The organism is Pseudomonas sp. B392_1p (genome assembly GCF_052245235.1).
Taxonomy (GTDB): domain Bacteria; phylum Pseudomonadota; class Gammaproteobacteria; order Pseudomonadales; family Pseudomonadaceae; genus Serpens; species Serpens gallinarum.
Genome location: NZ_JBQPXM010000005.1, coordinates 109997 through 167461 on the forward strand (window position 1 = coordinate 109997; position 57465 = coordinate 167461).

General features: G+C 62.2%; 51 protein-coding genes (2 of these 51 only partly in view). 29 read left to right on the plus strand and 22 right to left on the minus strand.

All coding sequences use genetic code 11. The features are described from left to right. Positions 1-71, plus strand: the 3' portion of a protein-coding gene (locus ACTV8E_RS09115; protein WP_273537028.1) for a fumarate hydratase. It extends 1453 nt beyond the left edge of the window; the window shows 71 of its 1524 coding nt (coding positions 1454-1524); the start codon falls outside the window, past its left edge; its stop codon occupies positions 69-71. Between the two features lie 107 nt (positions 72-178). Here the strand turns inward: ACTV8E_RS09115 and ACTV8E_RS09120 are convergent, their stop codons facing one another. The 4 genes from ACTV8E_RS09120 to ACTV8E_RS09135 all read right to left on the minus strand — a co-directional run bounded on the left by ACTV8E_RS09120 (position 179) and on the right by ACTV8E_RS09135 (position 3252). Beyond that, positions 179-760 (minus strand): DJ-1/PfpI family protein, encoded by a 582-nt coding sequence (locus ACTV8E_RS09120; protein WP_273537025.1) that lies wholly within the window; start codon positions 758-760, stop codon positions 179-181. Between the two features lie 71 nt (positions 761-831). Beyond that, complete coding sequence (locus tag ACTV8E_RS09125) at positions 832-1434, minus strand: DUF2846 domain-containing protein (RefSeq protein ID WP_273537023.1); 603 nt, start codon at positions 1432-1434, stop codon at positions 832-834. 82 nt (positions 1435-1516) lie between these two features. Next, entirely contained in the window at positions 1517-2680 is a 1164-nt protein-coding gene (locus ACTV8E_RS09130; RefSeq protein WP_273537020.1) for a phospholipase D-like domain-containing protein, read from the minus strand. After that, positions 2680-3252 carry a YceI family protein gene (locus ACTV8E_RS09135; RefSeq protein ID WP_273537017.1) on the minus strand — a complete coding sequence of 191 codons (573 nt, stop codon included), beginning with the start codon at positions 3250-3252 and terminating at the stop codon, positions 2680-2682. The genes ACTV8E_RS09130 and ACTV8E_RS09135 overlap by 1 nt, the downstream gene beginning before the upstream one ends. A gap of 186 nt (positions 3253-3438) precedes the next feature. Here ACTV8E_RS09135 and ACTV8E_RS09140 point away from each other — a divergent pair, with 186 nt between their 5' ends. Then, positions 3439-6168 (plus strand): cation-transporting P-type ATPase, encoded by a 2730-nt coding sequence (locus tag ACTV8E_RS09140; protein ID WP_443199267.1) that lies wholly within the window; start codon positions 3439-3441, stop codon positions 6166-6168. Positions 6169-6196: 28 nt separating this feature from the next. On the opposite strand, the gene ACTV8E_RS09145 is transcribed toward ACTV8E_RS09140, so the two are convergent. From ACTV8E_RS09145 to ACTV8E_RS09155, 3 genes are all read right to left on the minus strand, one after another. Further along, positions 6197-7084, minus strand: a complete 888-nt coding sequence (locus ACTV8E_RS09145) for an acyl-CoA dehydrogenase family protein (RefSeq protein WP_273537013.1) — start codon at positions 7082-7084, stop codon at positions 6197-6199. A 130-nt stretch (positions 7085-7214) separates the two neighbouring features. Then, positions 7215-8051, minus strand: coding sequence for a CvfB family protein (locus ACTV8E_RS09150; protein ID WP_443199268.1), 837 nt, complete (start codon positions 8049-8051; stop codon positions 7215-7217). Positions 8052-8133: 82 nt separating this feature from the next. Continuing rightward, a complete protein-coding gene (locus ACTV8E_RS09155; RefSeq protein ID WP_443199427.1) occupies positions 8134-9219 on the minus strand; it encodes a PQQ-dependent sugar dehydrogenase in 1086 nt (361 codons plus the stop codon). 220 nt (positions 9220-9439) lie between these two features. Between ACTV8E_RS09155 and ACTV8E_RS09160 the strand changes: the two genes are divergently transcribed. Continuing rightward, positions 9440-10162, plus strand: a complete 723-nt coding sequence (locus ACTV8E_RS09160; RefSeq protein WP_443199269.1) for an rRNA pseudouridine synthase — start codon at positions 9440-9442, stop codon at positions 10160-10162. A gap of 3 nt (positions 10163-10165) precedes the next feature. Here ACTV8E_RS09160 and ACTV8E_RS09165 read toward each other — a convergent pair whose 3' ends face one another. Continuing rightward, a complete protein-coding gene (locus ACTV8E_RS09165) occupies positions 10166-10489 on the minus strand; it encodes a protealysin inhibitor emfourin (protein WP_443199270.1) in 324 nt (107 codons plus the stop codon). Further along, complete coding sequence (locus ACTV8E_RS09170) at positions 10489-11544, minus strand: M4 family metallopeptidase (protein ID WP_443199271.1); 1056 nt, start codon at positions 11542-11544, stop codon at positions 10489-10491. Before ACTV8E_RS09170 ends, ACTV8E_RS09165 begins: the two co-directional genes overlap by 1 nt. A 158-nt stretch (positions 11545-11702) precedes the next feature. On the opposite strand from ACTV8E_RS09170, the gene ACTV8E_RS09175 reads away from it, so the two are divergent. Then, on the plus strand, positions 11703-12215 hold the full coding sequence (locus ACTV8E_RS09175; protein WP_443199272.1) for a hypothetical protein: 513 nt from the start codon (positions 11703-11705) through the stop codon (positions 12213-12215). Between the two features lie 137 nt (positions 12216-12352). Here the strand turns inward: ACTV8E_RS09175 and ACTV8E_RS09180 are convergent, their stop codons facing one another. Further along, on the minus strand, positions 12353-16816 hold the full coding sequence (locus ACTV8E_RS09180) for a DEAD/DEAH box helicase (RefSeq protein ID WP_443199273.1): 4464 nt from the start codon (positions 16814-16816) through the stop codon (positions 12353-12355). A 194-nt stretch (positions 16817-17010) separates the two neighbouring features. Between ACTV8E_RS09180 and ACTV8E_RS09185 the strand changes: the two genes are divergently transcribed. The 10 genes from ACTV8E_RS09185 (at position 17011) to ACTV8E_RS09230 (ending at position 24477) form a co-directional block, all read left to right on the plus strand. Next, positions 17011-17436 (plus strand): DUF2231 domain-containing protein, encoded by a 426-nt coding sequence (locus ACTV8E_RS09185; protein WP_443199274.1) that lies wholly within the window; start codon positions 17011-17013, stop codon positions 17434-17436. Continuing rightward, complete coding sequence (locus tag ACTV8E_RS09190) at positions 17433-18728, plus strand: PQQ-dependent sugar dehydrogenase (protein ID WP_443199275.1); 1296 nt, start codon at positions 17433-17435, stop codon at positions 18726-18728. The genes ACTV8E_RS09185 and ACTV8E_RS09190 overlap by 4 nt, the downstream gene beginning before the upstream one ends. A gap of 278 nt (positions 18729-19006) precedes the next feature. After that, the gene (locus ACTV8E_RS09195; RefSeq protein ID WP_443199276.1) at positions 19007-19513 is read left to right on the plus strand and encodes a DUF2243 domain-containing protein; all 507 of its coding nucleotides are present in this window, start codon (positions 19007-19009) and stop codon (positions 19511-19513) included. A 137-nt stretch (positions 19514-19650) separates the two neighbouring features. Further along, complete coding sequence (locus tag ACTV8E_RS09200) at positions 19651-20184, plus strand: hypothetical protein (RefSeq protein WP_443199277.1); 534 nt, start codon at positions 19651-19653, stop codon at positions 20182-20184. 54 nt (positions 20185-20238) lie between these two features. Next, the gene (locus tag ACTV8E_RS09205) at positions 20239-20700 is read left to right on the plus strand and encodes a methyltransferase family protein (RefSeq protein ID WP_251835072.1); all 462 of its coding nucleotides are present in this window, start codon (positions 20239-20241) and stop codon (positions 20698-20700) included. Between the two features lie 236 nt (positions 20701-20936). Next, positions 20937-21206, plus strand: coding sequence for a MoaD/ThiS family protein (locus ACTV8E_RS09210; RefSeq protein WP_251835071.1), 270 nt, complete (start codon positions 20937-20939; stop codon positions 21204-21206). Between the two features lie 16 nt (positions 21207-21222). After that, a complete protein-coding gene (locus ACTV8E_RS09215) occupies positions 21223-22332 on the plus strand; it encodes a WD40/YVTN/BNR-like repeat-containing protein (RefSeq protein ID WP_443199278.1) in 1110 nt (369 codons plus the stop codon). Between the two features lie 76 nt (positions 22333-22408). After that, positions 22409-23353, plus strand: a complete 945-nt coding sequence (locus ACTV8E_RS09220; RefSeq protein ID WP_443199279.1) for a homocysteine S-methyltransferase family protein — start codon at positions 22409-22411, stop codon at positions 23351-23353. A gap of 118 nt (positions 23354-23471) precedes the next feature. Next, the gene (locus ACTV8E_RS09225; RefSeq protein WP_251835069.1) at positions 23472-23783 is read left to right on the plus strand and encodes a hypothetical protein; all 312 of its coding nucleotides are present in this window, start codon (positions 23472-23474) and stop codon (positions 23781-23783) included. A gap of 127 nt (positions 23784-23910) precedes the next feature. Further along, positions 23911-24477: a hypothetical protein gene (locus ACTV8E_RS09230; protein WP_251835068.1), complete on the plus strand. Its 567-nt coding sequence runs from the start codon at positions 23911-23913 to the stop codon at positions 24475-24477. Positions 24478-24614: 137 nt separating this feature from the next. Here ACTV8E_RS09230 and ACTV8E_RS09235 read toward each other — a convergent pair whose 3' ends face one another. Next, positions 24615-26453 (minus strand): ABCB family ABC transporter ATP-binding protein/permease, encoded by a 1839-nt coding sequence (locus ACTV8E_RS09235; protein ID WP_443199280.1) that lies wholly within the window; start codon positions 26451-26453, stop codon positions 24615-24617. Positions 26454-26727: 274 nt separating this feature from the next. Here ACTV8E_RS09235 and egtB point away from each other — a divergent pair, with 274 nt between their 5' ends. The 3 genes from egtB to ACTV8E_RS09250 are packed head-to-tail and all read left to right on the plus strand — an operon-like array spanning position 26728 to position 29329. Continuing rightward, on the plus strand, positions 26728-28032 hold the full coding sequence (gene egtB / locus ACTV8E_RS09240; RefSeq protein WP_443199281.1) for an ergothioneine biosynthesis protein EgtB: 1305 nt from the start codon (positions 26728-26730) through the stop codon (positions 28030-28032). Further along, positions 28029-28994, plus strand: coding sequence for an L-histidine N(alpha)-methyltransferase (gene egtD / locus ACTV8E_RS09245; protein ID WP_251835065.1), 966 nt, complete (start codon positions 28029-28031; stop codon positions 28992-28994). Before egtB ends, egtD begins: the two co-directional genes overlap by 4 nt. A 38-nt stretch (positions 28995-29032) precedes the next feature. Continuing rightward, positions 29033-29329 carry a hypothetical protein gene (locus ACTV8E_RS09250; RefSeq protein ID WP_443199282.1) on the plus strand — a complete coding sequence of 99 codons (297 nt, stop codon included), beginning with the start codon at positions 29033-29035 and terminating at the stop codon, positions 29327-29329. 146 nt (positions 29330-29475) lie between these two features. Here ACTV8E_RS09250 and ACTV8E_RS09255 read toward each other — a convergent pair whose 3' ends face one another. The 4 genes from ACTV8E_RS09255 to ACTV8E_RS09270 form a co-directional block, all read right to left on the minus strand. After that, positions 29476-30804, minus strand: coding sequence for a DEAD/DEAH box helicase (locus ACTV8E_RS09255; protein WP_251835063.1), 1329 nt, complete (start codon positions 30802-30804; stop codon positions 29476-29478). 350 nt (positions 30805-31154) lie between these two features. Continuing rightward, complete coding sequence (gene gloA / locus ACTV8E_RS09260; RefSeq protein WP_251835062.1) at positions 31155-31547, minus strand: lactoylglutathione lyase; 393 nt, start codon at positions 31545-31547, stop codon at positions 31155-31157. Between the two features lie 88 nt (positions 31548-31635). Beyond that, entirely contained in the window at positions 31636-32853 is a 1218-nt protein-coding gene (locus tag ACTV8E_RS09265) for an argininosuccinate synthase (protein ID WP_443199283.1), read from the minus strand. A 100-nt stretch (positions 32854-32953) separates the two neighbouring features. Beyond that, positions 32954-33877 carry a flagellar protein MotY gene (locus ACTV8E_RS09270; protein ID WP_273536975.1) on the minus strand — a complete coding sequence of 308 codons (924 nt, stop codon included), beginning with the start codon at positions 33875-33877 and terminating at the stop codon, positions 32954-32956. Positions 33878-34116: 239 nt separating this feature from the next. Between ACTV8E_RS09270 and pyrC the strand changes: the two genes are divergently transcribed. From pyrC to bfr, 4 genes are all read left to right on the plus strand, one after another. Then, the gene (pyrC, locus tag ACTV8E_RS09275) at positions 34117-35163 is read left to right on the plus strand and encodes a dihydroorotase (RefSeq protein WP_443199284.1); all 1047 of its coding nucleotides are present in this window, start codon (positions 34117-34119) and stop codon (positions 35161-35163) included. Then, positions 35160-35831, plus strand: coding sequence for a ribonuclease T (rnt, locus tag ACTV8E_RS09280; RefSeq protein WP_251835058.1), 672 nt, complete (start codon positions 35160-35162; stop codon positions 35829-35831). The genes pyrC and rnt overlap by 4 nt, the downstream gene beginning before the upstream one ends. Before the next feature lie 194 nt (positions 35832-36025). Beyond that, on the plus strand, positions 36026-36247 hold the full coding sequence (locus ACTV8E_RS09285) for a bacterioferritin-associated ferredoxin (RefSeq protein WP_251835057.1): 222 nt from the start codon (positions 36026-36028) through the stop codon (positions 36245-36247). A 186-nt stretch (positions 36248-36433) separates the two neighbouring features. Beyond that, a complete protein-coding gene (gene bfr / locus ACTV8E_RS09290) occupies positions 36434-36904 on the plus strand; it encodes a bacterioferritin (RefSeq protein WP_273536971.1) in 471 nt (156 codons plus the stop codon). Between the two features lie 68 nt (positions 36905-36972). Here bfr and grxD read toward each other — a convergent pair whose 3' ends face one another. Continuing rightward, positions 36973-37299, minus strand: a complete 327-nt coding sequence (gene grxD / locus ACTV8E_RS09295) for a Grx4 family monothiol glutaredoxin (RefSeq protein WP_251835055.1) — start codon at positions 37297-37299, stop codon at positions 36973-36975. A 338-nt stretch (positions 37300-37637) separates the two neighbouring features. Here grxD and argF point away from each other — a divergent pair, with 338 nt between their 5' ends. Together argF and ACTV8E_RS09305 are read left to right on the plus strand one after the other, a co-directional pair. Next, positions 37638-38558, plus strand: a complete 921-nt coding sequence (gene argF / locus ACTV8E_RS09300) for an ornithine carbamoyltransferase (protein WP_251835054.1) — start codon at positions 37638-37640, stop codon at positions 38556-38558. After that, positions 38555-39664: an ABC transporter ATP-binding protein gene (locus tag ACTV8E_RS09305; RefSeq protein ID WP_251835053.1), complete on the plus strand. Its 1110-nt coding sequence runs from the start codon at positions 38555-38557 to the stop codon at positions 39662-39664. The genes argF and ACTV8E_RS09305 overlap by 4 nt, the downstream gene beginning before the upstream one ends. A gap of 45 nt (positions 39665-39709) precedes the next feature. Here ACTV8E_RS09305 and ACTV8E_RS09310 read toward each other — a convergent pair whose 3' ends face one another. The 3 genes from ACTV8E_RS09310 to ybaK all read right to left on the minus strand — a co-directional run bounded on the left by ACTV8E_RS09310 (position 39710) and on the right by ybaK (position 42632). Then, entirely contained in the window at positions 39710-40495 is a 786-nt protein-coding gene (locus ACTV8E_RS09310) for a PhzF family phenazine biosynthesis protein (protein ID WP_443199285.1), read from the minus strand. A gap of 73 nt (positions 40496-40568) precedes the next feature. Then, positions 40569-42062, minus strand: coding sequence for a glycerol kinase GlpK (glpK, locus tag ACTV8E_RS09315; RefSeq protein ID WP_443199286.1), 1494 nt, complete (start codon positions 42060-42062; stop codon positions 40569-40571). 102 nt (positions 42063-42164) lie between these two features. Beyond that, positions 42165-42632: a Cys-tRNA(Pro) deacylase gene (ybaK, locus tag ACTV8E_RS09320; protein ID WP_273537325.1), complete on the minus strand. Its 468-nt coding sequence runs from the start codon at positions 42630-42632 to the stop codon at positions 42165-42167. A gap of 101 nt (positions 42633-42733) precedes the next feature. Between ybaK and glpD the strand changes: the two genes are divergently transcribed. Next, positions 42734-44275, plus strand: coding sequence for a glycerol-3-phosphate dehydrogenase (glpD, locus tag ACTV8E_RS09325; protein WP_443199287.1), 1542 nt, complete (start codon positions 42734-42736; stop codon positions 44273-44275). A 137-nt stretch (positions 44276-44412) separates the two neighbouring features. On the opposite strand, the gene metE is transcribed toward glpD, so the two are convergent. Beyond that, positions 44413-46704: a 5-methyltetrahydropteroyltriglutamate--homocysteine S-methyltransferase gene (gene metE, locus ACTV8E_RS09330; protein WP_443199288.1), complete on the minus strand. Its 2292-nt coding sequence runs from the start codon at positions 46702-46704 to the stop codon at positions 44413-44415. A 191-nt stretch (positions 46705-46895) separates the two neighbouring features. On the opposite strand from metE, the gene metR reads away from it, so the two are divergent. Both metR and ACTV8E_RS09340 read left to right on the plus strand, forming a co-directional pair. After that, positions 46896-47825: a transcriptional regulator MetR gene (gene metR / locus ACTV8E_RS09335; protein WP_443199289.1), complete on the plus strand. Its 930-nt coding sequence runs from the start codon at positions 46896-46898 to the stop codon at positions 47823-47825. A gap of 151 nt (positions 47826-47976) precedes the next feature. Beyond that, positions 47977-48897 carry a bestrophin family protein gene (locus ACTV8E_RS09340; RefSeq protein ID WP_443199290.1) on the plus strand — a complete coding sequence of 307 codons (921 nt, stop codon included), beginning with the start codon at positions 47977-47979 and terminating at the stop codon, positions 48895-48897. 82 nt (positions 48898-48979) lie between these two features. Here ACTV8E_RS09340 and putP read toward each other — a convergent pair whose 3' ends face one another. Beyond that, a complete protein-coding gene (gene putP / locus ACTV8E_RS09345) occupies positions 48980-50470 on the minus strand; it encodes a sodium/proline symporter PutP (protein WP_443199291.1) in 1491 nt (496 codons plus the stop codon). A gap of 226 nt (positions 50471-50696) precedes the next feature. After that, positions 50697-52736 carry a TonB-dependent receptor gene (locus tag ACTV8E_RS09350; protein ID WP_443199292.1) on the minus strand — a complete coding sequence of 680 codons (2040 nt, stop codon included), beginning with the start codon at positions 52734-52736 and terminating at the stop codon, positions 50697-50699. A gap of 192 nt (positions 52737-52928) precedes the next feature. Here ACTV8E_RS09350 and lon point away from each other — a divergent pair, with 192 nt between their 5' ends. From lon to cmoA, 3 genes are all read left to right on the plus strand, one after another. Continuing rightward, a complete protein-coding gene (gene lon / locus ACTV8E_RS09355) occupies positions 52929-55304 on the plus strand; it encodes an endopeptidase La (protein WP_443199293.1) in 2376 nt (791 codons plus the stop codon). A gap of 256 nt (positions 55305-55560) precedes the next feature. Then, on the plus strand, positions 55561-56727 hold the full coding sequence (locus tag ACTV8E_RS09360; protein WP_443199294.1) for an acyltransferase family protein: 1167 nt from the start codon (positions 55561-55563) through the stop codon (positions 56725-56727). A 101-nt stretch (positions 56728-56828) separates the two neighbouring features. Beyond that, a protein-coding gene (gene cmoA, locus ACTV8E_RS09365) for a carboxy-S-adenosyl-L-methionine synthase CmoA (RefSeq protein WP_443199295.1) crosses the window boundary here: on the plus strand, positions 56829-57465 show its 5' portion. 107 nt of this gene lie beyond the right edge of the window; the window shows 637 of its 744 coding nt (coding positions 1-637); the start codon lies at positions 56829-56831; its stop codon lies beyond the right edge, outside the window.

Below are 57465 nucleotides of genomic sequence, written 5' to 3' on the forward strand. Positions count from 1 at the left end.
CCGTGCACCTGACCGGCCCTGCTCTGTGGAACAAGAAAATCGCTGAAAGCTTGGCGGTTGAAGTGAAGTAAGCAGTAAGCACGCTCCGCGCGCGCAACAAGAAGCCCGGCCTATGCCGGGCTTTTTTTGTTCTGCGCGGAGCGACTGCAGCTGCCTCAGGCGGCGCAGCAGTGGAGCATCAAAGGCTTATCTGCGTCCCCAGCACACTCAGGAATTGCGCCAGCCACGCGGGATGGGCCGGCCAGGCAGGTGCGCTGATCAAGTTGCCATCGGTGTGCGCCTGATCGACGGGGATCTCCACGAACTCACCGCCGGCCAGACGCACCTCCGGCGCGCAGGCCGGATACGCACTGCAGGAGCGGCCCTTGAGCACCCCGGCAGCGGCCAGCAGCTGGGCGCCGTGGCAGACGGCAGCAATTGGTTTATCCGCATCGGCAAAGTGGCGCACCAATGCCAGCACCTGCTCGTTCAAGCGCAGATATTCCGGCGCGCGGCCGCCGGGAATCAACAGCGCGTCATAATCAGCAGCCCGCACGTCGGCAAAGTCGAAGTTGAGGGTAAAACGGTGCCCGGGTTTTTCGCTGTACGTCTGCGCGCCGTCAAAGTCATGAATGGCCGTATGGACGTACTCGCCCGCTTTCTTGTCCGGACATACCGCATGGATCAGATGCCCCACCATTTGCAGCGCCTGAAACGGCACCATGGTTTCGTAGTCTTCGGCGTAATCGCCCACCAGCATGAGGATCTTTTTCGCGGCCATAGAAGGAGCTCCTGTTGGGATAGATCGGCTGAAATCAGCCTAGTCCCAGCCCAGGAGAGGAGCCAGGCGAATCAAATGCCAATCTTGTCCAGCACTTCCCCCACCCGGCGCCAGAAGCCGCGTTGCGGGCGTTCATGCTCAACACTCAGGGCAACGTTGCGCTCCGGCTGGGCCTGGTTGGTAAACAGCACCTCCCAGCCGTACAGGCGCTCGCCCACCAGTTGCAACGGTACGTCGCCCCGGTTGACCTGATCCGGGTGCGAAGGTGGCGGATTGAGCTCGTCGTAACGCAGGTAGTAACTGCGCCCCGCCTCGGTATCCAGCATGAAGCTGGCCACATGGGTGAAATCGAACGGGCTTTCGGCGAGCAAGGTCCAATACAGACCGAACAACGGCCGACGCACTTCCAGCTTGTAGGTGCCCGGCTCAGCACGCAGCAACAGATAACTGTCGCTGGGCAGGTTGCCCACATGCCGGTTGTCGAGAAACAGGCCCGGCGCTTCCAATTCCTGGTTGGCCCAGGCGGATTTGGGGCGATAAACGAAAATCAGCGCCTCTGTGGGCGTGTTTTCCCGTGGGTGGTAAAGGGTTCCATTCGTGGGGGCGAAAAAAGCCCCACGTGACGCACAACCGCCAAGCAAGAGGACTAAAAAAATCAACAGCGGGCGGCTCATGGGCGCACCTCGTTCAGGAATGTGGCCACGAGCATAGCCGCCGGTCGCCAAGCCCCTCCCCCCGTCAAAAGTGTGGAGACAGTCAGTCGCGTCGCTGATCGATCAAGTTGATCACCAACCGGTCCATCCAACCCCAGACCCGTTGAAAAACCCGAGTTCGCAACGGCCGGGCGTGCCAGCTTTCCAGGGTAATTTCCAGGCTGTTTTCGAAGCCTTCGACGAAACAGTCGGCGACAGCCGCAGACAGGGATGGATCGTAAGCCTCCAGATTGGCTTCCAGATTCCAGCGCAGGTTCCAATGGTCGAAGTTGCACGAGCCGATACTCACCCAGTCGTCCACCTGCACCATTTTCAAATGCAGAAAACGCGGCTGGTATTCAAAGATTCGCACCCCGGCGCGCAACAGGCGCGGGTAATATCGCTGGCCGGCATAACGCACCGGCGGATGGTCGGTGTTACGACTGGTCAACAGCAGTTTTACGTCAACGCCGCGCAACGCCGCCTTGATCAGCGCGCGGCGTACCTTGCGGGTCGGCAGAAAATACGGCGTGGCCAGCCACACCTGTTTTTTCGCCTGCCCCACGCTGCGCAACAAGGCACGCAGGATATCGCGGTGCTGGCGGGCGGCGGCATAGGCGACCCGCCCCAACCCTTCTTCGCGTGGTGGAGCGGCCGGCAGGCGCGCCGGCATCAGCGGCTCACGCGGCCACCAGAAGCGCCGTTCACCACAGCGTTTCCACTGGTAGTCGAACAGGGCCCGCCAGTCATCCAGCAAAGGCCCGCGCATTTCCACCATCACCTCGTGCCAGCCCTGCTCGGGCTGGTCCGGATCCCAAAACTCATCTGTGGCGCCGGTGCCGCCCACGTAGCCGACCTCATCATCCACCAACAGAATCTTGCGATGATCGCGAAACAGGTTGCGCACACCCCGACGCCAACGCAGCGGGTTGTACAGCAACAGCTCGACGCCGGCGGTCTGTAGCGCTATGCGACTGGCATTACTCAGCTTCAGGCCACCGAAGGCGTCGAACAGGCAACGTACCCGCACGCCTCGTTGCGCGGCGCCAATCAATACCTCGCTCAGTGCCCGGACGCAGCGCCCGTCCTCGACCAGATAGAGCTCCAGCTCCACCTGCTCGCGAGCCTGGGCGATGGCCTCCAACATGCGTGGAAAAAAGCACGCGCCATCGATCAGCAGGGCGAAGCGGTTGCCGCCGCGCCAGGGGAAAACCGCGCCGTCGCGCATCAGCGGGCCACGAATATCAGCACCGCGCCCACCGGCACTGCTTGACTGATGGCACGCACGTTGGCCAGTTTGCGCAGCACTTCGACACCGTCAGCCAGGCCAAAATCGCCGGCATGCAGGATCACAGGCGCCAGCGTTACCACCTGGAAGCGCTTCTCATCCAAGCGCGTCACCAGCAACTCGGCGCGCTGGGTTTGCTCGTGGCCATGCAACCTGACCACCAGCGGCAGGCGCAATTCAAGCTGTGCCCCGGGAGCCAGCTGGGCGATTGTGTTCAAGGACAAGCGCGCCTCGATGCTCGCCAAAGGGTGATTCTTGACGTCGAACAACAGCGCGCGCATGCGCTGGTCGCGTAAGGGAATGCCGGTGCTGACCGAATCCAGGGCAATCTGCAGGTTTACCTGGCCTTGATCGTCGACTCGGCCTTCCAGGGTCAGAAAGCGGTGCACCTCGGAAAGATTGCCAGTCTGGGTGGAGATGAACGACACACGAGACGAGTCATTGTCCAACTGCCAGTCGGCGTAAGCCGGCAGTGCCAGGATAAAAAACACACAACTCAGCCAGCGGTGCATGCAAGCTCCCTTTCAGCATATAAAAGTGCAGCACACGATAGCCGTCGCGCTCGGCGTACTCAACCAGCGAGGCCTAGGCAGCCAAAGCGCAACCTGACAGCACCGGCATTGGATTGAACAGGTATTTCCCAGCAGATTTGCCAGGCATCGGTACAGCCCGGCACACAGCAACCCTCGAGGGCCGCCATGCCAGCTTCGCTCGATACCGCTCCCCTCCGGCACGCCCAGAGCGCCGAACACCTGCTTGCCCAGTTGCAGGCAAGCCCTCAGGGCCTGAGCACTGCCGAAGCCGCCCGACGACTGCACGCATTTGGCGAAAACCGCTTGCCGGAGGCCAAGCAACGCGGCCCGCTGCTGCGCTTTCTGATGCAATTTCACAACCTGCTGCTCTACCTGATGCTGGGCGCCGCCGTGATCACCGCTTTGCTCAGCCATTGGGTGGACAGCGCGGTGATTGTCACCGCCGTGCTGGTCAACGTACTGATCGGCTTCATTCAGGAAGGCAAGGCGGAGAATGCCCTGGACAGCATTCGTCAGTTGCTGTCGAGTCGCGCCACGGTGCTGCGCGATGGTCATAAGCTCGAAGTCGCTGCCGAGCACCTGGTGCCCGGCGATATCGTGCTGCTGAGTTCGGGCGACAAGGTACCGGCTGACCTGCGCCTGCTCGAGGTCAAAAACCTGCGCATCGAAGAAGCCGCTCTGACCGGCGAATCGCAGCCGGTCGACAAGGACTGCGCCCCGGTTGCGCCGGACGCGCCGCTGGGCGACCGCTTCAACATGGCCTGGTCCGGCACACTGGTGGTCAATGGACAGGGGCGGGGGTTGGTGGTGGCCACCGGCGCCCAGACCGAATTGGGGCATATCAACAGCCTGCTGAACCGTGTGCAGGCGATTTCCACGCCGCTGCTGCGCCAGATCGACCGTTTCGGTCGGTGGCTGGCGCTGGTCATTCTCGGCATGGTCGTCGCGACCTTTGCCCTCGGCACCCTGTGGCGCGGTCATGATCCCGGCGATATGTTCCTAATGGCCGTGGCACTCACGGCTTCGGCCATCCCGGAAGGCCTGCCGGCGATCATGACCGTAATGCTCGCCCTCGGCGTTCAACGCATGGCGCGCAAGAACGCCATCGTTCGGCGCTTGCCTGCGGTGGAAACCCTCGGTTCGGTGACGGTGATCTGTTCGGACAAGACCGGCACCCTGACCCGCAACGAGATGACCGGGCAGCGTGTGGTCTGTGCCGACGCGATCTACGAGGTAGAGGGCATCGGCTACGCGCCGCAGGGCGGGTTCAACCTGAACGGTCAAACGGTCGATCCCCTCACGCAACCAAGCCTGCTGGCCAGCCTGCGCGCCGGGCTGTTGAGCAATAACGCCCGCCTGGTGCATGGCGACGGAGGCTGGAGCATCGAGGGCGATCCCACGGAAGGCGCCTTGCTGGTGCTGGCGGGCAAGGCCGGCTTGAGCCATGACGCGGAACACCGCGACTGGCCTCGCAGCGACGCTATTCCCTTCGAGTCCGAACACCGTTTCACCGCCAGCCTGCATCACGCCGCCAACGGTTCGGCACGCATCCATGTGGTCGGCGCACCTGAACGCATTCTGGAGATGTGCAGCCTGCAGCGCGGTGAACAGCGCGACCAGCCACTGCAGCCGGATTACTGGCGGCGCATGTTCACCGACACCGCCGCCAACGGCTTGCGCATGCTGGTGATCGCCGAAAAGGACGTGGCGGTGGAGCAACATCAGCTCGGTTTCGAGGACATGGAAAGCGGTTTCACCCTGCTCGCCCTGATCGGCATCATCGACCCGCCGCGCAGCGAAGCCATTGCTGCGGTCGCCGAATGCCAACGGGCCGGCATCCGCGTCAAGATGATCACTGGCGACCATGCCGGCACTGCCCGCACCATCGGCGCCCAACTGGGCATCGGCGTCGGCAAGCCGGCCATGACCGGCGCCGAGCTGGAACTGCTCGATGACGCCGAACTGCGTCGCCTGGCGCAGACGATCGACGTCTTCGCGCGCACCAGCCCGGCGCACAAGCTGCGCCTGGTGCAAGCCTTGCAGGCCAATGGCGAAGTCGTCGCCATGACCGGCGACGGCGTCAACGACGCGCCCGCGCTGAAACGCGCCGACGTCGGCGTGGCCATGGGCCACAAGGGCACCGAGGCGGCCAAGGAAGCCGCCGACATCGTGCTCGCCGACGACAACTTCGCCACCATCGGCAATGCCGTGCGCGAAGGCCGGGCGGTCTACGAAAACCTGAAGAAGTTCATCCTGTTCATGCTGCCCACCAATGGCGGCGAAGCCCTGATCGTGATCGCAGCCATTCTGTTCCAGCTGGCCCTGCCACTCACTGCGGTGCAGGTGCTGTGGATCAACATGGTGACCTCTGCCGCGCTCAGCCTGGCCCTGGCTGCCGAACCCATCGAACCCGGCCTGATGCGCCGCCCGCCGCGTGATCCGGGTGAGCCGCTGCTCTCCGGCCTGTTCATCTGGCGTGTGGTGTTCGTCTCGATTCTGATGATGACCGCCGCACTCGGCCTGTTTCTCTGGGAGCTGGAGCGCGGCACGCCTTTGGACCAGGCGCGCACGCTGGCGGTCAACGTGGTGGTGGCCTGTGAAATGTTCTACCTGCTGAGCAGCCGCTTCATTTTTGCCTCGGTGATCAACCGCAACGGGCTGCTGGGCAACCCTTGGGTACTGATGAGCATTGCCGCGTGCATCCCCCTTCAACTGCTCTTCACCTATGCTGCACCGCTGCAGAACCTGTTCGGCTCTGCGGCCCTGAGCCTGAGCGACTGGGGCAAGGTGGTCGCGGCGGGATCGCTGGTCTTGATAGGTTCAGAGCTGGAAAAGTGGGTGATCCGCCAGTTCGATTTGCACCCACAGGCGCGGCTGCACGTACAGCCCGCCTGAACCTACGAGCGAGTCGCCTGACCGTGGATTAAAACGCCAGCCCCAGCCCTTCCAGCGCCTTGTCCAGGCGCTTGTCGCGCGCACTGGCAGCGAGCTTGAGCAGGCTGCGATCACGGCGCCACAATCCGGCCCACGGCTGCGGCGTGCTGGCCAACGTGGCGTCCAGTTCGGCCTCCAGTCCATCGCTTTGCGCGAACAGGCCGGCGAGCAGCACATGGGTGACCGGATCTTTAGCATCGTGCCGGGCCAGTTCGGCCCCCGTCGCCAGCAGACCGGCCAGACGCAGCTGCAAATGCCGCGGCCAGCCGCAGTCAAGGCCGACGCCATATAGCCATGCGGTCAGCGCCATCAGCACATGCAGGTCCTCGATGCTGCGAAATGGCTTTACATAATCATCCCAGCCGTCACCGGGTAGCACGTCGGCCGCAGCATTGGCCAGATGCAAACGGGCGTGAGGAATGTCCGCCAGCATCGCCAAGGGCGGCAGTTCTTCCAGACGTACTCCGGGCGCAGTCTTATGCATCATGCAGAGCTTCAACCGTGGCGCTTCGCCAGCCGGTTCGCTGCGCGCCGCCACCAGGTACCAGTCCGCCGCCGTGCCGGCGGTGACGAAATCCTTGCAGCCCTGCAGGTGGCCGTCATTCAGACGGGTGCTCAAATCCGCCGGGCGCACACTGCGGCGTTCGGTGACGCAGAAGGCTCCGAGGCTCAGCGGCGCCGCCGGCCAGAGCGCGCGCAGGGCGGCCTGATAGCCCGCCAGAAACGCCAGCCCCGGCGTGCTCGCCAGGCGACCGCCGAGCATGGCCAACCCGATCGGGTCCAGCCCGTCGGCATTAGCCAGCAGGTTGGTGTACCAACTATTCAGCTCAGTAGAAGGCAGACGATCGAGGGGGCCGAGTAGCCGTTTCCAGGGCATCGCGAAGTCCATGCGTGGGGAGATGGGGCGAGGCTAGCAGGTCAGACGACGTCATGTCCTCGACTGAGCGTACCTTCCGTACGGAGCGCCCACGGCTGCGTTCCCACGCGGAGCGTGGGAACGATCCGATCTAAACCAGCTCAATGCGATCCGCTTCGATGCGAATCAGGCCCTGCTTGTACAGCCCGCCGATGGCTTTCTTGAAATTGCCCTTGCTGACGCCAAAGCGCTGGGCGATGACCTCTGGCGCGCTCTTGTCGGACAGCGGCAGCATGCCGTCATTGTCACGCAGCTGGGCGAGGATCTGCTCGGGCAGGCTGTCGACCAGTTGCTCCACCGGCGGCTGCAGGCTCAAGCTGATCTTGCCGTCGTCACGTACGTCCTTGATGTAGCCGGTCTCGCGCATGCCGGGGCGCAGGAACTTGAACACTTCGTTCTTGTGGATCAGGCCCCAGTGCTGGCTGTCGATAATCGCCTTGAAGCCCAGGTCGGTGGGTTCGACGATCAGCAGATCGACCTGCTGGCCAGGGATGTAGCGAGCCGGGCTGTTATCCAGGTAACGATCCAGTCGGGCAGTGGCGGTGATGCGCCGAGTGCGGCGATCCAGGTAGACGTGCACCACCACATAATCGCCAACCTGCAGCGGACGTTTTTCTTCCGAGTGCGGCAGCAGCAGGTCCTTGGGCAGGCCCCAATCGAGGAACAGACCGACGCGGTTGATTTCCACGACCTTGAGGCTGGCGAAACCACCGACCTGCGCCTTGGGCGTGAGGGTCGTGGCAATCGGCCGGTCGTCGCTGTCCAGATAGACGAACACGTTTAGCCAGTCGTCGATCTCGCTCGGCTCGTTCTTGGGGATATAGCGCTTGGGCAGGAGGATTTCCTCGCCTGCGCCACCGTCCAGGTACAAACCGAAATCGGTGTGTTTGATCACCTGCAGGGAGTTGAACCGTCCGATCAGTGCCATTTTGCAAAACCTCTGTGCGCCAGGCCGCGCATTCTACCTGTCCGGGCAGCGATTGCCCGTGGGATTTATCGCGTGTACCGATTCACTTTGCCCCAAGACCGACGCGCAGCAACTGGCCGTTCGGCGCGTCGGTGAGCAGGTACAGATAACCGTCCGGTCCCTGGCGCACGTCACGGATGCGCTTGCCCAGCTCACCGAGCAGGCGCTCTTCGTGCACCACGCGGTCGCCGTCCAGCTGCAGGCGAATCAGTTCGCCCTTCAGGGCGCCGATAAACAGGTTGTTGTGCCAGGCGGGAAAGCGCTCATGTGCGTAAAAGGCCATGCCACTGATCGCCGGGGATTGTTGCCAGACATAATGCGGCGCCTCGGTGCCGGGCACGCTCTTGCCCTTGGCTTCGGGGATCGGCAGCAGGCTGTAGTTGATGCCGTGGGTCGCCAGCGGCCAGCCATAATTTCGCCCCGGCTGGGGAATATTGATTTCGTCGCCACCGCGCGGACCGTGCTCGTGGGTCCAGAGCTTGCCGGTACGCGGATCCAGCGCGGCCCCTTGCTGGTTGCGATGGCCATACGACCAGATTTCTGCGCGGGCGCCGGCCTGGCCAACAAAGGGGTTGTCGTCGGGGATACGTCCGTCGGCATGCAGGCGCACCAGCTTGCCCTGCAATTTGTCGAGATCTTGCGCGGTGGGTCGCTGGTTGTTCTCGCCCAGGGCGATAAACAGATACCCCTCACGGTCGAACACCAGCCGCGAGCCGAAGTGGATGCCGGTGGACAGCTTGGGCTGTTGCTGAAAGATGCGCTGAAAGTTTTCCAGGCGCTGCCCGTCGGTGGACAGTCTGCCCCGCCCGACCGCGGTGCCGGCCTTGCCGTCGCCGGCTTCGGCATAGGACAGGTACACCAGGCGGTCGGTGGCGAACTGTGGCGACAGCGCCACATCCAGCAAGCCACCTTGCCCCTGGGCATAGACCTTGGGTACGCCCGACAATGGCGCCGAGAGTTCACCCTGGCCATTCAACAGGCGCAGCCGTCCTGGCCGTTCGGTAATCAACATGCCCTCGTCATCTGGCAGAAATGCCAGCGCCCAGGGGTTTTCCAGCCCGCCGACCACTTCCTCTACCTGCACGGTGCCCTCTTCGCTGCGGTACTCTCTTTGGTTTTCAGCCGCCATGGCCTGGCCCAGCCAGCCGGTCAGTATCAGGATCATCAATAAACGCATAGGTCCTCCGGCTATCCTGTGTCCTTTGAGCAGACACTATAGAAGTAGCCGGCATGACGCTTCTGTTTTGCGCCTGCCGCCCCTGTTGCCGTAGTCGGTTCCTGACAGCAAAGCGAAGCTTTTGTCAGCCCCTGCGGCTACAATCATGCCCCGTTTTCGAGTCGATGCCCCCATGAGCGAGCCTGTCCGTCTGTCCAAACGCCTGGCCGAGCTGCTGCCCTGCTCGCGCCGTGAGTCCGAACTCTACATTGAGGGCGGCTGGGTCACGGTCGATGGCCAGGTGGTGGAAGAACCGCAATTCAAGGTCGCCGACCAGCGCATCGAGCTGCTGCCCGGCGCCACGCCAGAAGAAGTGCCGATGGTCACCCTGTTGCTGCACAAGCCAGCCGGCCACGGCATCGGCGATGGGCCGAACTCGGTGCAGCAGTTGCTCACCTCGGCCAACCATTGGAGCGAGGATCAGTCGGGCATTCGTCCGGTAAAGAAACACCTGCTGCGCCAGAAGATGATCGGCAGCCTGGAAACCGATACCAGCGGCCTGCTGGTGTTCACCCAGAACTGGGGCGTGACCCGTCACCTGGAAAATGCCCGCAAGCCGCTGGAAGAAGAGTACGTCGCTGAAGTCTCCGGCCATCTGGGCGAAGGCGGCCTGGAACGCCTCAAGCGCGGCCTGGAGCTACGCGGCCAGCAACTGCCGCCGTGCAAGGTCAGTTGGCAGAACGAAACCCATCTGCGCTTCGCCCTCAAGGCGCCCCAGCCCGGCCAGATTCGCCAGATGTGCGCGGCGGTCGGCCTCAAACTGATTAGCTTGCGGCGCATCCGACTTGGCGCGGTGAACATGGCCAAACTGCCGCTCGGCCAGTGGCGCTACCTGATGCCCAACGAGCGTTTTTGAGTTCTAACTGCTGCGGCTATCCCACAAGCGTAACAATTCCTCGGGCGCGTCCTGTTCCGGCACGCTGAAGCTCAGCGGCTCGGGCCCATCGTCAGTGAAACTCAGCTCGATCAGAAAATAGCGCTGGTCGCCCCGCCCGGCCTGCTCCATCGCAACCGCCTGCGGCGCGGCGTCCTTGACCACCTGACAGATGGCCTCACGCTCGTCCGGCGGGCAGTCTGCCAAATCGATGGTGCATCTTTGGCGGCGTCCCGGCAGGTAAGCCACCCCGCCCTCGCGGGACAGGTACAGGCTGCTGACATGCCGCAAAGAGGGTAATTCGATCATCATTCGACTCCGACGGTCGTCCAGGCGGCCGTTACCGCTTGCTGTTCTTCACTGTGCACACCGAAAAGTTCGCCGGCTATTGTCGCGCTCAATCCGGCGAACGCGATGAAATCGGCCTGGGCATCCAGCCGCTCGTCGCACAAGGTTTCATACCAAATCCGTCCGGCGCGCTCCCAGGCATAACCGCCCAGCTGCGTGGCGGCCAGATAAAAAGCCCTATTGGGAATTCCCGAGTTGATGTGCACGCCGCCATTGTCATAACGCGTCGCCACAAAACCGTCCATATGCCCCGGCTGCGGGTCCTTGCCGAGCAAAGGATCGTCGTAGGCACTGCCCGGCTGCTCCATCGAGCGCAAACCTCGGGCCTGAACCGCCGGGCCGAACAGCCCGGCACCGATCAGCCAGTCGGCCTCCTCCGCCCGCTGGCCGAGATAATGCTGCTTGACCAACGTACCGAACACATCGCACAGCGACTCGTTCAACGCGCCGGCCTGCCCCTGGTAGATCAGTGCGGCTTCCTGGTCGATTACCGCATGGGTCAGCTCGTGGGCAACGATGTCCATGGCGATGGTAAAGCGCTGGAATACTTCACCGTCGCCATCGCCGAAGACCATCTGTTCACCGTTCCAGAACGCGTTTTCATAACCCTGGCCATAATGCACAGTGCCAACCAGGGGCATGCCGGCATTGTCCGTGGAATGCCGCCGGTACACCTCCCAGAACAGCGCATAGGTGGCGCCCAGGTGGTGGTACGCCTCATCCACCGCGGGATCGCCGGTTTCCACCTGGCCTTCCTCGCGGACCAGCCGGCCCGGCAGCGAATTGCCCTGATCGGCGCTGTAGATGCGCCTCAGCACCTGCCCGGGTGGGCTGCTGGGCGATTGGGCAGAGATGCTTGACGTCACCCCTGTGCCGATTCGCTGGACCAGTAGTTGCCGGTTCAGCGCCAGGGTATCGCTGGCAAAGGCACGTAGACGGGCATGCCCGTGGCGGATCAGATGATCCAGCAAATAGGGCGGCAGTACCTGATGCGGTCGATGACAAATAATATCCATGCACGGGCATCCTGAACCACAATGAGCAACAGTTCGCAAAACTGCGTAGGCGAACCACCGATTACCGGTAATTCAGCTAAGACCATGTGACGCTGGAAAGCACTTCGGCTCCTGCAATCCGGAGCCAGTGGCACACCTGAACCAAGAGATGCATACCCATGATGAAGTGGATGTTTCTGGTTGCCCTCCTGGGACTGGCCGGCTGCGCAACGCAGTCGTGCGAGACCCCGGTGGCACTGGACAAGCAAACGCAGCGGCTGTTGTTCAACAACGACATGCTGCAAGCCAAGCTGCTGATTACCTCCGGCGATCTCGAGCACTTGCCGCTGGCCGACGCCCTGCTAGAGCGCAACATTGCCCAGGACACCCGCGGCGAGATCGCCTTCTACCAGGCGATTTCACGGATTCGCCAGGCGGCGCCGGTGAATCAGATACTCGACGCATTGCAGCGCTCGGCCGGCCGGCAACACCCCCATGCCGTGGCGCTGCTCTACAAGATGTACAACGAACCCTTCCTCCTCGCCCGCGCCGATCGCGCCAAGGCCAACGAATACCGCGCGGCCTATGCCGACCTGGACGTGGCGAAAAGTGGCTATCCCTCGTTTTCCCGCGCACTGATGGTGGTCGACCGACTGGTCAACCCACCGCCGGAGTTCGCCAGGCGCCGGTGACGGCACGTTGCGTTGGTTTTTTGATGTAACGGCACGGCTCCATACCGAAAAACGTGCCTGGACAGCGTAGGGGCCTCGCTCGGGCTTCGCGTTGCGCCAAGTCTCGCAGCGCTTCGCCGGTGAGGGATAACGCTGCCTTAGATGCCCGCATTCCGAATCAACACCCCGCGCAACCGCTCTTGTTCGGCGGGATCGTCCACGCCCCAGAACTCGGGCTGCCCAGCGCTCGTCGCGGCCACGGGTACACCATCGCGGTAAAGCACGCGGTTGCCGGCCAGCGCGGGCACCTTGGCGCCGGGCAACAGTGTGCCGGCCAAATTCAGCGGGTCGCTGCCGCTGACGCGGGTCAGCGCACCGTCCAACGGGCGTTTGCGCACGTCGCGCAATAAGCCAACCGCCTCGGGCAAGGCGAATTGCTCACCCGGCAGGCCGGCGACGAAGCGCCCGCCGCGAATCTCGCCACGCGCTTCCAGGCGGTGATACACCCGCAGCAGTTCGCGCCACGGCGGCAGCCAGTCAGCTTCACGCTCCAGCAGTCGCCAGAACACCACCCCGTAGCGGCGCAGCAGTACCCGCGCAATATGTTCCACCCTGTCCGGGTCTGGGCGCGAGGCGTCTGCTTCGCCGTTCGGCCGGCGCAACAGCGCCCAGCGCCCGGCATCGGCCATGCCACCCAGATAGGCACCACCCCGGCGGCGGCGACCGTGGTGTGACTGGCGCTTGCCCGCCGGGACCAGCAAGGCGCGTAGTCCGGCGAAACTGTCCGCGTTGATCAGGCCCTGGGCGACCAGCTCGCCCAGGGCATCTTCCAGTTCGCTGCGCAGCAGGTGAGCCTCGTCCAACAGCTCATCGAAGAACAGCGCGCCGTGCCGCTGCAACGCCTCAATCACCCGCAGCGCACGGGGCGACGGTTGCGCCTCAGCCCTGGCGGCCTGCGTCATCCACAGCGGCAATTGGCGGCGCGGCAGCAACACGATGGGCGTGCTGCGCACCGGTCCGGCGCTGGCCTTCTGGCCGGCCAGGCGCGTCCATACGATGCGTCCCGAGCGGCACAGAGCATCCAGCCAACTGCCGCTGTAATCCTTGAGCCGCGCCGGGAGAATTTCGCCTTCCCAGGCCGAAGCTGCCGCCTGATAGCCTTCCAGTTGATCGAGCAGCGCCGCCAGCGCCTCGGGGCCTTCGCCACGCCGACCCGCTGCCAGGCGCTGCCAGTCGAACAGAAAACGCATGAAATCGCTGCGTTCCACCGGCTCGATCTCCCGGCGCAGGCGCTTGACCGTGTAACGGTGTATGCGCGCCAGCAAATGGCGCTCGCACCATTCCTCTTCAAGGGAATGCGGCGTAAAGCGCCCACGCAAGACGTAGCCTTCGCCCTCCAGGCGGGCCAAGGCTACGGCCACCGCGCTGGCCGACTGGGCCAGTGCACGGGCAATGCGCGGCAAGGGCAACGGGCCGAAACCGGACAGCCGAGCACGCACGACATCCACCAGCACCTCGTCCTCGCTAAGGGCGGTGGCGAACTCAGCAGGAATCGTCAGCGCCGGCGTGCCTTTCACACGCGGGTACAGCACCTGAAACTGCGCCAGTCGCTCCAGCGGCACCCACAGGCCCTCGCCGTCGGCCACCTCTAGACGGGTGGCGCGCCCGGCTGCTGCCAACGTGGCAAGCAATGCCGGCCAGTGCGGGTTGGCCTGCACTTCGGCATCGGTCAGACAGGCCAGCCCCATCAAGGCCTCGTGCATCTCATCGCTGGTTCGCGCCTGCGGCCAGGCTTCCTCGGCCACCGCGACGATGGCCTCGGGATCGAGGGCGCCCAGGTCATCGGCCGATTCGGGATCGCTCCAGCGCCGCGACAGCACCGCCTGAGTTCGCCGCTCCTCCAGTGGAGCGTCGTCGAGAAAGGCGTAAGGCTTAGCATTGAGGATTTCCGCCGCCAGCGCCGAGGGCGCCGGCAAGTCCCGCGCCACCAACTGCACTTCGCCGGCTTCCATGCGCTTCAACAGTGCCAGCCAGCCTTCGCAATCCATCGCCTCGTGCAGGCAATCGTCGAGGGTTTGTAGTACCAGCGGGTGATCGGGAATCTCACGCTCGCCAACGATGTTCTCCACGCAGGCCACCTGATCGGGGAACACCGTGGCCAGCATGTCCTCGCTGCGCATGCGTTGAATCTGCGGCGCTATCTTGCGTCCACCGCTCATGCGCGGCAGCGCCAGGGCCACACCGGCCACCCAGCGCCAGCGTACGCCGAACAGCGGCGCATCCAGCAATGCCTGGATCAGCACCTGCTCGGCGCTGTTGGAATGCAGGTAACGCCACACCTCGTCGAGGGCAAAACTGTGGCTGGTGGACAGCGAGAGGATGATCGCATCCTCCGTGGCCGCCGCCTGCAGCTCAAAGTTGAAGGTGCGGCAAAACCGCTTGCGCAGCGCCAGCCCCCAGGCGCGGTTGATGCGACTGCCGAACGGCACGTGGATAATCAACTGCGTGCCGCCAGACTCATCAAAGAAACGCTCCATTACCAGCGTGCTCTGGGTCGGCAGCACACCCAGCGACGCCCGGGCGCGAGCCAGGTATTCAACGATCTGCTCGGCGGCCGCCAGGGACAGGCCCAGCTCGTCGGTGAGCCAGGCAATGGCCGGGGCCAGGCGCCCCGTGGCGTGGACACCGTTTCTCCGCTCCACCCTCGCCACCGCAGTGACCTCTTCGGTGGATAACGCTTCGCGGTTATCCACCCTACCTGGCTGTACGCCGGTTGAGGGCGCGTCCGCCGGGATAACCCCGGCCCCACAGGAAGGTGCGGCAGCGCCGGCTTCCAGCCGTCGATCCACTTCCTCGCGCAAGCGCCCTACCGCGCGCGATAACTCGTCGCTGCGCCCCGGCGCCTCGCCGAGCCAGAACGGCATATTCGGCGGCTGGCCCTGGGCGTCCTCGACGCGCACCCGGCCGGGCTCGACCCGCAGGATGCGGTAGGCAGTATTGCCCAGCTGGAACACATCGCCGGCCAGGCTTTCCACAGCGAAGTCCTCGTTCACCGTGCCTATATTCAGCCCTTGAGGTTCGAGCAGCACCTTATAATCTGCGGTTTCCGGAATGGTGCCGCCACTGGTCAACGCCGCCAGCTGGGCGCCGCGCCGACCGCGCAAACTGTGCGTCACGGCATCACGGTGCAGATAAGCGCGGTGTGCGCCGTGGCGACTGGTGTAGCCCTCGGCAAGCATGCGCAGCACCGCCTGGTAGTGCTCTTTGGACAAATCGGCATAGGGCTCCGCGCGGCGAATCAGCGCCAGCAGGTCGTCTTCGGCCCACTCGCGACAGGCCACCTCAGCGACAATTTGCTGAGCCAGCACATCCAGCGGAGCGCGGGGAATCTGCAAGCGGTCCAGCTCGCCCCGGCGCACGCAATCCAGCAGTGCGGCACATTCGATCAACTCATCGCGGGAGGTGGGAAAAATCCGCCCCTTCGACACCCCACCCACCTGGTGCCCGGCGCGGCCGATGCGCTGCAAGAACGCCGCGATCGAACGTGGCGAGCCGAGCTGGCAGACCAACTCCACCTCGCCGATGTCGATGCCCAGCTCCAGCGAAGCGGTGGCCACCAGCACCCGCAACTCGCCTGCCTTGAGGCGTTGTTCGGCCGCCAGGCGATGTTCCTTGGCCATGCTGCCGTGGTGAGCCGCCACCACCGCGCTGCCCAGCCGCTCGGACAGATGCCGCGCCGCGCGCTCGGCCAGTCGCCGCGTATTGACGAACACCAGCGTGGTGCGCTGCTCGATGATCAATTCGGCGAGACGGTTGTAGACCAGTTCCCAGGCATCGTTGCTCATCACCGCTTCGAGCGGTACGGGCGGGACCTCCAGGGCAAGATCGAGACGGCGCCGGTGGCCGATGTCCACCAGGGCGCAGTCCTGCCCGCCGGTGAGAAAACGCGCCACCGCCGACAAGGGCTTCTGGGTCGCCGACAACCCCACGCGCACCAGCGGTTGCGAGCACAGCGCCTGCAGGCGCTCCAGGCTCAGCGCCAGGTGGCTGCCGCGCTTGTTACCCGCCACTGCGTGGATTTCATCAACGATCAGACTGCGCGTGCTGGCCAGCATTTCCCGTCCGGAGGTCGAGCCGAGCAGCACATACAGCGACTCCGGCGTGGTCACCAGAATATGCGGCGCGCGTTTGCGCATCGCCGTGCGCTCGCCCTGGGAGGTGTCGCCGGTGCGCACCGCCGTGCGGATGTCCACGGGCGGTAATCCCATCCGCTGCACTTCTTCGGCGATGCCCGCCAGCGGCACTTCAAGGTTGAGGTGAATGTCGTTGGACAGCGCCTTCAGCGGCGAGACATACACCACCTGCGTGGCATCCGGCAGCTCGCCGCCATGGGCCAGCCCTTGACGCAGCAGGTCATCCAGCGCGGCGAGAAAGGCCGTCAGCGTCTTGCCTGAACCCGTCGGCGCTGCCACCAGGGTTGAACGCCCGGCGTGAATCGTCGGCCAGGCCGCCACCTGCGCCGGCGTCGGACCCGCAAAGACACGCCGAAACCAACCCTGCACAGCCGGATGAAAGGCCGCCAGCGGATCGACAAGGTCAGGCATTTCCGAAGGACGGTTCATGTCGGCACTATGAAACGGGCCGGGTTGGGACTCAAGGGCTGGCGGTCGGGGCGGACAGTCCTCTAGCCGATCGGAGTGAACTTATGCGCCAACGACACGCTCCGTTTGTAAGGCACACAATCAGAGCGAATCTGCTGGGCCAGCGCATCCGCCCGAGCATCAGCCCAGGGTCGCCGCGAACAGGAGAGCCCACCGTGACCGTAACCACCTACCGTTACCGAAGCACGCCCAATCCTCTGCACGCGACATTGCTGGCCGGAACCGTTCCCCTGTTCCTTGGCGCCCTGTTAAGCGACATCGCCTACTTTCGCAGTTATCAGATTCAGTGGAGCAATTTCTCCTCCTGGCTGATTGCCGGCGGGCTGGTCTTCTGCGGCCTGGCGCTGCTGTTCGCCTTGGTCAACCTGATCCGCGCCACGCCCAAGAAAGGGCGCCCCTTGGCTTATTTTCTGCTCCTGCTGGCCACGTGGGTGCTGGGCTTCATCAATGCCCTTGAGCATGCCAAGGACGCCTGGGCAGTCATGCCCGCCGGCCTGGTTCTCTCGGTAATCGTCACCTTGCTGGCCTGCGTTGCCACGTGGATCGGCCTCACTAACCTGCGCTCGGGAGGTGTCGAGTGAACTACGCCAGCCCCCTCACCGCCCTGACTCTGGGATTGTTGCTGAGTGCCTGCGGTAGCGATGAGCAGGATACCGCCGAGCTATACGGCCCCGATCCCAAGCTCCCCGCCCCTGAACGGGGCTTGCTGCCCAGCATGAAAATTGCCGAACCGGTGTTGTGGGCCGATCAGACGCCGACGGTGCCGGAGAATTTCACCGTTACCGCCATCGCGACCGACCTGAAAATCCCGCGCCAGACGCTGGTGTTGCCCAACGGAGACATTCTGGTGGCGGAAGGCCGGGGCGGCGGCGCTGCGAGCCTCAAGCCCAAGGACGTGATCGCCGGCTATATCAAGGCGAAGGGCAACACCACGGTCAAAGGTGGCAATCGCTTGACCCTGTTGCGCGATGCCGACGGCGACGGCACGTACGAGATGCAAACCGTGTTCGCCGACAACCTCAACGCGCCGTACGGGCTGGCTCTGGCCAATGGCTATCTGTACGTGGCCAATCAGGATGCGTTGGTGCGCTTCGATTATCAGGACGGCCAGACCGAAGCCAGCGGCCCACCAACGACCGTCACCGACCTGCCCTCGGCAATCAACCACCACTGGACCAAGGCGTTGACCGTCAGCCCCGACGGACGCTTTCTATATGTCGGGATCGGCTCCAACAGCAATACCACCGAGCGCGGGATGGAAGCTGAAGTCGACCGCGCCCTGGTCTGGCAGATCAACGCTGACACCGGCGCCTACAAGCCCTATGCAACCGGCCTGCGCAACCCCACGGCCCTCGCCATCCAGCCCGGTTCGGGCCAGCTGTGGGCGGTGGTCAACGAACGGGATGAACTGGGCGAGGACCTGGTGCCGGATTACCTGACGGCGGTGCGTGAAGGCGGCTTCTACGGCTGGCCCTATAGCTACTGGGGCAAGAACGTCGACCCGCGCGTGCGGCCGCAGGACCCGGACATGGTCGCCGCTGCGATCACACCCGACTACGCACTGGGTTCCCACGTCGCTGCCCTTGGCCTGGACTTCTCCAGCGCGGCCATGGGCGAACAATTTGCCGACGGCGTGTTCATCGGCCAGCACGGCAGCTGGAACCGCAAGAATCCGGTGGGCTACAAGGTGGTTTTCGTACCCTTCAGCAACGGACGCCCCTCGGGCCCGCCCGTTGACTTCGTGACAGGCTTTCGCACCGCCGAGGGCAAGACACGCGGACGACCGGTGGGCGTGACCGTCGACCCGCGCGGCGCGCTGATCGTCGCCGACGATCTGGCCAATACCGTGTGGAGGGTGACTCGCACGCAGTGACGGATGTGGCAGGAACTCGCAGATAAGCCGACGATCGTGACGGTCGGCGACGGCGACTGATGCGCACGTTGTTACCTTGAGCATCTGTAGTGGCAGGGGTTCGAACGTCTGCGCATCTACGTCGGCATGGCCCGTCATTCCCGGCGTTTACTTCCGCAATTCCTTCGTTACACGGATGAGGCTTATCGCCCCGCCTGGGCTACGGGTGTGGTTTAGCGCTGCCAAAACGGCGTGAACGTTGTCCTACTAGCGCTGCTATGAGCTTGGAGGTTGCCGACATGTCTGAACACACGCACTACAGGAAAGCCGCACGCGCAGGGATTCTGCTGGGTATTGGCATGGGCGGTTTTGTAGACGGGATCGTTCTACATCAGATATTCCAGTGGCACAACATGGTTTCCAACTGGATTCCACCCACAACCATGGAAGCCATGAGCACAAATATGCTGTGGGATGGCCTCTTTCATGCATTTGTCTGGGTCGTAACGCTGGTCGGCATCATGATGCTGTGGAGCGCCGCTTATCGGCGTGAGCCAATCCCCACGCTTAAATCCATGATTGGCCGGCTTATCTTGGGTTGGGGGTTGTTCAACTTGATCGAAGGCATCATCAACCATCAGATTTTGGCTGTTCATTATGTAAGGCAGGTACCCAACTACACGGTTTATAACTGGACGTTTCTGGCCATCGGCGGTGTGCTTTTCATTCTGCTGGGTTGGATGCTGATGAAAGCGGGGCAGCGAGTTACGGCAGAGCGCAGCCTGCCAGATACACACAAAGGCTAATACCGATTCGGGCGTACCTCTTGCAGACTCGAGCACAGCGAGCTACAGGAGAAGAAACCAAGCCAGCCGGGCGTTGAATAGCTGGCGACTATTAACCTTCTGTAGGTCTCTGCCGCAGCAGGCGTTCGGGAGCAACAATGATAAAAAATTCCTGGCGTGGCCCTATACGGGGCTTGATAGTTATTGTGCTAATCATCAGTTGCGCTTTCTACTTATGGGATTGGGCAATTGTTGAAAATATGGCAAAGGCCGCTTCGGCATCACTGATTACGCTCCTTCCTGCCTGGATGTTGATGCTGGCAGCACCCTTTATTCTTTTCATTATTACGCTTATTTATTTCATTTATTCCACGCGCGAGATCGATATCCGCGAGCCAGACTTCGTTGCCTATACGGAGGACATCCTCATAGATATCCATTGGTCATGGCGCTGGTTACCACCGACCCTGCACGGCAATCTCTATACCCTCGTTAACCTTACGCCGTACTGCCCTTCCTGCTCAGTGTTGCTCGCCATAAATAACCACAACAATCCCCTGGTTATCTGCGCTAACGAACGCTGCAACTGGCAGTGGGACGGGCAACTTCAACATGATTTGCGTATTTGCACTGCCGCTGATCTTGATGCAAAAGTACGCACTGAAATCGATCGGAAAACCCACACCCGATAGCAACATGAACGCTGCGCCTGTCAGGCTTGAACAACACGTCGAAAGAGAAAAGCAATGCATACGCTCGAAAACAAGATACCTCCGCCCCTTGTCGCCTCCCTCATTGGCGCCGCAATGTGGTTACTGTCCTTCTATGTTCCGAGCATCGCGGTTGCCGAATGGGTGCGCATTGCCTTGGCGTTGACCATTACGGCGCTGGGTGCTTTTTTCTGCCTGTCGGGTGCCGTCTCATTCCGCCGTGCAAAAACTACCGTGAACCCCTTGAAGCCTGAAACCGCTTCAGCCTTGGTGAGCTCGGGCATTTATCAATACTCACGAAATCCCATGTACGTCGGCTTCGCTCTGTTTCTGGTCGCCTTGGCGGCTTATCTGGCGTCGCCTGTAGCCTTGCTCGGGCCTCTTGGCTTCGTGCTGTACATGAACCGATTCCAGATTGCACCTGAGGAGCGCGCCCTGAAGGCGCTGTTTGGCGCTGAGTTCCAGGCCTACCAGGCACGGGTGCGCCGCTGGTTGTGAGTTAACCGACCTTGCGGAGGCTTCCAGTGATGCCCAATCTCTTGTTGCGCGTATCCGGCCGATGCGTTTGCCGCTGAGCAGTGCGCTTATTCTCGGCATTACGCCTTTCTTTGTGCCCAAAAGCGATCAAACCTGCATGACTTAGCGGCATTCAATCCAGGCTTTCCGCCACACGGAATCGTACGGACCGGGTCTACACCTACACTGTCTAGATCATTTTTTAGCGGGGGTGACCCATGCCCCATGTGGTTTTCGCCCCGGCGCTGCAGCGCCACCTCGCCCTGCCGGAGCGCGAGGTGCTGGGCGATACGGTAGCCAGCGCACTGCATAGCCTGATGCAGGAGCAGCCGCGTCTGCGCAGTTACCTGCTCGATGATCAAGGTCAGTTGCGTCGGCATGTGCAGATTTTTGTCGATGGCCTGGCCGTGCGCGACCGCCAGCGGCTCAGCGATCCCCTCGGTGATTCCAGCGAGGTGTTCGTGGTACAGGCCTTGACCGGTGGCTGAGCATCGGGAGGCTGACATGCATGAACGCCTGCTGATCGCCACACGCAAGGGCTTGCTGATCTTCGAGCCCATCGCCGGGCAGTGGCGACAAACCGAAACGCATTTCATGGGCGAGCCAGTCAGCATGGTCTTGGCCGACCCTCGTGACCAGACACTCTACGCCGCGCTCAACCTTGGGCATTTCGGGGTCAAGCTGTGGCGCCGCCCGGGCTCCGGCGGCCCCTGGCAGGCCTGTGCGGTGCCCGTCTATCCGCCCCAACCCGAAGCGATGTCCACAGCGGCTGGCACCGATCTGCCGCCAGCGGCGCCCTGGAGCTTGGAGCAAATATGGGCGTTGGAAGCCGGAGGTGCCGATGAACCCGGCGTGCTCTGGGCGGGCACCCTTCCTGGCGGACTGTTCCATTCCTCCGATCACGGCAATAGCTGGACACTGAATCGCCCACTCTGGGATCGTCCGGAACGGGCCGAATGGGCAGGTGGCGGCTACGACTGGCCGGGCATTCATTCGATGTGTGTCGATCCGCATGATAGCCAGCACGTCAGCGTGGCGGTGTCCTGCGGCGGGGTCTGGCAGAGCCGCGATGGCGGCGCCAGTTGGGCCTGCACGGGTGAAGGCCTGCGCGCCGATTACATGCCGCCCGAGCGGCGCTACGATCCCAATATCCAAGACCCGCATCGCATGGTCTGCTGTCCGGCCAACCCCCACCACTTGTGGATTCAGCACCACAACGGGATTTTTCGCTCCACCGATGCCGGGCAGTCCTGGCAGGCGGTCGAGGCCCGGCCGTCGAGTTTCGGCTTCGCCGTGGCCGTACATCCGCTGCGACCGGGCACCGCCTGGTTCGTACCAGCGGTCAAGGACGAGTGCCGCGTACCGGTCAATGGGCATTTCGTGGTCACGCGCACGCAGGACGGTGGTCAAAGCTTCAGTGTGTTCGACCACGGGCTGCCCGCGCCGCCAGCCTATGACCTGGTCTACCGCCATGGCCTGGCGGTGGATGACAGCGGCGAGCGCCTGGCCATGGGCTCGACCACCGGCGGCCTGTGGCTGTCGGAAAACGGCGGCGAAGGCTGGCAATGCCTGAGCGCCCACCTGCCGCCGATCTACTGCGTGCGCTTCGGCTGAAGTGCCGCCAGGGACAACGCTTGCCGGCGCTGCAAGCGGGTAAGGAGCCATTTTTACCGGACCCCGAGGTGCTCCCATGTCCTCGCTTACACCGCACCTGCCGCGCCTGGATGGCCACCTGTTTCTCACCGACGGCGGACTGGAGACGTCACTGATCTTCCATCATGGTCTCGACCTGCCCTGCTTCGCCGCGTTTCCGCTGGTACTGAGTGAGGCTGGCCGCCTGCAGCTCGACCATTATTTCCAACCGTTCCTGCGCACGGCGGCCCGGCATCGGTTGGGCTTTGTACTCGACACGCCCACCTGGCGCGCCAATGCCGACTGGGGCGCGCGACTGGGCTTTTCCGCCCATGCGATGAATGAAGTTAATCGCGAGGCGGTGACCTGGGCACAGGCGCTGCGTGCCGAACATGCCGCTCCCGAGGCGAATATCCTCATCAATGGCGTGCTCGGACCGCGCGGCGATGGCTACAAAGTCGAGGCACGCATGAGCGCTCAGCAAGCCCAGGACTACCATCGTGCGCAGATCACGAGCCTGACGCAGGCCGGCGCGGAATTGATCAGTGCCTACACACTGAATTACAGCGAAGAAGCCATCGGCATTGCCCGCGCCGCCGCTGAACTGGGCATTCCGCTGGCGATTTCCTTCACAGTGGAAACCGACGGCAAGCTGGCTTCGGGCGAAAGCCTGGGCGAGGCGATTCAGCGTACCGATCAGGCCAGCGCCATACCGCCGCTGTATTTCATGATCAATTGCGCCCACCCGACACACTTTGAAAACGTTCTCGACACCGAGGCCGACTGGCTGAGGCGCATCGGCGGCTTGCGCGCCAATGCCTCGGCCAAGAGCCATGCCGAACTGGATGCCTCGGAATCCCTGGATGACGGCGACCCGCTAGACCTGGGGCGGCGCTACCAGACCTTGCGCAGGCGCATGCCCCAGCTGTCGGTGCTTGGCGGTTGCTGCGGCACTGATCATCGGCATGTCGCGGCGATCTGCGAAGCCTGTCTGGCACCGTGAAAAAAGTTGTAACGCGCGTGCACCTGAGCGACCGTTCCAGGGCGTTTTTTGGGCAAGCGGGCAACCCTCAGCCATTCCATCGGTCAATCCAAACACCGGATGCCAAGGGAGAGCCCGCATGACCACCACCCTACTGACCCTCGATAACGCCATGCAGTTGGCTTCAAACGCCTTTCAGCCCTACGGCTGCGTTACCGGTGCCAACGCCGAGGACGACAGCTTCAGCCTGAGCATCATGAGCCTCAGCGGCAACGAGGTGCTGAGCGTGCCGCATATTCCGCGTACTCAATACGCCGACCCCGTGCGCCTGGCCGGCGTGCTCGAGCAGATGCGCCTGGACCTGATTCACAAGGGCTGCAACCTCGAGCCCTGGTCGATGCCCTACATCACCGACCCCAGCGTCATTCCGGAAAGTCCGCCGAATTATTGAGCGCAGCCGCAGCAGTCGACGCGAGAGCCCACCATCGGACAACCGGGAAAGCTTCGCCTTGCCTGTTCGGGAAAGGCTTAATATGCTCCTGCCGCACAAGGACTCAACACCGCAAAGGGACAGGCACATGAACACCCGACTGGCTTCCGTCTTTCTCACCGCAGCCATGACGGCAGCGGCACCCGTCGTGGCCGATGACATCAAGGACGCGCTGCAGGAAGCGCTGCAGGCTTATGAGCAAGGCGACATGGCGCTGGCCAAGGAAAACCTCGGCTACGCCACGCAACTGCTCAACCAGCGGGGCGCCGATCACCTCGCCCAGGTATTGCCGCCACCGCTGTCCGGCTGGGAAGGCGATGAAGCGGAAACCTCCGCCGGCACAACGGCATTCTTTGGCGGCGGCGTGCAGGCATCGCGCACCTATCGCAAGAATGACCAGCAGGTTCAGGTGGAGATCATTGGCGACTCGCCCCTGATGTCGCAAATGATGATGGTCATGGCCAACCCCGCCCTGGCGGGCTCCATGGGCAAGATGATCAAGGTCGGCAAGCAACGCGGCATTCTCGACAGTAACGGCAAGATCCTGGTGATCATCAACAACCGTTTCATGGTTTCCGTGGATGGCGATGCCGAGGCCACCGACAAGCTGGCCTATGCCGAAGCCATTGATTTCAACGCTTTGCAGGCACTCTAACAGGCGGTTAGAGCGATTACATGGCTCCCACGTAGAGCGTGGGAGCCTCGCCACTGTAAGGTGGATCGCGCTTCATCGATCCACCGGGTGGCGCTCCATCGAGCGGGGCCCTGGTGGATGTAAAAACGACATCCATTTTACTGGGAAACCTCGCTACCCTTCTCCACCGGCCGCTCCTTCTCACTTTGCTGCAGCGTCCACATCTGCGTATACAGCCCCTGGCGGGCCAGCAACTCGGCATGACTACCGCGTTCGACGATGCGCCCGGCGTCCATGACCAGGATCTGGTCGGCATTCATCACCGTGGACAGGCGGTGGGCGATGACCAGGGTGGTGCGGCCGACCTGGATACGCTCCAGTTCGGCCTGGATGGCGCGTTCGGACTTGGAGTCCAGCGCCGAGGTGGCTTCGTCGAAGATCAGGATGCTCGGGTTCTTCAGGATTGCCCGCGCGATGGCCACGCGCTGTTTCTCGCCGCCGGAGAGTTTCAGGCCGCGCTCGCCCACCGGCGTTTCGTAGCCGTCGGGCAGGCTGACAATGAACTCATGGATATGCGCCGCGCGGGCGGCAGCCTCGACCTCTTCGCGGCTGGCCTCGGGGCGACCGTAGCGGATGTTGTAATAGATGCTGTCGTTGAACAGTACGGTGTCCTGCGGAACGATGCCGATGGAGCCGCGCAGCGAGGCCTGGGTCAGTTGGCGCAGATCGACGCCATCAATGCGGATGGCGCCCTCGCCCACGTCATAGAAACGGTACAGCAGGCGCGCCAGGGTCGATTTGCCCGAGCCGGAGTGACCGACCACCGCGACGGTGCCGCCGGCGGGAATTTCGAAATCCACGCCATGCAGAATCTCGCGGCGCGGGTCGTAGCCAAAGCGCACGTTGTCGAAGCGCACGGTGGGGCGACGGGTTTCCAGCATCTGGGCATTCGGCGCGTCTTGCACGTCCTGGCGCTCGTCCAGCAGGCCGAACAGGCGCTCCATATTGGTCAGCGCCTGTTTTACTTCGCGGTACATCATGCCGAGCAGGAACAGCGGTGCGGAGAGCTGCAGCAAGTAGGCGTTGACCAGCACCAGGTCACCGACCGTCAGGTTGCCGGCCACCACGCCGGCGGCGGCCAGCCACATCATTGCGGTGACGCCGATGGCCACTACCACGGCCTGACCAAGATTGAGCACCGCTAGGCTGGTGGTTGCCTTGACCTTGGCGTTTTCCAGATGACGCAGGTTTTCGTCGTAGCGCGCCGCTTCGTGGCCTTCGTTGTTGAAGTATTTGACGGTCTCGTAGTTGAGCAGCGAGTCCACCGCGCGCTCGTTGGCGCGTGTGTCGGCTTCTACCGACGCGCGGTAGTAGCGGGTGCGCCATTCGGTGACACCAAAGGTCCACAGCGCGTAGGCGGTCAAGGTCGCCAGGGTGATTGCGGCGAAGCGCCAGTCATAGGCCCAGACCAGCACGGCGGTAACCAGGGCCACTTCCAGCAGGATCGGAATGATCGAGTACAGCGTCCAGTCCAGCAGGTCGGCGATGGCACTGCCGCCGCGCTCCACGTCGCGGGCCACGCCGCCAGTGCGCCGGCCGAGGTGGAATTTCAAGCTCAGGCCATGCAGATGACGAAACACTTGCAAGGTGACCTGCCGCGAGGCGCGCGCCATGACGCGGGCGAACACCACCTGGCGCAATTCGGTAAACAGCGTGACACCGATGCGCGAGGCGCCATACGCCAGCAGCAAAGCAACGGGCAACAGCAGCAGGCTGGGCTCGACGTTGAGTTCATCGACGATGTACTTGAGGACGAAGGGCACCACCAGGTTGAGCAGCTTGGCGGCGAACACCAGTCCCAAGGCCAGCAGGATGCGGCCCAGGTAGGGACGCAGATAGGGCAGCAGGTCGCGAATCACGGCGAAGTCGCCGCGCGCCTGCTCGGCGCGTTTGACCGGCTCGGCGCCGGTCTGCTCGGGGGTGGTGCTGGATGTCATTACGGCAGGATCCTGTCGGTACAGAAAAGCGGGTGCCTATGCTGGGCCGGGCGCGCGTGGGATGCAACGGCTGACAGTGTCCGCATACGCGACATCTGGGGCGAGCTGCCCCGGATGCAACGCATCTCTTCCGTACGCCGTGCTGCGGGCGCCCCCCTCTACGAGTTCCGTGGCGCCATATGGAATGTTTACGGGCGGCAATCGCTGAACTTTCCGTTGTCGCGGCGTGTCGCTCTTAAGAACCGTCCCCACCGACCGAACCACCGGAGGTTGTATGCCCGCCGAGGCGCGCCGTGATGACGATGCCCGACACACCGCCGCGCTGGCGCAATTGCGTGAGCGCTTTCGCCAGGTGCGCCCAGCCAGCGCAGCGATTTGTGCGCCGCTGGCCATCGAGGACCATGTGTTGCAAGGCATGCCGGACGTCAGCCCGCCGAAATGGCACCTGGCCCATGTCACCTGGTTTTTCGAAACCTTCCTGCTATTGCCCTACCTGCCCGGTTATCGCTGCGTCGATGCGCGCTACGACCACCTGTTCAATTCCTATTACGTCACCCACAGCCAGCCCTTTCCCCGTGCGGAACGCGGCTCGCTGTCGCGGCCCACGGTGGCCGAGGTGCTCAACTATCGCCAGCAGGTCAACCTGGCCATGGAGCAGTTGCTCGACCACCCCCCGCAGGACCATTTACCACAAATCCTGCAGCGCCTAGAGCTCGGCCTGCAGCACGAACAGCAGCATCAGGAATTGCTGCTCATGGACATCCAATACAATTTTTCCCTCAATCCGCTGCAGCCGGCCTACCGTCAGGACCTGGCCACTGCGCAAACAACGCAACCGCCCGCCCCGTTGCGCTGGCTGGAGCATCCCGGCGGCTTGCTGGAGTTCGGTCACAGCGACGAGGCCTTTGCCTTCGACTGCGAGCGCCCGCGCCATCGAGTATTCCTCGAACCCTTCCGCCTGGCCAACCGTCCGGTGAGTAACGCCGACTACCTGTCGTTCATTCTCGATGGCGGCTACAACCGCGCCGAACTCTGGCTCGCCGATGGCTGGGCGTACGCGCGCCAAGCCGGCTGGCAGGCCCCGCTGTACTGGCGGCATGACGATGACCGTGGCTGGCTGCAGTTCACCCTGGGAGGGCTGCAACCTCTGGAGGCCGGTGCGCCAGTCTGTCACCTGAGCTTCTACGAGGCCGATGCCTATGCGCGCTGGTCCGAAGCCCGCCTGCCGACCGAGGCGGAATGGGAAGTGGCCGCGCAGGGCCTGCCAATCACCGGAAACTTTCTCGAACAGGACAGGTTGCGCCCGATGGCGAGCCCGTTAAAGGCCGGGCCCTCGCAGATGTTCGGCGATGTCTGGGAGTGGACCGCCAGCGCCTTTCGCCCCTACCCCGGCTTTCGCCCGCTGGACGGCAGCCTGGGCGAGTACAACGGCAAATTCATGTGCGGACAGATGGTGCTTCGCGGGGGCTGTTGCGTTACGCCCCGCAGCCACATGCGCGCCAGCTATCGCAATTTCTTCTATCCGCACATGCGCTGGGCCTTCAGCGGTATGCGTCTGGCCCGGGATGCCCAGGAATGAGTGTTGCCATTCATTATCACGAGCACTATCCGGTCAACCAGCGGGACGGCATGCGCGACGAGGTTCTCGCCGGCTTCGCCGCAACACCGAAACACACCTCGCCTAAGTATTTCTACGACGCGCGCGGCTCAGCGCTGTTCGAGATCATCTGTCAGCAGCCAGAGTATTATCCGACCCGCACCGAGGAAGCGATTCTGGCCCGCGCCGCCGGCGAGATCGCCGAGCTTGCCGGCCCCGACGCGCCGTTGCTGGAACTGGGCAGCGGTGCCAGCCGCAAGGTGCGGCTGCTGCTCGACGCCATGCAGCCCTGCCGGTATCTGGGCATCGATATTTCCCGCGATTTTCTGATCGACAGCACACGCCGCCTGGCCGCCGATTACCCCTGGCTTGAAGTGCATGCCGCCTGCGCCGACTTCTCTACGCCGCTTCAACTGCCGGACGATTTCGCCAAGGCGCGGCCCTTGGCATTCTTTCCAGGCTCAAGCATTGGCAATTTCGATCCGCCCCAGGCCCTGGCATTTCTGCGTAATCTGCATGGACTATTGCCAGTCGGCAGTGGACTGCTGATCGGGGTCGACCTGATCAAGGACGTCCGTGTGCTGGAAGCAGCTTACAACGACGAGGCCGGAGTCACCGCCGCATTTAATTTGAATCTGCTGGAGCGCATTCGCACCGAGCTGGACAGCGACGTCAACCCGCGAGCCTTTGTTCATCACGCCTTTTACAACGCGGCCGCCAAACGGATCGAAATGCACTTGGTCAGCAAGCGTGCCCAGACGGTGCAGATTGCCGATCGGTGCTTTCATTTCCAGGCCGGCGAGAGCCTGCACACCGAAAATTCCTACAAGTACAGCGTTGCGGGCTTCCGCCAACTGGCCGCACGGGCCGGCTTTGGCGCCTTGGCGCTGTGGACTGATCCTAATGCGCTGTTCAGCGTGCATTACCTGTGCAGTGAACCTTAGCGCGCTCATCACTTCATCCGCAGCGAGGGCCACACGCCATGAAACTGCTTCTCCCGCTCATTGCCCTGTTCGCCTTCACGCCTGCCCAGGCAGAGAATGCTGAATGCACACCGGAAGACGTCACGGCCAAAGCCGAACAATTGGCGGAAAAGGTTAATCAACTGGCAGAGCACGATCCGGAAAAGGCCAGGCAGCTTCACGAAGAACTGGAAACCATGAGACTCAAGCGCACCCCGGAAGGCCAGGAAAACACGCCGCAAGGCCTGGAGGATGAATGCGCCATGTACGACCAGCGCATGCGGGAGATCGAACAGGCGGAAAAGCAGGTGGAGTGAAGGTGACGGGATAGATCCACAGAGTCGTAGGGTGGATGTCGTTTTTTACATCCACCATGGCTCCGCTCGGTGGGCCGCCCCTGGTGGATCGATTAAGCGCGATCCACCCTACGTGATAGGCAAGGGAGCCAGCCACCAGACCGAGTTTATTCTTCAGCCGGCTTGCGACGCTTGAGCGGTGCCATGCCGTCGGTGCTGACCAGCCCGGAAGGAGCGTTGGGCTTGCGCTTGGCAGCGGGCCTGGCAGACTTTTTGACGGTTTTTTTGTCGCCTTTCTGATCGGTCTTTTTCTTCTTCACGCCGGCGGCCTTGCCGGACGCTTTGAGATTCTTCGGGCCCTGGTAGCTACCCTTCAGTTCACTGATCACGCGTCGATCGAAACGCTGCTTTAGGTAGCGCTCGATACTGGACATCAGGTTCCAGTCGTTATGGCAGATCAGCGAAATCGCCAATCCTTCGCCGCCAGCACGGCCGGTGCGTCCAATGCGATGCACGTACTCGTCGCCCGAGCGCGGCATGTCGAAGTTGATCACCATGTCCAGGCCTTCCACATCCAGCCCACGTGCGGCCACGTCGGTGGCTACCAGCACCTTGACTCCGCCCTGCTTCATGCGGTCGATGGCCAGCTTGCGGTCCTTCTGATCCTTCTCGCCGTGCAGGATGAACACCTTGACGTCATCGGCCACCAGATGCCCGTACAGGCGGTCGGCCTGGGCACGGGTGTTGGTGAAAATGATCGCCTTCTGGTACGTCTCGTTGGCCAGCAGCCACTGCACCAAACGCTCCTTGTGGGTCGCATCGTCGGCGGTGATGATCTGCTGGACGGTTTTCTCGTTCAGTTGACTGATGCGGTTGAGCATCAGGTGCAGCGGATTGCGCAGCACCTTGGCCACTACATCGCGCAGGCCGTTGCCGCCGCTGGTGGCGGAGAACAGCAGGGTTTGCTGGCGAGCCGCGCATTCACCGGTCAGGCGCTCGATGTCTTCGGCAAAACCCATGTCGAGCATGCGGTCGGCCTCATCGAGCACCAGCACTTCGACTTCATTGAGTTTCAGGTTGCCGGCGTTGAGCTGCTCGATCAGTCGCCCCGGAGTGCCGATGAGGATATCCGGCACCTTGCGCAGCATGGCCGCCTGGACCTTGAAGTCCTCACCGCCGGTGACCAGGCCAGACTTGATGAAGGTGTACTGGGAAAAACGTTCCACTTCCTTGAGGGTCTGCTGAGCCAGCTCGCGGGTCGGCAGCAGGATCAGCGCACGGATACGCACGCGCGGCTGGGCATCGCCGATCAACCGATTGAGCAGTGGCAGGACGAACGCGGCAGTCTTGCCGCTGCCGGTCTGCGCAATGACGCGCAGGTCACGTCCTTCCAACGCCGGTGGAATGGCCTCGCGCTGCACGGGAGTCGGCTCGGTAAACTTCAGCTCGGCTACGGCCTTCAGCAGGCGTTCATGCAGGGCGAATTGGTCAAACACGTCGGAGCTACCTCAAGAAAAAGCGTTATGGCGGCATAGCCTAAAGGGAAACCCTCCACGGCGCTGCACTTGTTTTTCAAGCAAGGATCAAAAGTTATTCATGTCCCACCAGGGGAGGAGGGTAATCGTCAGCAGATCGAGAATAGTCCAGCGCTAGCCCCCGAGACCCCGGCAACAATTAACGCCTGGCCAACCCGTGCCAGGCGGCATTTCTCGCCGACTGAGCCCGGATATTGAGGAGCAACAACTCCCTAGTATCAAGGCTACGAGTGGCATCAGGCTGGCGAGGACGTCCTCCTTATCAGGGAGGACGTCCTGGTCTATGAGGTGCGCTGGACTGAGCGGATAAATCAGTCGTTACGCTGCGGCGAAAGCAACTCGATTTTGTAGCCGTCCGGGTCTTCAACAAAGGCCAGGATGCTGGAGCCGTGCATCATCGGACCCGGTTCTCGGGTGATCTTGCCACCCCGGGCGCGGATGTCGTCGCACGCTTTGTAGACGTCTTCCACTTCCAGCGCAATATGGCCGTAACCGGTGCCCAGTTCGTAATGCTCGACGCCCCAGTTATGGGTCAGCTCGATCACGCTGTTCTCGGCTTCGTTGCCATAGCCGACGAAGGCGAGGGTGAATTTGCCGTCCGGGTAATCCTTGCGGCGCAGCAGCGTCATCCCCAGCACTTCGGTGTAGAAGGCGATGGATTTATCCATATCGCCGACACGCAGCATGGTATGTAGCAGTCTCATTACATTCTCCTTATCCGATCCGGTTTCCATCGGCTCAAAATGCAAACCCCGGCACATGGCCGGGGTCCTCAGGCACTGTACAAGCTTATCAGAGCGGCGAACGGCCCTTGCCGGCGGCGATGCGCAGACGCAGGGCGTTAAGCTTGATGAAGCCGGCGGCATCGGCCTGGTCGTAGGCGCCCGCATCGTCCTCAAAGGTGGCGATGGTGGCGTCGAACAGGGAATCGTCAGACTTGCGACCGGCGATGATGATGTTGCCCTTGTACAGCTTCAGGCGCACCACGCCGTTCACCGTGGCCTGGGACGCGTCAATCATCTGCTGCAGCATCAGACGCTCCGGGCTCCACCAGTAGCCGTTGTAGATCAAGCTGGCGTATTTGGGCATCAGCTCGTCTTTCAGGTGGGCGACTTCGCGGTCCAGGGTGATGGACTCGATGGCGCGGTGGGCCTTGAGCATGATGGTGCCGCCGGGAGTTTCGTAGCAGCCGCGGGACTTCATGCCGACGTAGCGGTTTTCCACGATATCCAGGCGACCGATGCCATTTTCGCCGCCAATGCGGTTCAGCTCGGCCAGGATGGTGGCCGGGCTCAGCTCCTTGCCGTCAATGGCGACGATGTCACCGTTGCGGTAGGTCAGCTCGATGTAGGTGGGAGTGTCCGGTGCGGCTTCCGGAGACTTGGTCCAGCGCCACATGTCTTCTTCGTGCTCGGTCCAGGTGTCTTCCAGCACGCCGCCTTCATAGGAGATGTGCAGCAGGTTGGCATCCATGGAGTACGGCGATTTCTTCTTGCCGTGGCGCTCGATCGGGATCTCATGCTTGGCGGCGTAGTCCATCAGCTTCTCGCGAGACAGCAGGTCCCACTCGCGCCAGGGTGCGATGACCTTGACACCCGGCTTGAGCGCATAGGCGCCCAGCTCGAAACGCACCTGGTCGTTGCCCTTGCCGGTCGCGCCGTGGGAAATGGCGTCGGCGCCGGTTTCGTTAGCGATCTCGATCAGGCGCTTGGCGATCAGCGGACGGGCAATGGAGGTGCCCAGCAGGTATTCGCCTTCGTAGACGGTGTTGGCGCGGAACATCGGGAACACGAAATCACGCACGAACTCTTCGCGCAGGTCGTCGATGTAGATTTCCTTGACACCCATGGCCTGGGCCTTGGCGCGGGCCGGCTCGACCTCTTCGCCCTGACCGAGGTCGGCGGTGAAGGTCACCACTTCACAGTTGTAGGTATCTTGCAGCCACTTGAGAATCACCGAGGTGTCCAGGCCACCGGAATAGGCCAGAACTACCTTGTTAACGTCCGCCATGCCATCGCTCCACGGGGTAGTACGAAAACCTGAGATTCTACTGGTCCCGGCGCGCAAATTACAGCGCCGCATGCCCCGGCGGTGCGGATTGCGCCCCGATTCAGGCCGGGTTGGCGGTGCCCTGGCCTTTGGCGACCTGCTCTTGTTTCACAGCGGAGGGCTCGATGCGATCGAGGTAGAGCGTCACGCGGCGATTTTTAGCCTTGTTGGCTTCGCTGCTGTTGGGCACCAATGGGTAACGCTCGCCGTGAAAACGCACCGTGATGTGCTCTTCAGGAATGCCGTTGGCTTTCAGGTAATTGGCCACGGCCAAGGCCCGGCGGCGCGACAGGTCGCGATTGGTCAGCCGGTTGCCGGTATTGTCCGAATGCCCTTCGAGCTGGATCTGATTGATGCTCGGATCAGCCTTGAGCAACAGCAGAACGCGATCAAGTTCCACGCGGGTCGCTTCGTCCAAGTCGATACCGCTGTAGGCGAAGCCCAGCTGCAGGCGCTTGACCTGGTCGAAGTTCACCGGCAGCAGCTGGGTGGCGCAATGCTGGTAATCGGCATAGGCCTTGCCGAAACTCACCGGCAACAGGCGCACCTCCAGTGCTTCGTTGGTCTGCCAGGTGCGATGGCGCACCAGCGGCGAGCGCCCCTCCAGCAAACCGGTGAGCAGACGCGCCGCCTGCAGCTGGCTGCTGCGCAGCGATACTTCACCCTCGCCCACCGACACCTTGCCTAGATCGATGTCCTTGCGCTCCGGTTGCCAGGGCGCCGCAGCCGCCAGCAAGGTCGCGGACCCCGGACGCATCCAGCGTTGATGACTGACCAGTCGGAAGGTGGCCTGCTCGCCAGCACGGCGCACGAACTGGCCAGCCCCGAATTTGTTGATTGGCTGCGTCAGTCGGCATTCGAACTGATCGCCTTCGACCTGCCATTGCGCATGCTCCAAGCGAGGCTGGAACGACAAGGCAGCGGCCGGCAGGCTGACGAACAGGCTGACGAACAGGCTGGGCAGGATGAAGTAGCGCTGGCGCACGGAGGGCTCCACGGAATAAGCGGCGTTCCTGTGAAGTATCGGAGCCGGTGGAAAAAACTTGAGGGGCAAATGGGTGTAGAGCGGCGGTTTTGCGCGAACGCGCACAGATTCAACCTCTCCTATTGGCTTTCCGGGTTGCGGTGCTTTATCGACTTTTCTGCTGGCAGTCGATGGCGTGCAGCCGGAAGCAGCGTTTTCCGGTAGCATTCGCGCCACGTTTTACCCGTTTGGAACCTTCGATGACTGACCGTCTGACTCTGCTGCGCCCCGATGACTGGCATATTCACCTGCGCGATGGCGCCACCCTGGCGCAAACCGTAGCCGATGCCGCACGCACCTTTGGCCGCGCCATTATCATGCCCAACCTGGTGCCGCCGGTTCGCAATGCCAGCGAGGCCGACGCCTATCGCCAGCGCATTCTCGCTGCGCGTCCGGCAGCCAGCCGCTTCGAGCCGCTGATGGTGCTGTACCTCACCGACAAGACCAGCGCCGAAGACATCCGCCAGGCCAAGGCCAGCGGCTTCGTGCATGCAGCAAAGCTCTATCCGGCCGGCGCCACCACTAACTCGGACTCAGGTGTGACCAGCATCGACGGGATTTTCCCGGTCCTCGAAGCCATGGCCGACGTCGGCCTGCCGCTGCTGGTGCACGGCGAAGTCACGCGCGGCGAGATCGACGTCTTCGACCGTGAAAAGGCGTTCATCGACGAGCACATGAGCCGCGTGGTGGAGCGTTTCCCGACCCTGAAAGTGGTCTTCGAACACATCACCACCGCCGATGCCGCGCAGTTTGTACGCGAGGCCTCCGCCAACGTCGGCGCCACCATCACCGCCCATCACCTGCTGTACAACCGCAACCATATGCTGGTCGGTGGCATTCGTCCGCACCTGTATTGCCTGCCGATCCTAAAGCGCAACGTGCATCAGGAAGCACTGCTGGACGCTGCCACCAGCGGCAATCCGAAGTTCTTCCTGGGCACCGACTCGGCGCCCCACGCCCAGCATGCCAAGGAAGCCGCCTGCGGCTGTGCCGGCTGCTACACCGCGTATGCCGCCATTGAGCTGTATGCCGAAGCGTTCGAGCAGCGCAATGCCCTGGACAAGCTGGAAGGCTTCGCCAGTCAGTTTGGCGCCGACTTCTATGGCCTGCCGCACAATACCGATCGCATCACCCTGGTGCGCGAAGACTGGACCGCACCGGTCAGCCTGCCGTTTGGCGATCAGCGCTTGATGCCGCTGCGCGCCGGTGAAGTTCTGCGTTGGCGCCTGCTGGAGACCCAAGCGTGAGTGAAGATCTGTACGACGACGAACTCGACGGTCGTCCCTCCGCCGACCTGCGCCATCCCATGGCCCGCCGTTTTCGCGGCTACCTGCCGGTGGTCATCGATGTCGAATCCGGCGGGTTCAATTGCCAGACCGATGCGCTGCTGGAAATCGCCGCGGTCACCATTGCCATGGATGAACAGGGCCTGCTGTATCCGGACCACACCTACTTCCATCGCGTCGAACCCTTTGCAGGCGCCAACATCGAGCAGGCGGCGCTGGACTTCACCGGCATCAAGCTGGACCACCCGCTGCGCATGGCGGTGAGCGAAGAACACGCACTGACCGATATTTTTCGCGGCGTGCGCAAATCGCTCAAGGCTAATGACTGCAAGCGCGCCGTCCTGGTCGGCCACAACAGCAGCTTCGATCTGGGCTTCCTGAATGCCGCCGTGCTGCGCACCGGCATCAAGCGCAACCCGTTCCATCCGTTCTCCAGCTTCGACACCGCCACCTTGGCCGGGCTCGCCTACGGGCAGACCGTACTGGCCAAAGCCTGCCAGGCCGCCGGCATCGACTTCGACGGACGCGAAGCGCACTCGGCGCGCTACGACACCGAGAAAACCGCCGAACTCTTCTGCGGCATCGTCAACCGCTGGAAGGAAATGGGCGGCTGGGACCTGAACGACTAAGCGTTCCCACTCCACGCACTTGGCGCAGCCGATCGGGTCTGCGCCATTGCGCCATGACGTGCGCTTCCCCTGCCCCACTGCTTGCCTGGCTTCGTCACCGCTCGGGGACCGCCGTTCATCCGAGCAAGTTTTGACAATCATTCTCATTGCGATTAGCATCCCCGCATCCAATCAAGCGCAACGAGTAATGCCTTATGTATGTCTGTCTCTGCCAGGGTGTCACCGACGGTCATATCCGTGATGCGATCTACGAGGGCTGCTGCAGCTATCGCGAAGTGCGAGAAACCTTGGGCGTAGGCACCCAATGCGGAAAATGCGCGTGCGTCGCCAAACAAGTGGTGCGTGAAACCATTAATGAGGTCCAGGCCGGACAATCCTCGATGCTCGCCTACCCTGCCAGCTTCAGCGTTGCCTGACCCCGTCAGGCAAAGGTCACCCAAGCCGGGCTTCGCCCGGCTTTTTCGTTATCGCTAGAATTGGCTACGCAGCCCAACGCTGACTGTAATGAGATTGTTTCGCTTTGCGATCAAGGACTTAGGTTTGACACTAGCAGGCCGCGAAGCCAGACTTCTCATTCTCTCCATCTTGCCAGGCGGGCTACTATGAAAGGCGACAAGCAAGTCATTCAGCACCTCAACAAGATCCTTGGCAACGAGCTGGTCGCGATCAACCAGTATTTTCTGCATGCTCGCATGTATGAAAACTGGGGCCTGAACAAGCTCGGCAAGCACGAGTATCACGAATCCATCGACGAGATGAAGCATGCGGACAAGCTGACCCAGCGCATCCTCTTTCTCGAAGGCCTGCCCAACCTGCAGGATCTGGGCAAACTGCAGATCGGCGAAAACCCGCGTGAAATGCTCGAGAGCGACCTGCGCCTGGAACATGCCGGCTTGATCGACCTGCGCGCCGCCATCGCTTATTGCGAGAGCGTCGGCGACTACGGCAGCCGTGACCTGTTGGAAGACATCCTCGAGTCCGAGGAAGAGCACGTTGACTGGCTGGAAACCCAGCTCAGCCTGATCGGCTCGGTCGGCCTGGAAAACTACCTGCAGTCGCAGATGGGCGACTAGATCGCGAAGCACTCGCGAACGCCACGCATAAAAAACCCGCCGATTGGCGGGTTTTTTATGCAGCCGATTCAGGCTTGGGCCTTGGCTACCGCTTCTTTGATCAGGGTCTGCAGTTCGCCCTTCTCGAACATCTCGCTCATGATGTCGCTGCCGCCGACCAGCTCACCGCCGACCCACAGCTGAGGGAACGTCGGCCAGTTGGCATAGGCTGGCAGGTTGGCGCGAATTTCCGGGTTCTGCAAAATGTCCACGTAAGCGAACTTCTCGCCGCAACCCATCACGGCCTGCGCGGCACGTGCGGAGAAACCACACTGCGGGGCATTGGGCGAGCCTTTCATGTACAGCAGGACGGTGTTGCTGGCGATCTGCTCTTTGATGGTTTCGATGATATCCATGGGGCACCTCGGCTAAAACGATTGCCGACCCAGGTCGGCGGGCAGGCGGCGATTGTAGCGGAAAACCCAGCAAGACGCTCAGTCATACTGTTCTTGCAGGCCGGCGAATTTTTCGCTTGGTGCGCCCTGCTGTCGCCTATCCTTGGACGTTCCAGGCTGCGGTATGGGGAAAATGTGACGGAGTGCGAGGCAATTTGCACCGACGCGACATTTCCCGATAAGATCCGGCCCTTTCCCACTTCGTCGCCCCCGAGCGACCTCATCGCGCAGGTCTTCCTCTGGTTGTGTTGGCGTGTTTCGCCAGCGAGCCTGACAGCGTTGTAATTAAGGTAATGAAAATGAGCGCACGGCACTTTCTTTCGCTGATGGATTGCACCACCGAGGAGCTGAACGGCCTGCTGCGCCGCGCCATCGAGTTGAAAGACCTGCGCAACCGCAACATGATCTTCGAGCCGCTGAAAAACCGCGTACTGGGGATGATCTTCGAGAAAGCCTCGACCCGTACCCGCCTGTCGTTCGAAGCCGGCATGATCCAGCTCGGCGGCCATGGCATGTTTCTCTCCCCGCGCGACACCCAGCTGGGCCGTGGCGAGCCGATCAGCGACAGCGCCATTGTTATGTCGAGCATGCTTGACGGCATCATGATCCGCACCTTTGCCCACAGCACCCTGACTGAATTCGCCGCCCATTCACGCGTGCCGGTGATCAATGGGCTGTCCGATGAGCTGCACCCCTGCCAGTTACTGGCCGACATGCAGACCTTTCTGGAAAAGCGCGGCAGCATCGCCGGCAAGACCGTGGTCTGGATCGGCGACGGCAACAACATGTGCAACACCTATATAGAGGCGGCCATCCAGTTCAATTTTCAGCTGCGCATCGCCTGCCCGGCCGGTTACGAACCCAGCGCCACATTGCTCGCCAAGGCAGGCGACCGTGTGCAGATCCTGAGTGATCCGCGCGAGGCGGTAGCCGGCGCCCACCTGGTGAGCACCGATGTGTGGACCTCCATGGGCCAGGAAGAAGAGGCCGAAGAGCGCCTGGCCAGCTTCCGCCCCTACCAAGTCACCCGCGAGCTACTCGACCTGGCCGCCGAAGACGTGCTGTTCATGCACTGCCTGCCCGCGCACCGTGGCGAAGAGATCAGCCTCGATCTGCTCGACGACCCGCGCTCCGTGGCCTGGGAGCAGGCGGAAAACCGTCTGCACGCCCAGAAGGCCCTGCTCGAATTCCTCATCGAACCGGCCTACACCAACGCATGAGCAACGAACTGCTGCTTAACCTGCACGATCTGGCCTGCGGCTACAAAGATCAGAAAATCGTCCAAGGTCTCAACCTGCATTTGAACAATGGGGATATCGGCTGCCTGCTCGGTCCCTCCGGGTGTGGCAAGACCACCACGCTGCGCGCCATCGCGGGGTTTGAGTCGGTCTTCGACGGGGAGATCCGCCTGGCGGGCGAAGTCATTTCCCGCGCCGGCTTCACCCTTGCCCCGGAAAAGCGCCGCATCGGCATGGTCTTCCAGGATTACGCGCTGTTTCCCCACCTGAGCGTGGCGGACAACGTGGCGTTCGGCATTCGCAAACACCCCGAGTGCGCGCGCATCACCGCCGAAATGCTCGATCTGGTCAAGCTCGGACATCTGGGCAAGCGCTACCCCCATGAACTGTCCGGCGGCCAGCAACAGCGTGTCGCACTGGCCCGTGCACTGGCACCGCAGCCGCGCCTGTTGCTGCTTGACGAGCCCTTCTCCAACCTGGATATCGAACTGCGCCGCAAGCTCAGCCATGAAGTGCGCGAGATTCTCAAAGCCCGTGGTACCAGCGGCATTCTGGTCACCCATGATCAGGAAGAGGCTTTCGCGGTCAGCGACCAGGTCGGCGTATTCCGCGATGGTCGCCTTGAGCAATGGGACACCCCGTACAACCTCTATCACGAGCCGGTGACCCCGTTCGTCGCCAGCTTTATCGGCCAGGGCTACTTCATTCGTGGCCAGTTGCTGTCGCCGGAAACTGTGCACACTGAACTGGGCGTGATCCACGGCAACCGAGCCTACAACCTGCCCGTCGGCAGTGCCGTGGATGTGCTGCTGCGCCCGGACGACATCATCTGCGACCCCGACAGCTCTCAGAAGGCCTTGATCATCGACAAGACCTTCCTCGGCGCCTCGACGCTCTACCTGCTGCAGCTGTCGACCGGCACTCAGCTGGAGTCGATCTTCCCCAGCCATGCCGACCACTGGATTGGTGAAAACGTCGGCATTCGCGTAGCTGCCGACCATCTGGTGATCTTCCCCGCCCAGGGCAGCATCGCTGCCCATACCACCCTGCCCGAATCCGGCGTCCGTCGTTTTAGCAGCGCCAGCTGAACCCATTCCCCGGTGTGCATACTCTGCCCCCGGGGAATTTTCTCGTCAGTCCAGATACAACTCGCCGCGCGCCACCAGAGTAGCGTGGCCGGCAATCCGTACCCGCTCTCCATCAAGGCGACACTGCAATTCGCCCCCACGCGCCGAGCATTGGAAGGCACTGAGCTCCTCGCGCCCCAGACGCGCAGCCCAGTAAGGGGTCAGCGCGCAATGGGCGGCGCCGGTCACCGGGTCTTCATCGATACCGATGGCCGGTGCGAAGTAGCGCGAGACGAAGTCGTGGTTGTCTCCTGGCGCACTGACGATCACGCCTTGCCAGGGCAGCCGCGCCAGCTCTGCCAAAAGAGGCCTACAGGCACGCACCTGAGCCTCGCTGGCGACAATCACCAGCAGGCTGTCTTTGTTGGTCAGCACCTGTTGCGGTTTCAGACCAAGAATTCTGGCCAGCTCCTGGGGAGCTTCCATAGGGCCGGAAGGGATCGCCGGAAAATCCAGTTCCAGGCGCTCACCGAGCCGGCGCACGCGCAGTACGCCAGACTGACTGGTAAACGACAAACTGTCACCCGGCTCGCCATACACGTCGAACAGCACCTTGGCGCTGGCCAGTGTCGCGTGGCCACACAGTGGCACCTCAGTCGCCGGGGTGAACCAGCGGATATGCCAGGCGTCGGCCTCACGTACCAGAAACGCCGTCTCCGCCAGGTTGTGTTCGGCGGCGATGTGCTGCATCTGCTCGTCAGGCAACCAGTGCTCAAGGCGATAGACGATCGCCGGATTGCCCGCAAAGGGGCGGTCGCTGAAGGCATCGATCTGATGGAAAGGCAAGGGCATGGCAGTTCCTCGAAAACAGAAAGAGATTGTACGGAGCGTACGTGGAGCCGCTGGGCGGGACCGTGATATGCCGCTACGAAACGACCTCGCTGCGCACCCGGCTCACTGCATTCAGCCAACCGGCATATAACTCGGCACGCACCGTTTCGGCCATGTTCGGCTGATAACGCTGCTGGCATTGCCAATGGCCGGCGATTTCGTCGAGGTCGCGGTACACTCCGGCCTGCAAACCGGCCAGGTAGGCTGCGCCCAAGGCCGTGGTTTCATTGATTTGCGGGCGCTCCACGGGCACGCCCAGGATGTCGGCCAAAAACTGCATCAACCAATTATTGACCACCATGCCGCCGTCCACACGGAGCGCGCTGGGTGCAGCGGCACCGTCCTGCGCCATGGCTTCGAGCAGATCGCGGGTCTGGTAGCACACCGCCTGCAGGCCGGCGGTGACGATTTCCTTGATGCCGGTATCACGCGTCAATCCGAAAATCGCACCACGCGCCTTCGGGTCCCAATAGGGAGCGCCGAGGCCGGTGAACGCCGGCACCAGGTACACGCCGCAGGCCTCGCCGGTCTGGCGGGCCAGCTCTTCACTGTCCTCGGCATGCTTGATCAGCTTAATGCCGTCGCGCAGCCACTGCATGGCGGCACCGGCGACAAAGATACTGCCTTCCACTGCGTAGGTGACTTCGCCCTTGAGACGGTAGGCCACGGTAGTCAGCAAGCGGTTGCGGGACGTCACCGGCGTGGCGCCGGTGTTCTGGATCAGGAAGCAGCCGGTGCCGTAGGTGCTCTTAACCATGCCCGGCGAAAAACAGGCCTGCCCGATTAAGGCCGCCTGCTGGTCGCCCGCCATGCCCAGTACCGGCAACGCGGCGCCCAAAATCCCGGGTTCGATGACGCCGAACTCCGCCGCGCAGTCCAGCACCTCCGGCAGCAGGCTGGGCGGAATGTCGAACAGCGCCAGCAGATCCGCATCCCACTGCTGGGTATGGATATTGAACAGCAACGTGCGCGCGGCATTGCTGGCATCGGTGCGATGCACCTTGCCGCCGGTCAGGCGCCAGAGCAGGAAGCTGTCCACGGTGCCGAAGCGCAGCTCGCCGCGTTCGGCCCGCTCACGGGCACCCGGCACATGCTCGAGAATCCAGCGCAGCTTGCCGGCGGAGAAATACGGGTCGATCAACAGGCCGGTGCGGGCGTTGATCAGCGCCTCATGGCCTGCAGCCTTGAGCGCGGCGCAGTAATCCGCGGTGCGCCGATCCTGCCAGACGATGGCCGGGTGGATCGCCTCACCCGTTGCCGCGTCCCACACCAGGGTGGTCTCACGCTGATTGGTGATGCCGATGGCGCGGATGTCCGCTGCCTGCAAACCGCTCTCGCTCAGTGCCTGGCGGCAGACCGCCAGGGTGCTGAACCAGAGATCCTCAGGATCGTGCTCGACCCAGCCATCGGCGGGAAAGTGCTGAGCAAACTCCTGCTGAGCACTGGCCCGCGCTCCGCCATGGGCATCGAAGATGATTGCCCGGCTGCTGGTGGTGCCTTGATCGATAGCCAGAAGGTAGTGGCTCATGGCGTTTCCTTGTTGTTATGGCTGCGGCGAAAAAACGTGGGCGGCTCGCCCAACACCGGAACAGTGGGTGGAGGTATGCCGTGAGTACCAGCCAGCCGCAGCCTATCGTCCAATGACAGCAAAGCTCCCTTGGGTATGCACGGCCAGCACTTCGGCGGCCAATTCCACTTCCAGACCACGACGCCCGGCACTGACATGGATGGTTGGATGCGTGCGAGCCGATTCGTCGATGAACGTGCGCAGCCGCTTTTTCTGTCCCAGCGGGCTAATGCCCCCGACCAGGTAACCGGTGGCGCGCTGTGCGGCAACGGGATCGGCCATTTCCGCTTTTTTCACCCCGGCGGCCTGAGCCAGCGCCTTCAGATCGAGGGTGCCGGCGACTGGCACGACGGCGACCAGCAACTCGCCCTTTTCGCTTACGGCCAGCAGGGTCTTGAACACCCGCTCCGGTGCCAGACCGAGCTTTTCCGCCGCCTCCAAACCGTAGGAGGCGGATTTCGGATCGTGGTGATAACTGTGCACCTGATGGTCGGCACGGGCTTTTTTCAGCAAGTCGATGGCGGGTGTCATGGTGAATAGGCAGGATGGTGGTCGATGCTCGCTACGGTAGCGCAAAAACACGGGCAGTTAACCTAGAGTTTCACTGATGCCGTCCGGCCCCAGGAGCCCGCATGACCCTATCCCCTCCCCCGCTCGCCGAAACCTATGACCTGGCCGTGATCGGCGGTGGCATCAACGGCGCCGGGATTGCCGCCGATGCCGCTGGACGCGGCCTCAAGGTATTTCTCGGCGAGCAGCACGATCTTGCCGAGCACACCTCCTCGGCGAGCAGCAAGCTCGTTCACGGCGGTCTGCGTTATCTGGAGCATTATGAGTTCCGACTGGTGCGCGAAGCGCTGGCCGAACGCGAAGTGCTGCTGGCCAAGGCGCCGCATATCGTGCGGCCGCTGCGCTTCATCCTGCCGCACCGCCCGCACCTGCGCCCGGTGTGGATGATTCGCACCGGACTGTTCCTCTACGATCATCTGGGGCGTCGGCAGACACTCCCCGCCTCGCGCAGCCTGCGTTTTGGCGCCGACAGCCCGCTGCGCTCAACCATGACGCGCGGTTTCGAGTACTCCGACTGCTGGGTAGACGATGCCCGACTGGTGGTGCTCAACGCCATGGCTGCCCGTGAACAGGGCGCCCATGTGCACACCCGCACGCGCTGCGTCAGCGCACAGCGCCGCCATGGCCTGTGGCACCTGCATCTGGAGCGTGCCGACGGCAGTCGCCTGTCGATCCGCAGCCGGGCTCTGGTCAATGCCTGCGGGCCCTGGGTGTCTCGTTTTATCGAAGATGAACTCAAGCAGCGCTCGCCCCGCCAGATACGCCTGGTGCAAGGCAGCCATATCGTGGTGCCGCGCCTGTACGAAGGCGAGCAGGCTTATATTCTGCAGAACGAGGATCGGCGCATCGTGTTCGTCATTCCCTGGCTGGAGGCCTTCAGCCTGATTGGCACCACGGACCGAGAGTACATGGGCGACCCTGCCCGCGTTATGATCGGTGACGAGGAAATCGATTACCTGCTGGCGGTGGTCAACCTGCACTTCAAGCACCCGATCAGCCGCACCGATATCCGCCATAGCTACTCCGGAGTACGTCCGTTGCAGGAGGATGAATCCGACGATCCGGCCGCGGTGACGCGCGACTATTGCCTCGAGCTGAGCGACCAGGCGGGCAACACGCCCTTGCTTTCGATATTCGGCGGCAAACTGACCACCTATCGCAAGCTGGCTGAAGCGGCGCTGGAGCAGTTGAGCCCCTACTTTCCGAATATGGGAGCCCGCTGGACGGCAGACACCCCACTGCCCGGCGGCGAAGGCATGAGCAGCCCGGAAGTCCTGATGAACGAACTCTTGACTGATGCCCCATGGCTGCCCAAGGCCCTCGCGCGGCGCTGGGCAACCAGCTACGGCACGCGCAGCTGGAAACTGCTGGAAGGCGTCACGCAGCTGGCTGATCTGGGTGAATACTTCGGCGCGCAGCTGTATGCCCGGGAAGTGGATTATCTCTGCCGCGAAGAATGGGCCTATGCAGCCGAGGACATCCTCTGGCGGCGCAGCAAGCTCGGCCTGTTTCTGAATGCCGGGCAACAGGCAACACTGGCCGCCTACTTGCAGCGCGAATATCCGCATCGACCCTGGCCGCAGGCCTCGGTCACGCTGGGTTAACGCTGCAGACGAGCGACACGAACCAATGTAGGGTGGATGTCGTTGTTCACATCCACCACCGCGCCACCCGGTGGATCGCCACCCGGTGGATCGAGAACGCGTGATCCACCCTACTTTTCCCCCGCTATCGGCCGCCCTTAGGCAAACTGCCCGCGCAACTGCCGTGCCGCCGCCACCATGTTGATCAGCGCCGCTTCGGTTTCCGGCCAGGCGCGGGTTTTCAGGCCGCAGTCCGGGTTGACCCACAGCCGTTCGGCGGGGATGCGTTTCACCGCTTGTTGCAGCAGTTGAATCATTTCCGCCGTGTCCGGCACACGGGGCGAGTGGATGTCGTAGACGCCCGGGCCAATGTCGTTGGGGTAGTGGAAATCGCGGAAGGCTTCCAGCAGCTCCATCTGCGAGCGCGAGGTCTCGATGGTGATCACGTCGGCGTCCATCGCGGCTATCGCTTCGATCACATCATTGAACTCGCTGTAGCACATGTGCGTGTGGATCTGCGTTTCGTCGCGCACGCCACTGGCACACAAGCGGAAGGCATCCACCGCCCACTCCAGATACGCCTTCCAGGCCGTGCGGCGCAACGGCAGCCCTTCGCGAAACGCCGCTTCGTCGATCTGCACGATGCGAATGCCGGCGGCCTCCAGGTCGCACACCTCGTCGCGGATCGCCAGCGCCAATTGGCGGGCCTGGATCTCGCGCGACACATCTTCGCGCGGGAACGACCACATCAGCATGGTGACCGGGCCGGTGAGCATGCCCTTCATCACCTTGGCGGTTTGTTGCTGGGCATAGCGAATCCACTCCACGGTCATCGGCGCGGGACGGCTCAGGTCGCCATAAATCACCGCCGGTTTGACGCAGCGCGAGCCGTAGCTTTGCACCCAGCCAAAACGGGTAAAGGCGTAGCCGTCCAGCTGTTCGGCAAAGTACTCGACCATGTCATTGCGTTCGGCCTCGCCATGCACCAGCACATCCAGACCTAACTGTTCCTGCACCGCCACCGCATGGCGGATCTCGGCGTGCATCGCTTCGGTGTAGTCGGTCAGCGACAGCTTGCCCTGCTTGTAGGCCTGGCGGGCCAGGCGGATCGCCGGTGTCTGCGGGAACGAGCCGATGGTAGTGGTCGGGAACAACGGCAATTGCAGACGCGCCCGCTGCAATGCGCTGCGCTCGGCAAACGGCGAATGACGCTGGCTGTGGCGCGGCTTGATCGCCGCCAGACGGTCACGCACCTGCGGTTTGTGAATGCGCGGCGAGGCGGCGCGGCTGGCCTGCACGGCGCGGCTTTCGGTCAGCGCGGCCTGCACGGCGGGGTGTTCCGGCTCGTTCACGCCCTTAGCAAGCAGCGCAACTTCGCGGCATTTCTGCACGGCGAAGGCCAGCCAGCTTTTCAGTTCGCCATCCAGTTGGTCCTCGCGCTCGAGGTCCACCGGGCTGTGCAGCAACGAGCAGGACGGTGCCACCCACAAGCGCTCGCCGAGGCGTTGGTGGGCCTCCTGCAGCAGAGTCAGCACCGGTTCCAGATCGCAGCGCCAGACGTTGCGGCCATTGACCACACCCAACGACAGCACCTTGTAGGCCGGCAGGCGGTCGAGAATGGTCGGGTATTGCTCGGGAGCACGCACCAGGTCGATGTGCAGGCCGTCCACCGGCAGGTTGGCGGCCAGGCCCAGGTTGTCTTCCAGGCCGCCGAAATAGGTCGCCACCAGCTTCTTCAGCGGCTCGCGCTGCAGCAGGTTATAGGCCCGCTCGAAGGCACTCTTCCAGTCCTGCGGCAAATCCAGCACCAGGATGGGTTCGTCGATCTGCACCCACGCAACGCCTTGCCCAGCCAGACGTTGCAGCACTTCGCCGTACAGCGGCAGCAATCGTTCGAGCAGCTCCAGCTTGTCGAAGGCCTCGCCCTTTGCCTTGCCCAGCCACAGGTAAGTTAGCGGACCGATCAACACCGGCTTGACCTCATGGCCCAGCGCACGTGCCTCATCAACTTCTTCGAACAGCTGTTCCCAGCTCAGGCGAAACTGCTGGTCGGCAGTGAATTCCGGGACCAGGTAATGGTAGTTGGTGTCGAACCACTTGGTCATTTCCTGCGCCTGGACACCGCCGCCGCAGCAGCTCTTTGTGGCACCGCGTGCCATGCTGAACAGCGTGTCCAGCCCGGGCTGGCCGCCGGCGGGGCGGAAACGCTCGGGGATCACCCCGAACAACAACGAATGGTTAAGCACCTGGTCGTACCAGGCGAAATCACCGACCGGCAGCAAATCGATGCCAGCATCGCGCTGCACCTGCCAATGAGCAGCCCGCAGCTCACGGCCCACCTGACGCAGGCCCGCTTCATCCAGGCTGCCTTGCCAATAGGCTTCGAGGGCTTTCTTCAGCTCTCGGTCATGACCGATACGGGGGAATCCAAGGGTGTGGGTGATTGCCATGAAGCTGTCTCCATCAATGATGCCGACATTCTCAGCGCTCTTGCTAATTGAAACAAACTCAAGATTCTATTGTTAATCAATAGATCTACTCATATTTAAACGAGCTCGACACGCAAGGTAGTTTGGGCGAAACTTCGCGGCCATCATGAACAGCACTCATGCTTTCTTGTGTCCGAACCTGGAATTTATCAATGCTGGAAGTCCGTCACCTGAGAACCCTTCATGCATTGCGCGAGTCGGGTAGCCTGGTCGAGGCCGCCGAGCGCCTGCATCTCACCCAGTCGGCGCTTTCCCACCAGTTCAAGGAGCTGGAAGAGCGGTTGGGCATGTCCCTATTTATGCGCAAAACCAAGCCGGTGCGTTTCACCAGCGCAGGCCTGCGCCTGCTGCAGCTGGCTGACACGCTACTGCCACAACTGCGCGGCGCCGAGCGTGACCTGGCACGTCTGGCCGGCGGCACGGCTGGGCGGCTGCACATGGCCATCGAATGCCACAGCTGCTTCCAGTGGCTGATGCCGACCATTGATCAGTTCCGCGATGCCTGGCCCGAAGTGGAGCTGGACTTGGCCTCGGGATTTTCTTTCGCGCCATTGCCGGCACTGGCCCGTGGCGATCTCGACCTGGTGGTGACCTCCGACCCGGTCGAACTGAGCGGCATTACCTATGTGCCACTGTTTACCTATGAGGCACTGCTGGCGGTGGCCAATCAACATACGCTGGCCAGCCGCCCATTCATCGTGCCCGATGACCTGGCCCGGGAAACCCTGATCACCTATCCGGTGGAGCGCGACCGCCTGGATATCTTTACGCGCTTCCTGGAGCCGGCCGATGTCGAGCCGGCTCAGCTGCGTACCTCGGAGCTGACCGTGATGATGACCCAACTGGTCGCCAGCGGACGCGGCGTGTGCTGCCTGCCCAACTGGGCGCTGCATGAATACAGCGCCCGTGGCTACGTTACGGCCAAGCGGCTGGGCGAGAAGGGATTGTTCTCCACCCTGCACGCAGCCATCCGCAGCGACATGCTGGATGCACCCTTCATGCGCGATTTTCTGCTCACCGCTAAGGACACCTCTTTTGCCACGCTGGAAGGGGTTAGCGCGGCTCCCAAGCAATCACGCTAGCCAGTCGAAACGAAGGTGCTGGATGATTTCATCCTGTGCCAATTTGTCGCGCCCGCGGTAGGGACCGGATGACTGGTGAGGCTCTGAGACGCGGCGCATAATCGCCGCGTTTCTCCTGCCCTGCTCCCTCCTATTGTGGACATCCACGTAAATGATCGTTCGTCCGCGCCCTGGCGCGCTGCAGCTGTTTTTTATTGTTCGCGGTTCCATCCTTCCCCAAATTGCCCTCAAGATTGCCTTCATCAGCCTCCTGGCCTGCGCGGTGGTGGCGTGCTATGAAAACGGACTGCTCAACTCGCTCAAGGGCCTGAGCGCTCCCCCGTTCTCCCTGCTGGGTGTAGCGCTCTCGGTGTTTCTCGGCTTTCGCAACAGCACCTGTTACGACCGCTGGTGGGAAGCACGTAAACAGTGGGGCGAACTGATCATCCAGACCCGCAGCCTGGCCCGCGAATCCCAGGCGCTGCTGGTTGGCGAGCAGAACGCTGCGCTGCGCGAACGCCTGCTCAAGCGCAGCATTGCCTTCGCCTACGCCTTAGTGGCTCAGCTGCGTCACGAGGATACGCTCGCCGCCATTCGCGAGCGGGTCAGCGCCGAAGAGCTCGCTCGCCTGCAGACTCGGCGCAATGTGCCGGACTCCCTGCTGCACTGGATGCATCAGGATCTGGCTGCCTGCGTACAAGAGGGGCGCCTGAGCGATATTCTTTACCCGCGCCTGGCTGGGCACCTGGACGCCTTGGGCGCATCTCAGGCGATCTGCGAGCGGATCAAGAACACCCCGACCCCTTTCGCCTACTCGCTGTTGCTGCATCGCACCGCCTGGCTATTCTGCCTGCTGCTGCCGTTCGGCCTGGTCAGCTCGCTGCAACTGCTGACGCCGATCGTGGTGGCGATCATCGCTTACACCTTCTTCGGCCTGGATGCGCTGGGAGACGAACTGGAAGATCCGTTCGGCCTCGCCGACAACGACCTGCCACTCAATGCCCTGGTACGCAGTCTTGAAAGGGATGTGCTGGAAGTGCTCGGCGAGCCGTTGCCGGAACCGCTGCTGCCGCAGCGGTATGTGTTGAACTAAACCGTGGCGTGTTTCGCAAATCTTCGCTTGGCAAGGATGCGATTACTACCGGCCCGCAGAAGCGGGCCGGAAGATGCACACGTCAGATATGCGCGTCCTGATATTCCTTCTCCGCCACGTCAAAGCGTTCCTGGATCGCAGCATTGGGTTCCTTGTCCAGCAGGCTGAACACCACGATGGCCAGAGCCCCCAGGATGAAGCCCGGGATAATCTCGTACAGCCCCAGGCCAATGAAGTTCTTCCACACCACCACGGTGATCGCACCGACCAACATACCGGCCAGCGCGCCGTTGCGGGTCATGCGCTTCCATAGCACCGAAATCAGCACCACCGGACCGAAGGCAGCACCGAAGCCTGCCCAAGCATAGGACACCAGTCCCAGTACCTTGCTCTCCGGATTGTAGGCAATGCCAATGGCGATCAGTGCAATCATCAGCACCATGGCGCGACCGACCCAGACCAGCTCAGTCTGCGAAGCGCGCTTGCGCAGGAAGGACTTGTAGAAGTCCTGGGTCAGGGCGCTCGAGGAAACCAGCAGCTGGGCGCTCAAGGTACTCATTACCGCCGCCAGCACACCGGACAGGATCACACCGGCCACCCAGGGGTTGAAGAGAATCTTCACCAGCTCCATGAATACCCGCTCACCGTTCGCGGTCACGGGGCCGGCCACATCGGGATGGTCGGCGAAATAGGCGATACCGAAGAAGCCCACCGCCACGGCACCGCCCAGGCAGAGAATCATCCAGGTCATGCCGATGCGCCGGGCGTTGGGAATGGCCTTGACCGAGCTGGCGGCCATGAAGCGCACCAGGATGTGCGGCTGTCCGAAATAGCCCAGACCCCAGCCGAGCAGCGAGATGATGGCGATGAAGGACAGGCCCCTGAACATGTCGAAATTGGCCGGATCCTGCATGGCAATGGTGTCCATGGCCGCGCCGAAATCGCCGAGAGCCAGCACCACGAACAGCGGTGTAATCAACAGGGCAAAGATCATCAACGTGGCTTGCACGGTGTCGGTCCAACTCACCGCCAGGAAGCCGCCGACAAAAACATAAAGGATGGTTGCCGCCGCACCGACCCACAGGGCGGTATCGTAGGGCAGACCAAAGGTGGTTTCGAACAACCGCGCACCGGCCACCACGCCCGAGGCGCAGTAGATCGTGAAGAACACCAGGATCACCAGCGCGGAAAAGATGCGCAGCAGGCGGCTCTTGTCCTCGAAACGGTGAGTGAAGTAATCCGGCAGCGTCAATGCATTGTGGTTGTGCTCGGTATGCACGCGCAGTCGTCCGGCGACGAATTGCCAGTTAAGCCAGGCACCGATGATCAGGCCGATGGCAATCCAGCTTTCCGAAAGCCCGGAAACGAATATGGCCCCCGGCAGGCCCAGCAACAGCCAGCCACTCATGTCGGAAGCGCCGGCGGACAGCGCCGTGACGTAACTGCCCAGGCTGCGGCCGCCCAGAATGTAATCGTCGAAGTTCTTGGTGGCGCGATAGGCAATGAAACCGATGAGTACCATCGCCAGGATATACAGGACGAAGGTTACCCAGAGGGGGTTAGTGAAGGTCATGGCGTTTTCCTTATTCTTGCGGATGAAGAGAAGCCAGCTTCATCACGAACAAAAAATGCCAACTGGAGGCAGTTGGCACTCCCGGACAAACCGACATCTAACCAGAGCGTAGACTCTCTGACTCGGCTGTTGCGGGCGACAGGATTATCCATGACTTGTTGACCAAGCCATAGAAAATATCCCGACCAGCGGTACAACCGGGTCGGGATTCGAGCTGACCGGCGATTCAGAACGTCAGGCGCGCGCCCAGCGTCAGATTGCGTCCCGCCAACAGCACCTCATCCTTGATCAGTGAGCTGTGCTCGCGCGCCTTGGCGTCAAGCAGGTTATCGGCCTTGAGGTACAGCTGATAGTCGGCCTGGCTCAGGGTGCCGTGGTAGCCGAGGCTGGCGCCCAGTCTGTTGTAGCCGGCGGTTTCGGTTTCGAAGTCGGCAATGTCGTCCTGGCGCTGCATCCGGTAGAACTCCAACTGACCCTCCACGGATGCACCGAAGCTCTGCTCAAGGCGCACGCCCAGACGGCCGGCGGGTATGCGCGGCAGGGCGCCGCCGTCCTTGAGCTCGCCGCGCACACGGTCGCCGAACAGCGTGGCGGCGAAGCTTTCGTTGAACTGATGGCGCACCTCGCCTTCGACGCCACTCAAAACGGCATCTTCCTGACGGTATTCGACTTCGCGGTAACCGCCGCCCGGATGACGGCCAAGGTCGGCGGCATAGATGAAATCATCCACCTGGTTGCGAAACGCGCTGAGGGTAAAGGTGGTCGGACCAACGAACTTGCGTAGAGTAACTTCGGCGTTGTGGGAGGTTTCTTCCCGCAGCGCTAGATTGCCGCGCTCAATGGTCCGGCTGGCGGGATGCGGGCCGTAGGCATACAGCTCTTCGGCGGTGGGCAGGCGTTGTGCTCGGGACAGCGAGAAGCCCAGCGAATAGGCCGGCGCGAAGGTCCATACCGCGCCGGCCGAAAAGGAGCGACCGACATGGTCGGTGCCTACGTAGCCGGCTTCGGCATCGATTGTCTGCCATTCGTGACGCGCCCCCAGCTCATAGCGCCACGCGCCGGCGGTGTATTCCTCCAGTAGGAACAGCGCGTGGTTACGGGTCAGGGTTTGCGGCATGGGGTGTTCTGGGGTCAAGCGGGCGAAATCGCGCTCGCTGCTTTGTGCGCCCAGTACGCCATGCCAGCCCCAGAGCGGCTGGTGAGTCAGCTCGAGACGCGCGTCATGGGCTTCGCTGGCGAACACAGCCATCTTTTCGCCCGCCTCGATCTCGGCATGCCGATAATCGCTGTAGCCGACCCGCAGGCGCGCCAGTTCAAAGCCCGGTAAGGGATCAGTCAATTCGCCGCGCAGGTCCCAGCGATCCTGCTGCATGCTGATGTAGGGCACTGTGCCGCCATGCTCATGGCCATGTTCTTCTTCCTCATGGCCGTGGTCGTGATCGTGGTCATGGCCGTGTTCACCGCAGTGCCAATGATTGCCGTGCGGGTCGCAGTCAACGTGCGCATGAGCCAGCAGGCCGTAGCGGTTTTGCTGCCGGCCGTAGGCCAGGCCGAGGTAGCCACGCGCCCCAACGAAGCTGCCGCCCAGGCTATAGCTGTCGGTGTCGTTGTAGGAGCCGACCTGCTTACCGGCGGCACCCGGAATTTCATATTCATCCGCCTGGCGCTTGACGCCCTCGACGCGCACCGCAAAGTGGCCAGTCCCGGCGGTGAGTCCAAACACGCCGGCGCCTTCGTTCGCCACGCTGTTGGCGCGCATTTCCAGCTCGCCTTCGTAGCCTTTTTCCGGCACATGGGTGGGGACTTTCTTGTCGACCACATTGACCACCCCGCCGATGGCGCCGCCGCCATACAACAACGTTGCCGGCCCCTTGAGGACCTCGATGCGTTCGGCCAGGAACGGCTCGACACCCACCGCATGATCCTGGCTGACGGTCGACGCATCCATCACATCGACGCCATCGCTGAGCACTTTCACGCGACCGCCATCCAGACCACGGATCACCGGACGACTGGCACCTGCGCCAAAGCTGGCGGCATGCACGCCCGGCAAGCCATTCAGCGTTTCACCCAGGGTCGCTGCGCGGCGCAGGATCAGTGCGTCCTCTTCGAGCACCTCGGCTGGGGTGGTCATCTCATGGTTCTGCCGTGGCAGGGCGCTGGCACTGATCAGGCTGGTTTCAAGCTCGATGCGCTCGGCAGCCGTACCGGCCGGCATCCAGACAAAGCCGATGGCTAAGGCCATCCAAGGGTAACTGCGGGACATGGTGTGCTCTCAAAAAACGGCAGAGGGAACCCTGATCCAGACGCCTTGCACGCTGGCCAAGGATTGCGAGGGCGGCAAAGTTACCATGTTATATCGTAACGTTTATAGAAATTTTTGCCCCAACACCCACTGGTTGAAAACCTTCGCCATCAGTCCCATCTAGATAGGCAGGTCCTCTTTTTAGGTATTTCCATGAACGATCAGGCCAATGCCCCGGAAATTGTCACCGGACAACTCGCCCTGCCCGGTCAGGCTCTGCCAGACAAGCTATATGTCATCCCGGTCCACAATCGCCCCTTCTTTCCCGCCCAGGTCCTGCCCGTCATCGTCAATGAGCATCCCTGGAGCGAAACGCTGCAACGTGTAGCCAACACGGACCATCGCTGCCTGGCGCTGTTTTTCCTCGAGAAGCCCGCGTCGAGCGAGACAGTCGACTTCGATCCGGACAACTTGCCCGAACACGGCACCGTGGTGCGTGTGCACCATGCCAGCCGGGAAGGCGGCCAGTTGCAATTTGTCGCCCAGGGGCTGACCCGCGTGCGCATCCGTGGGTGGTTGCGCCGCAAGCCGCCGTATCTGGTTGAAGTGGATTATCCGCGCAGCGCCGAAGACTCGCGCGATGAGGTCAAGGCCTATGGCATGGCATTGATCAATGCGATCAAGGAACTGCTGCCGCTCAACCCGCTGTACAACGAAGAGCTCAAGAACTACCTGAATCGCTTCAGCCCCAATGACCCCTCACCGCTCACCGACTTCGCCGCCGCGCTGACCAGTGCGCCGGGCGATGAATTGCAGGACGTGCTGGACTGCGTGCCGGTGCTCAAACGCATGGAGAAAGTGCTGCCGCTGCTGCGCAAGGAAGTCGAAGTAGCGCGCTTGCAGAACGAACTTTCCGCCGAAGTGAATCGCAAGATCAGCGAGCATCAGCGCGAGTTCTTTCTCAAGGAACAGCTGAAGATCATCCAGCATGAGCTGGGCATCACCAAGGATGATCGCAGCGCCGATGCGGATGAGTTTCGCGCACGCCTGGTGGGCAAGACCGTACCGCCGACAGCGAAAAAGCGCATCGACGAGGAACTCAACAAGCTGTCGATCCTGGAAACCGGCTCGCCGGAATACGCTGTCACGCGCAATTACCTGGACTGGGCCACCAGTATCCCCTGGGGCGTCTATGGCAAGGACAAACTGGACTTGACCCGCGCCCGCAAGGTACTAGACAAGCACCACGCGGGAATGGACGACATCAAGCAACGCATCGTCGAGTTTCTAGCGGTCGGCGCCTTCAAGGGCGAAGTGGCCGGCTCCATCGTGCTCCTGGTCGGCCCGCCCGGTGTGGGCAAGACCAGCATCGGCAAGTCCATCGCCGAGACGCTGGGTCGGCCCTTTTACCGCTTCAGCGTCGGCGGCATGCGCGATGAGGCAGAGATCAAGGGGCATCGTCGCACCTACATCGGTGCCCTGCCCGGCAAGCTGGTGCAAGCGCTCAAGGACGTCGAAGTGATGAACCCGGTGATCATGCTCGACGAAATCGACAAGCTCGGCGCCAGCCACCAAGGCGACCCGGCCTCGGCGCTACTGGAAACCCTCGATCCGGAACAGAACGTCGAGTTTCTCGACCACTATCTGGACCTGCGCCTGGACCTGTCCAAGGTCCTGTTCATCTGCACCGCCAATACCCTGGACTCGATTCCCGGTCCGCTGCTCGATCGCATGGAAATCATTCGCCTGTCCGGCTACATCACCGAGGAAAAGCTGGCCATTGCCAAGCGCCATCTCTGGCCCAAACTGTTGGCCAAGACCGGCGTACCCAAGGATCGCCTGTCCATCAGCGATGCCGCCTTCAAGGCAGTGATCGAGGGTTATGCCCGCGAGGCTGGTGTGCGGCAACTGGAAAAACAGCTCGGCAAACTGGTGCGCAAGGCCGTCGTGGGCCTGCTGGAAGATCCTGAACGCAGCATCCGCATTGGTCCCAAGGATCTGGAAGAATCCCTGGGCGTGCCCATCTTCCGTCGCGAACGGCTGCTCGCCGGCGTCGGCGTGATCACCGGCCTTGCCTGGACCAGCATGGGCGGCGTCACCTTGCCGATCGAGGCGACCCGCATTCATACCCTCAATCGCGGTTTCAAGCTCACCGGCAAGCTGGGCGAGGTGATGAAGGAGTCGGCGGAAATCGCCTACAGCTATATCAGTTCCCACCTCAACCAGTACGGCGGCGACCCGGTGTTCTTCGACCAGGCCTTTGTGCATTTGCACGTCCCGGAAGGCGCAACGCCCAAGGATGGCCCGAGCGCGGGTATCAGCATGGCCAGCGCCCTGCTCTCCCTGGCCCGCAACCAGGCGCCGAAAAAGGGCGTGGCCATGACCGGCGAGCTGACCTTGACCGGACAGGTGTTGGCCATTGGTGGGGTACGCGAAAAGGTCATCGCCGCGCGCCGGCAAAAGATCTTCGAGCTGATCCTTCCCGAGGCTAACCGTGGCGACTTCGACGAGTTGCCGGATTACCTCAAGAGTGGCCTTACCGTGCACTTCGCGCAGCACTTTGCCGATGTGGCCAAGCTGCTGTTCTAACAGAACAACCAGGCGCCACGCGCCGCTCTAGACGCGGCCCGTAGCCCGTTTTTTCGCTGCTAAAAAATTCGGTAAAAACTCGCATCGGCTATTTTTTGGTCTACCGTGACTGAGTGCACAGTGAAACGCCAGAAATCTGGCGTTTCACTTCGCCGCGCAGGGAATGTCGGCATCGCACACTGCTCGAACATCATCCGTTCCGAAATCAGGACATCAACGGATGGTTAAAACGGGATCGACTGGAAGGGACTCGAAGATGCCTGCCGACCAACGCTTTACCGTTCTGGATAGTTTTCGCGGCCTTGCCGCCATCGCCATCGTGCTGTTTCACATGCCCATCCTGCTGGCGATCAGCGAGCTGGAGTTCTTTCGCAACGGGCCTGTGTTCATTCAATTTTTCTTCGCCCTGAGCGGTTTCGTACTGTGCCACGCCTATGCCCATCGCCTGACCAGTGTTGCGGCGCTGCGCGATTTCGCCATTGCTCGCACCTTCCGCCTGTATCCTTTGCACCTGTGCCTGCTCGGCCTGTTTCTGCTTCTTGAAGTCGGCAAGTTGCTGGCCCAGATCCAGGGCTCGTCGATCGAGGCGTTCAGCGGCAACGTCGCTCTTGAAGAAATCCTCCCCAATCTCCTGCTGCTGCAGGCCTGGCTGCCTGGAGCAGACAGCCTGTCGTTCAACGTGCCCGCCTGGAGTATTAGCGTTGGCTTTTACCTTAATATGATCTTCGGCTTGACCTTGGTGCTCATGCCACGTCGCAGCAGTCTGCTGTTCCTGCTCGTCTGCCTCGGGGCTTGCCTGAGCTTGCTGATGCACGTTCACGCGCTGGAAGGAGAAGTCCTCAAGGGAGTCGGCTGTTTCTTTGCCGGAGCTCTGCTCTACCGGCTATTCATGGGTTTGCGAGCCCTGCCACTGAGCCACACAGAATTCACCGTACTGGAGGTCAGCACACTGCTGGTGCTGGTGTTGGTTCTGGACAGCAGCTATCTCTACCGCGACTTGTTCGCCAGCTTGATGCTCTTGCTGACCATCTTCATCTTTGCCTTTGAAGGCGGCGTCGTCTCCCGATGGCTCAAGCAGCGCTGGTTGCAGGCTCTGGGCTTATGGTCCTTTTCCATCTATATGACTCACGTTGCCATCCTGGCCGCCTTGCAAGGGCTTGCCCTGCAGCTGTCGAAGTTGCCAGGACTGGAACACCTTGCGCCCTCCCAAGCCGAGCCTCACGGCATCGTCGCCATGGGTTACATCAGCACCCAAAACCTGTTACTTGATAATCTGATGGCAGTGGCCGCCGTGCTGGCTGTGATTCTGGTGTCGTCGCTGACTTACAAATATATCGAGCTACCGGGCATCCGCTTGGGCAAAAGACTGCAAGGCAAAGCCCCGCTGTCGCACTTCAGGGAAAAATCACACGCCATCAACTAGGTCGCCCGGCAGCGATGGCTCAGGCGGAGTGATAGAGAGCAAGCACAAGCTGTCACTCTTGGCTAAAATGCCTGCCTTTTCCGCACGACCGTAGTCTCGCCATGCGCCAGGAACCCGACCAGATTTTTGCCCAGCCGTTGGCCCAGGTAACGGACTTCGTCTTCAACGAAGACGTGGCCCGCGTGTTTCCCGACATGATCAAACGCTCGGTACCCGGTTACCCGACCATTGTCGAAAACATCGGCGTACTGGCTGCACGCTTCGCCCAGCCCGACTCCGTACTCTATGATCTGGGCTGCTCTCTAGGCGCTGTGACCCAGGCTCTGCGCCGTCATGTACGCAGCGAGCAATGCCGGATCATCGCCGTGGATAATTCCGCCGCAATGGTGGAACGCTGCCAGGAATACCTGCAGGCTCAAAATTCCATGTTCCAAGAGCTGCTACCCGTCGAGGTGATCGAGGCGGATATTCTGTCGCTGCAGTTTCAGCCAGCTTCACTGTTCGCCCTGAATTTCACACTGCAATTCATTTCTCCCATCCAGCGCCCCGAATTGCTGACCCGCATACATCAGAGCCTCCTGCCTGGCGGCGCGCTGATTCTTTCGGAAAAGCTGTGCTTCCAGGACCCTGAAGAACACGCACTGCTTACTGAACTGCACCTCGATTTCAAGCGTGCCAATGGCTACAGCGAACTGGAAATTGCCCAGAAGCGCAGCGCCATCGAGAACGTCATGCTGC

Coding starts and splice junctions, on each gene's coding strand:
- ACTV8E_RS09225 (WP_251835069.1), top strand. CDS start 23,472: ATGACCACCACCCTACTGACCCTCGATAACGCCATGCAGTTGGCTTCA.
- ACTV8E_RS09230 (WP_251835068.1), top strand. CDS start 23,911: ATGAACACCCGACTGGCTTCCGTCTTTCTCACCGCAGCCATGACGGCA.
- ACTV8E_RS09125 (WP_273537023.1), bottom strand. CDS start 1,434: ATGAGCCGCCCGCTGTTGATTTTTTTAGTCCTCTTGCTTGGCGGTTGT.
- ACTV8E_RS09155 (WP_443199427.1), bottom strand. CDS start 9,219: ATGGCGGCTGAAAACCAAAGAGAGTACCGCAGCGAAGAGGGCACCGTG.
- ACTV8E_RS09200 (WP_443199277.1), top strand. CDS start 19,651: ATGATAAAAAATTCCTGGCGTGGCCCTATACGGGGCTTGATAGTTATT.
- argF (WP_251835054.1), top strand. CDS start 37,638: ATGAGCGCACGGCACTTTCTTTCGCTGATGGATTGCACCACCGAGGAG.
- metE (WP_443199288.1), bottom strand. CDS start 46,704: ATGGCAATCACCCACACCCTTGGATTCCCCCGTATCGGTCATGACCGA.
- pyrC (WP_443199284.1), top strand. CDS start 34,117: ATGACTGACCGTCTGACTCTGCTGCGCCCCGATGACTGGCATATTCAC.
- ACTV8E_RS09160 (WP_443199269.1), top strand. CDS start 9,440: ATGAGCGAGCCTGTCCGTCTGTCCAAACGCCTGGCCGAGCTGCTGCCC.
- ACTV8E_RS09220 (WP_443199279.1), top strand. CDS start 22,409: ATGTCCTCGCTTACACCGCACCTGCCGCGCCTGGATGGCCACCTGTTT.
- ACTV8E_RS09340 (WP_443199290.1), top strand. CDS start 47,977: ATGATCGTTCGTCCGCGCCCTGGCGCGCTGCAGCTGTTTTTTATTGTT.
- ACTV8E_RS09205 (WP_251835072.1), top strand. CDS start 20,239: ATGCATACGCTCGAAAACAAGATACCTCCGCCCCTTGTCGCCTCCCTC.
- ACTV8E_RS09250 (WP_443199282.1), top strand. CDS start 29,033: ATGAAACTGCTTCTCCCGCTCATTGCCCTGTTCGCCTTCACGCCTGCC.
- ACTV8E_RS09150 (WP_443199268.1), bottom strand. CDS start 8,051: ATGGCACTGATCGGACGGTTCAACTCCCTGCAGGTGATCAAACACACC.
- ACTV8E_RS09195 (WP_443199276.1), top strand. CDS start 19,007: ATGTCTGAACACACGCACTACAGGAAAGCCGCACGCGCAGGGATTCTG.
- ACTV8E_RS09130 (WP_273537020.1), bottom strand. CDS start 2,680: ATGCGCGACGGCGCGGTTTTCCCCTGGCGCGGCGGCAACCGCTTCGCC.
- ACTV8E_RS09265 (WP_443199283.1), bottom strand. CDS start 32,853: ATGGCGGACGTTAACAAGGTAGTTCTGGCCTATTCCGGTGGCCTGGAC.
- ACTV8E_RS09140 (WP_443199267.1), top strand. CDS start 3,439: ATGCCAGCTTCGCTCGATACCGCTCCCCTCCGGCACGCCCAGAGCGCC.
- ACTV8E_RS09285 (WP_251835057.1), top strand. CDS start 36,026: ATGTATGTCTGTCTCTGCCAGGGTGTCACCGACGGTCATATCCGTGAT.
- ACTV8E_RS09145 (WP_273537013.1), bottom strand. CDS start 7,084: ATGCCCTGGAAACGGCTACTCGGCCCCCTCGATCGTCTGCCTTCTACT.
- gloA (WP_251835062.1), bottom strand. CDS start 31,547: ATGAGACTGCTACATACCATGCTGCGTGTCGGCGATATGGATAAATCC.
- egtD (WP_251835065.1), top strand. CDS start 28,029: ATGAGTGTTGCCATTCATTATCACGAGCACTATCCGGTCAACCAGCGG.
- glpD (WP_443199287.1), top strand. CDS start 42,734: ATGACCCTATCCCCTCCCCCGCTCGCCGAAACCTATGACCTGGCCGTG.
- ACTV8E_RS09305 (WP_251835053.1), top strand. CDS start 38,555: ATGAGCAACGAACTGCTGCTTAACCTGCACGATCTGGCCTGCGGCTAC.
- ACTV8E_RS09165 (WP_443199270.1), bottom strand. CDS start 10,489: ATGATCGAATTACCCTCTTTGCGGCATGTCAGCAGCCTGTACCTGTCC.
- ACTV8E_RS09135 (WP_273537017.1), bottom strand. CDS start 3,252: ATGCACCGCTGGCTGAGTTGTGTGTTTTTTATCCTGGCACTGCCGGCT.
- ACTV8E_RS09175 (WP_443199272.1), top strand. CDS start 11,703: ATGATGAAGTGGATGTTTCTGGTTGCCCTCCTGGGACTGGCCGGCTGC.
- metR (WP_443199289.1), top strand. CDS start 46,896: ATGCTGGAAGTCCGTCACCTGAGAACCCTTCATGCATTGCGCGAGTCG.
- ybaK (WP_273537325.1), bottom strand. CDS start 42,632: ATGACACCCGCCATCGACTTGCTGAAAAAAGCCCGTGCCGACCATCAG.
- bfr (WP_273536971.1), top strand. CDS start 36,434: ATGAAAGGCGACAAGCAAGTCATTCAGCACCTCAACAAGATCCTTGGC.
- ACTV8E_RS09360 (WP_443199294.1), top strand. CDS start 55,561: ATGCCTGCCGACCAACGCTTTACCGTTCTGGATAGTTTTCGCGGCCTT.
- ACTV8E_RS09235 (WP_443199280.1), bottom strand. CDS start 26,453: ATGACATCCAGCACCACCCCCGAGCAGACCGGCGCCGAGCCGGTCAAA.
- ACTV8E_RS09180 (WP_443199273.1), bottom strand. CDS start 16,816: ATGAACCGTCCTTCGGAAATGCCTGACCTTGTCGATCCGCTGGCGGCC.
- egtB (WP_443199281.1), top strand. CDS start 26,728: ATGCCCGCCGAGGCGCGCCGTGATGACGATGCCCGACACACCGCCGCG.
- putP (WP_443199291.1), bottom strand. CDS start 50,470: ATGACCTTCACTAACCCCCTCTGGGTAACCTTCGTCCTGTATATCCTG.
- lon (WP_443199293.1), top strand. CDS start 52,929: ATGAACGATCAGGCCAATGCCCCGGAAATTGTCACCGGACAACTCGCC.
- ACTV8E_RS09210 (WP_251835071.1), top strand. CDS start 20,937: ATGCCCCATGTGGTTTTCGCCCCGGCGCTGCAGCGCCACCTCGCCCTG.
- ACTV8E_RS09350 (WP_443199292.1), bottom strand. CDS start 52,736: ATGTCCCGCAGTTACCCTTGGATGGCCTTAGCCATCGGCTTTGTCTGG.
- ACTV8E_RS09170 (WP_443199271.1), bottom strand. CDS start 11,544: ATGGATATTATTTGTCATCGACCGCATCAGGTACTGCCGCCCTATTTG.
- ACTV8E_RS09120 (WP_273537025.1), bottom strand. CDS start 760: ATGGCCGCGAAAAAGATCCTCATGCTGGTGGGCGATTACGCCGAAGAC.
- ACTV8E_RS09215 (WP_443199278.1), top strand. CDS start 21,223: ATGCATGAACGCCTGCTGATCGCCACACGCAAGGGCTTGCTGATCTTC.
- glpK (WP_443199286.1), bottom strand. CDS start 42,062: ATGAGCCACTACCTTCTGGCTATCGATCAAGGCACCACCAGCAGCCGG.
- ACTV8E_RS09310 (WP_443199285.1), bottom strand. CDS start 40,495: ATGCCCTTGCCTTTCCATCAGATCGATGCCTTCAGCGACCGCCCCTTT.
- grxD (WP_251835055.1), bottom strand. CDS start 37,299: ATGGATATCATCGAAACCATCAAAGAGCAGATCGCCAGCAACACCGTC.